This window comes from Pseudoalteromonas sp. 10-33, from assembly GCF_001469195.1.
Lineage (GTDB): Bacteria > Pseudomonadota > Gammaproteobacteria > Enterobacterales > Alteromonadaceae > Pseudoalteromonas.
Window position 1 is genome coordinate 115,344 of sequence record NZ_LOFI01000002.1, and the last position, 44,214, is coordinate 159,557.

General features: G+C 39.6%; 36 protein-coding genes, 10 tRNA genes and 2 rRNA genes (1 of these 48 cut by a window edge). 8 read left to right on the forward strand and 40 right to left on the reverse strand.

Annotated elements, in window-relative coordinates:
- Positions 1 to 1,179: the 3' portion of a CHASE domain-containing protein gene (locus ATS76_RS03885; RefSeq protein WP_058551139.1), read on the forward strand. Its footprint begins 1,491 nt before the window's first position; only the last 1,179 of its 2,670 coding nucleotides appear in the window; its start codon lies off the left edge, out of view; its stop codon occupies positions 1,177 to 1,179.
- Between the two features lie 67 nt (positions 1,180 to 1,246).
- On the forward strand, positions 1,247 to 2,902 hold the full coding sequence (locus ATS76_RS03890; protein ID WP_058551140.1) for a sensor domain-containing diguanylate cyclase: 1,656 nt from the start codon (positions 1,247 to 1,249) through the stop codon (positions 2,900 to 2,902).
- Positions 2,903 to 2,944: 42 nt separating this feature from the next.
- On the opposite strand, the gene ATS76_RS03895 is transcribed toward ATS76_RS03890, so the two are convergent.
- The 21 genes from ATS76_RS03895 to ATS76_RS03995 all read right to left on the reverse strand — a co-directional run bounded on the left by ATS76_RS03895 (position 2,945) and on the right by ATS76_RS03995 (position 16,930).
- Positions 2,945 to 3,034 (reverse strand) — tRNA-Ser (locus ATS76_RS03895).
- 186 nt (positions 3,035 to 3,220) lie between these two features.
- Entirely contained in the window at positions 3,221 to 4,261 is a 1,041-nt protein-coding gene (gene nadA, locus ATS76_RS03900; protein ID WP_058551141.1) for a quinolinate synthase NadA, read from the reverse strand.
- A 129-nt stretch (positions 4,262 to 4,390) separates the two neighbouring features.
- Positions 4,391 to 4,466: transfer RNA gene (locus ATS76_RS03905), tRNA-Lys, on the reverse strand.
- A 78-nt stretch (positions 4,467 to 4,544) separates the two neighbouring features.
- Positions 4,545 to 4,620 (reverse strand) — tRNA-Lys (locus ATS76_RS03910).
- Positions 4,621 to 4,659: 39 nt separating this feature from the next.
- A tRNA-Lys gene (locus tag ATS76_RS03915) sits at positions 4,660 to 4,735 on the reverse strand.
- 60 nt (positions 4,736 to 4,795) lie between these two features.
- Positions 4,796 to 4,871 (reverse strand) — tRNA-Lys (locus tag ATS76_RS03920).
- A gap of 55 nt (positions 4,872 to 4,926) precedes the next feature.
- A tRNA-Lys gene (locus ATS76_RS03925) sits at positions 4,927 to 5,002 on the reverse strand.
- 60 nt (positions 5,003 to 5,062) lie between these two features.
- A tRNA-Lys gene (locus ATS76_RS03930) sits at positions 5,063 to 5,138 on the reverse strand.
- 46 nt (positions 5,139 to 5,184) lie between these two features.
- Positions 5,185 to 5,260: transfer RNA gene (locus ATS76_RS03935), tRNA-Lys, on the reverse strand.
- A 61-nt stretch (positions 5,261 to 5,321) separates the two neighbouring features.
- Positions 5,322 to 5,397 (reverse strand) — tRNA-Lys (locus ATS76_RS03940).
- 171 nt (positions 5,398 to 5,568) lie between these two features.
- Positions 5,569 to 6,318 carry a tol-pal system protein YbgF gene (ybgF, locus tag ATS76_RS03945; protein ID WP_058551142.1) on the reverse strand — a complete coding sequence of 250 codons (750 nt, stop codon included), beginning with the start codon at positions 6,316 to 6,318 and terminating at the stop codon, positions 5,569 to 5,571.
- Positions 6,319 to 6,331: 13 nt separating this feature from the next.
- Positions 6,332 to 6,874 carry a peptidoglycan-associated lipoprotein Pal gene (gene pal, locus ATS76_RS03950; protein WP_058551143.1) on the reverse strand — a complete coding sequence of 181 codons (543 nt, stop codon included), beginning with the start codon at positions 6,872 to 6,874 and terminating at the stop codon, positions 6,332 to 6,334.
- A gap of 34 nt (positions 6,875 to 6,908) precedes the next feature.
- Positions 6,909 to 8,267, reverse strand: coding sequence for a Tol-Pal system beta propeller repeat protein TolB (tolB, locus tag ATS76_RS03955; protein WP_058551144.1), 1,359 nt, complete (start codon positions 8,265 to 8,267; stop codon positions 6,909 to 6,911).
- Between the two features lie 9 nt (positions 8,268 to 8,276).
- Entirely contained in the window at positions 8,277 to 9,203 is a 927-nt protein-coding gene (gene tolA / locus ATS76_RS03960; protein WP_058551145.1) for a cell envelope integrity protein TolA, read from the reverse strand.
- Positions 9,204 to 9,207: 4 nt separating this feature from the next.
- Positions 9,208 to 9,636 carry a protein TolR gene (gene tolR / locus ATS76_RS03965; protein WP_058551146.1) on the reverse strand — a complete coding sequence of 143 codons (429 nt, stop codon included), beginning with the start codon at positions 9,634 to 9,636 and terminating at the stop codon, positions 9,208 to 9,210.
- A complete protein-coding gene (tolQ, locus tag ATS76_RS03970) occupies positions 9,623 to 10,327 on the reverse strand; it encodes a protein TolQ (RefSeq protein WP_058551147.1) in 705 nt (234 codons plus the stop codon). The genes tolR and tolQ overlap by 14 nt, the downstream gene beginning before the upstream one ends.
- 1,109 nt (positions 10,328 to 11,436) lie before the next feature.
- Positions 11,437 to 12,444, reverse strand: a complete 1,008-nt coding sequence (ruvB, locus tag ATS76_RS03975; protein WP_058404864.1) for a Holliday junction branch migration DNA helicase RuvB — start codon at positions 12,442 to 12,444, stop codon at positions 11,437 to 11,439.
- A 7-nt stretch (positions 12,445 to 12,451) separates the two neighbouring features.
- Entirely contained in the window at positions 12,452 to 13,069 is a 618-nt protein-coding gene (ruvA, locus tag ATS76_RS03980) for a Holliday junction branch migration protein RuvA (RefSeq protein WP_058551148.1), read from the reverse strand.
- Between the two features lie 2 nt (positions 13,070 to 13,071).
- A complete protein-coding gene (gene ruvC / locus ATS76_RS03985) occupies positions 13,072 to 13,596 on the reverse strand; it encodes a crossover junction endodeoxyribonuclease RuvC (RefSeq protein WP_008131991.1) in 525 nt (174 codons plus the stop codon).
- Between the two features lie 129 nt (positions 13,597 to 13,725).
- On the reverse strand, positions 13,726 to 16,227 hold the full coding sequence (locus ATS76_RS03990) for an ABC transporter permease (RefSeq protein WP_058551149.1): 2,502 nt from the start codon (positions 16,225 to 16,227) through the stop codon (positions 13,726 to 13,728).
- Entirely contained in the window at positions 16,217 to 16,930 is a 714-nt protein-coding gene (locus ATS76_RS03995) for an ABC transporter ATP-binding protein (RefSeq protein ID WP_058404876.1), read from the reverse strand. Before ATS76_RS03995 ends, ATS76_RS03990 begins: the two co-directional genes overlap by 11 nt.
- Here ATS76_RS03995 and ATS76_RS04000 point away from each other — a divergent pair, their 5' ends adjacent.
- The 3 genes from ATS76_RS04000 (at position 16,931) to ATS76_RS04010 (ending at position 18,850) form a co-directional block, all read left to right on the forward strand.
- Positions 16,931 to 17,554, forward strand: coding sequence for an arylesterase (locus ATS76_RS04000; RefSeq protein WP_058551150.1), 624 nt, complete (start codon positions 16,931 to 16,933; stop codon positions 17,552 to 17,554).
- A gap of 111 nt (positions 17,555 to 17,665) precedes the next feature.
- A tRNA-Pro gene (locus tag ATS76_RS04005) sits at positions 17,666 to 17,742 on the forward strand.
- 523 nt (positions 17,743 to 18,265) lie between these two features.
- Positions 18,266 to 18,850, forward strand: coding sequence for a hypothetical protein (locus ATS76_RS04010; RefSeq protein WP_058551151.1), 585 nt, complete (start codon positions 18,266 to 18,268; stop codon positions 18,848 to 18,850).
- Positions 18,851 to 18,996: 146 nt separating this feature from the next.
- On the opposite strand, the gene ATS76_RS04015 is transcribed toward ATS76_RS04010, so the two are convergent.
- Together ATS76_RS04015 and ATS76_RS04020 are read right to left on the reverse strand one after the other, a co-directional pair.
- Positions 18,997 to 19,245 carry a hypothetical protein gene (locus ATS76_RS04015; protein WP_058551152.1) on the reverse strand — a complete coding sequence of 83 codons (249 nt, stop codon included), beginning with the start codon at positions 19,243 to 19,245 and terminating at the stop codon, positions 18,997 to 18,999.
- Positions 19,246 to 19,350: 105 nt separating this feature from the next.
- Positions 19,351 to 20,988: a hypothetical protein gene (locus tag ATS76_RS04020; protein WP_058551153.1), complete on the reverse strand. Its 1,638-nt coding sequence runs from the start codon at positions 20,986 to 20,988 to the stop codon at positions 19,351 to 19,353.
- A 241-nt stretch (positions 20,989 to 21,229) separates the two neighbouring features.
- Here ATS76_RS04020 and ATS76_RS04025 point away from each other — a divergent pair, with 241 nt between their 5' ends.
- Positions 21,230 to 22,141, forward strand: a complete 912-nt coding sequence (locus tag ATS76_RS04025) for a M14 family metallopeptidase (RefSeq protein WP_058551154.1) — start codon at positions 21,230 to 21,232, stop codon at positions 22,139 to 22,141.
- Between the two features lie 91 nt (positions 22,142 to 22,232).
- Entirely contained in the window at positions 22,233 to 22,664 is a 432-nt protein-coding gene (locus ATS76_RS04030) for a hypothetical protein (RefSeq protein WP_235590908.1), read from the forward strand.
- Between the two features lie 28 nt (positions 22,665 to 22,692).
- On the opposite strand, the gene ccoG is transcribed toward ATS76_RS04030, so the two are convergent.
- The 10 genes from ccoG to ATS76_RS04080 form a co-directional block, all read right to left on the reverse strand.
- Positions 22,693 to 24,072, reverse strand: coding sequence for a cytochrome c oxidase accessory protein CcoG (ccoG, locus tag ATS76_RS04035; RefSeq protein ID WP_058551155.1), 1,380 nt, complete (start codon positions 24,070 to 24,072; stop codon positions 22,693 to 22,695).
- 151 nt (positions 24,073 to 24,223) lie between these two features.
- A complete protein-coding gene (locus ATS76_RS04040) occupies positions 24,224 to 25,636 on the reverse strand; it encodes a sigma-54 interaction domain-containing protein (RefSeq protein WP_058551156.1) in 1,413 nt (470 codons plus the stop codon).
- Between the two features lie 85 nt (positions 25,637 to 25,721).
- Positions 25,722 to 27,026, reverse strand: coding sequence for an ABC1 kinase family protein (locus tag ATS76_RS04045; RefSeq protein WP_058551157.1), 1,305 nt, complete (start codon positions 27,024 to 27,026; stop codon positions 25,722 to 25,724).
- 81 nt (positions 27,027 to 27,107) lie between these two features.
- Positions 27,108 to 27,662, reverse strand: coding sequence for a DUF1439 domain-containing protein (locus tag ATS76_RS04050; RefSeq protein ID WP_058551158.1), 555 nt, complete (start codon positions 27,660 to 27,662; stop codon positions 27,108 to 27,110).
- An 88-nt stretch (positions 27,663 to 27,750) separates the two neighbouring features.
- The gene (locus ATS76_RS04055) at positions 27,751 to 30,432 is read right to left on the reverse strand and encodes a DUF349 domain-containing protein (protein WP_058551159.1); all 2,682 of its coding nucleotides are present in this window, start codon (positions 30,430 to 30,432) and stop codon (positions 27,751 to 27,753) included.
- Positions 30,422 to 30,703: a YeaC family protein gene (locus ATS76_RS04060; protein WP_006794492.1), complete on the reverse strand. Its 282-nt coding sequence runs from the start codon at positions 30,701 to 30,703 to the stop codon at positions 30,422 to 30,424. Before ATS76_RS04060 ends, ATS76_RS04055 begins: the two co-directional genes overlap by 11 nt.
- A gap of 1 nt (position 30,704) precedes the next feature.
- A complete protein-coding gene (locus ATS76_RS04065; protein WP_058404852.1) occupies positions 30,705 to 31,031 on the reverse strand; it encodes a hypothetical protein in 327 nt (108 codons plus the stop codon).
- Between the two features lie 167 nt (positions 31,032 to 31,198).
- Positions 31,199 to 32,701, reverse strand: coding sequence for an alanine/glycine:cation symporter family protein (locus ATS76_RS04070; RefSeq protein ID WP_058551160.1), 1,503 nt, complete (start codon positions 32,699 to 32,701; stop codon positions 31,199 to 31,201).
- A gap of 535 nt (positions 32,702 to 33,236) precedes the next feature.
- Entirely contained in the window at positions 33,237 to 34,364 is a 1,128-nt protein-coding gene (locus ATS76_RS04075; protein WP_058551167.1) for a M14 family metallopeptidase, read from the reverse strand.
- Positions 34,365 to 34,576: 212 nt separating this feature from the next.
- On the reverse strand, positions 34,577 to 36,019 hold the full coding sequence (locus tag ATS76_RS04080) for a glyceraldehyde-3-phosphate dehydrogenase (protein ID WP_058404850.1): 1,443 nt from the start codon (positions 36,017 to 36,019) through the stop codon (positions 34,577 to 34,579).
- Between the two features lie 174 nt (positions 36,020 to 36,193).
- Here ATS76_RS04080 and ATS76_RS04085 point away from each other — a divergent pair, with 174 nt between their 5' ends.
- On the forward strand, positions 36,194 to 36,994 hold the full coding sequence (locus ATS76_RS04085; RefSeq protein WP_058551161.1) for a DUF2989 domain-containing protein: 801 nt from the start codon (positions 36,194 to 36,196) through the stop codon (positions 36,992 to 36,994).
- Positions 36,995 to 37,065: 71 nt separating this feature from the next.
- Here ATS76_RS04085 and ihfA read toward each other — a convergent pair whose 3' ends face one another.
- The 7 genes from ihfA to ATS76_RS04120 form a co-directional block, all read right to left on the reverse strand.
- On the reverse strand, positions 37,066 to 37,365 hold the full coding sequence (gene ihfA / locus ATS76_RS04090; protein WP_002960690.1) for an integration host factor subunit alpha: 300 nt from the start codon (positions 37,363 to 37,365) through the stop codon (positions 37,066 to 37,068).
- Positions 37,366 to 37,367: 2 nt separating this feature from the next.
- A complete protein-coding gene (gene pheT, locus ATS76_RS04095) occupies positions 37,368 to 39,755 on the reverse strand; it encodes a phenylalanine--tRNA ligase subunit beta (RefSeq protein ID WP_058551162.1) in 2,388 nt (795 codons plus the stop codon).
- A gap of 15 nt (positions 39,756 to 39,770) precedes the next feature.
- Positions 39,771 to 40,751 (reverse strand): phenylalanine--tRNA ligase subunit alpha, encoded by a 981-nt coding sequence (gene pheS, locus ATS76_RS04100; RefSeq protein WP_058404847.1) that lies wholly within the window; start codon positions 40,749 to 40,751, stop codon positions 39,771 to 39,773.
- A gap of 84 nt (positions 40,752 to 40,835) precedes the next feature.
- Complete coding sequence (hda, locus tag ATS76_RS04105) at positions 40,836 to 41,546, reverse strand: DnaA inactivator Hda (protein ID WP_171034596.1); 711 nt, start codon at positions 41,544 to 41,546, stop codon at positions 40,836 to 40,838.
- On the reverse strand, positions 41,546 to 42,601 hold the full coding sequence (locus ATS76_RS04110) for a DUF2066 domain-containing protein (protein WP_058551163.1): 1,056 nt from the start codon (positions 42,599 to 42,601) through the stop codon (positions 41,546 to 41,548). The genes hda and ATS76_RS04110 overlap by 1 nt, the downstream gene beginning before the upstream one ends.
- 778 nt (positions 42,602 to 43,379) lie before the next feature.
- Positions 43,380 to 43,494, reverse strand: a 5S ribosomal RNA gene (rrf, locus tag ATS76_RS04115).
- 146 nt (positions 43,495 to 43,640) lie between these two features.
- Positions 43,641 to 44,214: ribosomal RNA gene (locus ATS76_RS04120) — 23S ribosomal RNA — on the reverse strand; the annotation flags it as partial.

Below are 44,214 nucleotides of genomic sequence, written 5' to 3' on the forward strand. Positions count from 1 at the left end.
GTTGGTTTTTTAGGTATAGCGTTTGATTTAACCCAGCAAATAAAACACGAACAAGCACTTGCCCACGCAAAAGAACTCGCAGAGCAAAGCGCTAAAACTAAATCGGAGTTTTTGGCGAATATGAGCCATGAAATACGAACTCCCATGAACGGTATTTTAGGTACTCTGCAGCTGCTGCAAGAGCAACCAATGAATGAAAAATCAACAGAGTTTTTAAAAAAAGCACTCTACTCTACCCGCTCACTAACCACCATTATTAACGATATATTGGATTTTTCTAAAATCGAAGCTGGTAAACTCACTCTTGAGAACAAAAGCTTTGAATTAGATGAATTAATACATCATTTAGAATCTGATTTGTTAGTACCCGCTCAAGAAAAAAATATTTATTTGCAATTTAAATCAACGATCGAACATAAGTACTGGTGTGGTGATGCTGTTAGAATAAGGCAGGTTTTTTTAAATTTAATATATAACGCAATTAAGTTTACGCATAAAGGAGGCGTCACCGTTGAGTTTAAACTTACTGAGAATGAGCAAGTTTGCGTTATTGTTTCTGACACAGGTATTGGCATACCGCAAAATGTAGTGAACAGGTTATTTGAGCGCTTTGAACAAGCCGAGTCTTCAACAACGCGTGAATATGGTGGAACCGGGCTTGGGTTGCCAATCACTAAGTCACTCATTAACCTTATGGGCGGCGACATTAAAGTAACCAGTAAAGAAGGGATTGGTAGCCAGTTTTATGTTTATTTACCATTAGAAAAAGCGCAAAAAGCGTTGGAAAATGAAACCCTAAATGATTTAGCGCTTCCCGATCTAACCAATAAAGTTATTTTAGTTGCTGAAGATAATAAAATTAATCAATTAGTTGTAAGCGCCATGCTTGAGCCTACCGGCGCGCACATTGTCATTGCTAATAATGGCCAAGAAGCCGTAGAGCTTTATAAAGAACGATTGCCTAGTATAATTTTAATGGATATTCAGATGCCTAAAATGGATGGCTTTGAAGCATGTAAAATTATTAAAAAAATAGATGAATCACAAATTATAATTGCACTGACTGCTAATGTGCTTTCTGAACAAAAACGCTTATACGAAGCGCTTTTTGACGGATATGTATCTAAGCCTATTGAAAAACAAAAATTAATAAGCGCATTGCATATTAAAAATAGCTGATGAAACACTGTTATATTGGCAATATACAAACGACAGTTATAAACAGTAAGCTTTTATGAGGGGTAACATGCTACGGTTTTTATATGTTTATTTGTGCTTGTTAGCATACTTACCTTTACACGCTAATGCACAAGAGCTTAATTTACAACAAAGCACTGAAGTGAACTCGCCTATATGGCGACAGGTTAACTTAAAAACGCCTAAAACCGGTGAGCAAGTAATTAATGCTTATCTTGGCACCCAAAATTCGCTTGTTTCTTTATCGGAAAAGCGAGGGCCCGCAATTGCAAAAATACCACTTTCAACGAATACGCCTACTCGTTGGTTTATTTTGCCCAACGCAAATTACCTCGATGAAGGATTTGCTTATTGGCAGGATTCAGAGGGAATTCGTTTAATTTCAGACTTTTCACAAGGTAATTTATCTCAGTCTGCAATCATAATGCATGGCCAAGCGTTTCAACTAAACCTAAAAGCAAACTCCCAAGGCGTACTATGGCTTTATTTAAATGCCAACCATTATGCTAAACCAGTAAGCGTAGCAATTATTGATGAGCCAACCTTTATTTATCAACAATTCTTTGTAAATTCACTGAGCATAATGTCCATCACTATTATGCTCACCCTCGCCTGCATGGCACTCATTCTTTATTTAAAGACAGGTCAAAATGTTGCGTTATATTGCGCAGGTTATATTGGCTTGCACGGTATTGGTTGGGCGTTTGCCGCCGGCGTTTTTGGCGTGTTTTATAGCTTTAAAAGCATAAACTCGCACTACCTTGGTATGTATATTTTTTCGTTTGCGATATCTTCAGCCAGCGCATTTGCCTATTACTTATTTAATTTTCACACGGTTGAAAAAACACGAATAAGCCAATTTTTAAAGTATTTTTCGTATGCCGCGTTTATTAGTGGCTTTATAAACCTTGTGTTACCTTTTCATTGGGTATTTTATTTAGCACACACCTTAGCAGCAATATGGGTGGTCCTAACGCTAGTACTTGGCTTTAAAATGTTGAGTCTAAACGATTTTAGAGCAAAGTATTTTTTAACCGGTAATATTATTTATAGCCTTTCTCTTGTTGTGTTTATTTTAGCTCACCTTAACTTAATCGTAACCGCCTCGGCTGAGTTATGGGTTTTAATTGCACTCGCGATAGATTGTATTTGTATATTACTTTCACTTTCTGAATGGTTAAAAATAAAGCAAAACGATTATATTAATGCCCTCGAACAATCCCGCATTGATCCGCTCACAAAAGTAGGTAACCGATTATTATTACAAGAAAAACTAAATACTATTGGCACGTTTTATTTAATTGTATTTATTGATTGTGATGGTATGAAATCAATAAACGACCAATTAGGTCATGCCAGTGGCGATGAGTTACTTATTAATGTTACTAAGTTGATTAAAAAAGGATTGGGTAACTTAGGGGATGTTTATCGAACAGGTGGGGATGAATTTATCTGTTTATGTAATGCCGACTCATTAGAAAACCTTGCTGTAATCGAAAGCAACACGTCTAAAGCACTCAATAAAGTACATATTCAGCTACAGCAAAAGTGGCCAGAATCAGGATTAAGTTTTGGTATTGCCAGCAGTAATGAATGCACTGATTACAAAGCGTGCTTTACCTTAGCTGATGAACGAATGTATGCAGTAAAATATGCCCGAAAAAATAGCACATCGAATAGCCAACAAGCCACACAGCAAACTTAGTGCACAAAAAAGGACGCCATAAGGCGTCCTAATATAGAATGATGGTGGAGGAAGAGGGATTCGAACCCTCGTTAGGGATTAACCTAAACACACTTTCCAGGCGTGCGCCTTCAGCCACTCAGCCATTCCTCCACGGTGTTGCCTAGCAACAGCGCGTTATAGTATGAAATAGGTTACGCAGGTGCAAGGCCTTTTTAAATATGTACTGTTGAATGGCTATTAATCGTGCAGTTATTTACTTTTTCAATAAAAAACGGCTAAACCATAAGGCTTAGCCGTTTTTTATATCAGTCTAGTTACTTTACATTTGCTAAAAAACTATTTAGCCATACTCGCCGTAAAGTCTAGCATGCGGTTAAGTGACTTGAGTGCACCTTCACGCAAGTCCATATCTACAAATACTTCTTTACCTTGAGGGTCTATTAAAGCCTCCTCAATCGCTTTTAAGCCATTCATTGCCATCCACGGGCAATGTGCACAACTTTTGCAAGAAGCGCCTTCACCAGCCGTAGGGGCGGCAAAGAACTCTTTCTCTGGGCATAGCTGTTGCATTTTATAAAAAATACCGCGATCAGTCGCAACAATAAACTTTTTATTAGGTATTGTTTGCGCTGCTTTAATCAGCTGGCTTGTAGAGCCAACCGCATCAGCAAGTGCAACTATTTCTGCAGGTGACTCTGGGTGAACTAAAACGCCAGCATCTGGGTGCAGTGCCTTAAACTCTTTCAATGCTTTAGTTTTAAACTCGTCGTGAACAATACATGCGCCATTCCACATGATCATATCAGCGCCGGTATTTTTTTGAATGTAGCTGCCTAGGTGTTTGTCTGGGCCCCAAATAATTTTTTCGCCTTGCTCGTCTAAGTGCTCAACAATTTCAAGCGCGCACGATGAGGTTACAATCCAATCTGCACGGGCTTTAACCGCTGTAGAGGTGTTTGCATACACCACCACTTTACGATCAGGGTGCTGATCGCAAAATGCTGAGAACTCATCAATTGGGCAACCAATATCTAAAGAACAGGTTGCTTCTAGCGTTGGCATAACAACTGTTTTGTTTGGCGTTAAAATTTTAGCAGTCTCACCCATAAAGCGAACGCCTGCAACAATGATCATATCAGCGTCGTGTCGTGCACCAAAGCGTGCCATTTCTAAAGAGTCGGCAACGCAACCGCCAGTTTCTTCGGCAAGGGCTTGAATTTCAGGATCAGTATAATAATGCGCTACGAGTACCGCGTTTTTATCTTTAAGTAATTGCTTAATACGTGCTTTGTATTCGCCTTGCTCGTCGTTTGTTAACGGTGCTGGCTTTGGAGGGAAAATATAGCCTTCAGGCATAATAGTTTGCGCTAAACTCATGTTCTCGACCACTTATTTACAGTGTATAAATTACGGCGAATTATACGAGAATAAAAACATAAATAACAGCAAACTGGTTAAGCTTGTTTATAAAAAGCAGAATGGAATTTTAAAAAAGAATATAACAAATGGTGGGTCATGATGGATTCGAACCATCGACCAATTGATTAAAAGTCAACTGCTCTACCAACTGAGCTAATGACCCGCTCTAATATTGTATGTACTGAAATATGTTGCTTGCGTAGATCCGCCGATGTTCCAGTTTTTACTTATAAAGTAAAAATGGTGGGTCATGATGGATTCGAACCATCGACCAATTGATTAAAAGTCAACTGCTCTACCAACTGAGCTAATGACCCGCTCTTGGTGCTAACTTATAAACTTATGTTTTGATAAAATGGTGGGTCATGATGGATTCGAACCATCGACCAATTGATTAAAAGTCAACTGCTCTACCAACTGAGCTAATGACCCGCTCAAAACATATTTTAAAAAGCTTACATGCGTGAATCCGCCGATTAGAGTGCTATAGAATGGTGGGTCATGATGGATTCGAACCATCGACCAATTGATTAAAAGTCAACTGCTCTACCAACTGAGCTAATGACCCATTCTATTTTGCGTAAATTATTGATTATACTTTAGTTACTGACCACTCGTTAAAGTGGTGGGTCATGATGGATTCGAACCATCGACCAATTGATTAAAAGTCAACTGCTCTACCAACTGAGCTAATGACCCGCTCATAAACTTATTCAATAACAAACATGCGTAAATCCGCCGATCCAGACACTTTAAAAGTGGTGGGTCATGATGGATTCGAACCATCGACCAATTGATTAAAAGTCAACTGCTCTACCAACTGAGCTAATGACCCGCTCTGGTATAACTGATGTATACAAGTTGAAAAACCATTTTAAAAATGGTGGGTCATGATGGATTCGAACCATCGACCAATTGATTAAAAGTCAACTGCTCTACCAACTGAGCTAATGACCCTCTCTAATTTTTACAACTTTGAATACTACGTAAATCCGCCGATAAAAGACCATTTTAAAAATGGTGGGTCATGATGGATTCGAACCATCGACCAATTGATTAAAAGTCAACTGCTCTACCAACTGAGCTAATGACCCGCTCTTTTTGCAACATTTTGAGTGGGGTAACCATTCGTTTGCTGCGGGCGCTTATAATACTTATTTATAAAATGAGTGCAACCGAAATTGTCTCTTTTTTTAAGTTTTTATGCCTAGTTGACCAATTTTAGACCGCTTATGACAAAAAGCAGTCTAATCAAGCTGATTCAATTAATTAGATAGGCGATCTGTGGCTAATTTTGCAGCCGTTGTACTTGGATACTGTGTAACAAGTTCGTTAAGTATTTTTAACGATTCATCTGTTGACCCTTGCTCTTTTAAAAGCGTACCTAACTTTAACATGGCGTCTGGGCGTTTGTTTGAATTTGGAAACTCGTTTACAACGACTCTAAAGTGATCAACCGCTTTAATTCCATCGTTTTTAATTGTTAATAATTGACCTAACCAATAATGTGCATTTGACGCATACACAGACTCTGGGTAGGTTGTTAAAAACGTTTGAAATTCAGGAATAGCCTGATCGTAGCGTTTATCTTTCATTATAAGCGCAACAGCACGCTCGTAAGCCTCATTCTCAGATAAATCACTGCTATATGCTTGTGAGTCATTAGGTTGTGCATAGTCGGTTGCAGGCACTGCTGCAGGCTGTGAATACGCCTGACTAACACGGTTTTCAATCTCTTGATAAAGCTCACGCTGACGCTGAAGTACTTTTTCCAGTTTATAGCTTTGCTCTTCAGTCACTCCGCGAATTTGACTTACTTCATCTTGAAGTAAATTAAGTTGCTGTTGTAACTCGGCTTGCAAGAAATTGCGCGATTGCATCATACTTTCTAACGACGCTAAGCGCTTCTCAATACTTGACTGTGAACTCGCAGCTTCTGAAACAGGAGCGGGAGCAGCCCATAACTGGGTGCTCCCGCTCAATATCATTGCTGCCAAAATAATTTTCGGCTTCATAATATCTCTTATCTTAGTAAACTAATACCGCACGGCGATTTTTAGCGAAAGCTGATTCAGTACGTGATTTAACCATTGGCTTTTCTTCACCGTAGCTCACTACTGACATTTGGCTTGCTGATACACCCAGGCTTAAAAGGTATTTTTCAACTGACTGACCACGGTTTTCACCCAGTGCAATGTTGTACTCTGGCGTGCCACGCTCATCGGCATGGCCTTCAATTAATACTTTAACTGATCGATTTTTAACTAAAAAGTCAGCATGTGCGCGAAGTAAATCTGCATATTTGCTTTCAATTGTCGTTTTATCAAAATCAAAGTAAATTACTTGCTCTTGACGAAGTGCTTCGTATTTTTGACGAAGTTGTTCTTCAGCACGTTCTTCAGGAGAAATAGTTGCTACTTCAACTGTATCATTGCTTGTTGTTTGCTCAACAGCCGTTTGATTAGATTGGTTTGCAGCACCTTCGTCGATATCTGAAGACGAGCTACAAGCTGCTAATGTCATTACTGGCACAGCAATTAGCAGGCCTTTAAGTATTTTATTAAGTTGCATTGAGTAGATTCCTATTTTGAGTAAACCAGTAACATTACTGTAAATATGGCGACCAAGCTGGTGCCTTTACTTGTCCGTCTAGCACAGGTAATCGTGCTTTGAAGCGGCCGTCCATCGATACTAACGCCAGTACCTGTTTGTTATTATGGAGCGTGCTATATATTATCATCGAGCCGTTTGGCGCTATGCTCGGTGATTCATCTAGGCGAGTTCTTGTTAAAACTTGAAACGCACCAGAAGCTAGCTCTTTTTTAGCAAGATGGTAGCTACCGTTCGTACGATTAACCATCACTAATTCTTTACTGTCAGGCGTAACTGACCCTGCAAGATTCATATCGCCATCAAACGTTAGGCGTTTAGATCTGCCAGTTTTTAAATTTAACTTATAAATCTGAGCATTACCACCCCTTTCCGAGGTAAACACTATATCTTGGCCATTTGGGTACCAAGATGGTTCAGTATCTATACTGCGGTGGTTTGTTAAGCGGGTTTCTTTACGTGTTGCTAGGTTTAACAAGTAAATCTCTGTTGCACCTGTTTTATCTTTTGAAAGTACCAGTAAAAGCTCTTTACCGTCAGGTGAAAACTGCGGTGCACCGTTAATCCCACGATAGCTAGCTACCACTTCTCGCTTGCCTGTATATAAATCTTGGATATATATTTGGCTTTGGCGATTTTCAAACGTTACGTAGGCAAGCTTTGTACCATCTGGCGACCACGCAGGCGACATTAACGGCTCTTTAGAGCGCAAAAGCACTTGTTCGTTAAACCCATCGTAATCGGCAACAACGAGTTGGTAAGGCTTATCGTCTTCGTCACGTACAATCACATAGGCAATTTTAGTTAAAAATGCCCCTTTTTCGCCTGTCAGCTTTTCATAAATTACATCACTTATACGATGTGAATAGCGGCGAAATCCACTTTCTGAAATGACGCTTTCTCTGGCTTCTAAAATGTGATCTTGGCTTTTTACTAATTGCCCATTAGACATCATTTGCGTATTGCCATCCGTTATTTGACCACGAATTACATCCACTAATTCATAACGGACCAAATAACGACCATCTGTTTGTTGTTCAACCTGCCCAACTAAAACGGCCTCAACCCCTTTATTAACCCATGCAGCGTAATCAATTGCTTTGTCTTCACTTGGTTGTTGTGGCATTTGCGCAACGTCAACCGGCTTAAACTTACCGCTTCGAACTAAATCAGCTGCAATCACATCACTTAGTTTTTGCGGTATTGGGCCTATTCCGGTGTACTTAAATGGCACAATAGCAATAGGCCTTGCACCGTCTACACCTTCAGTAATTACTATTTCAAGTGCAGCATTTGCGATGCCTTGAAACCCTAGTAGCAATACTACACAGGCTACTTTTAGTTTATTGAACATATCATTCCTTTAAAATTCTGGCTTGATTGTTAGGTTAATATTTTTTAGTTGGTCAAACACGTCTCTATCTTTCGATACAGGTAATGTGTCAGCCATTCGTACCGCTCTGAGAGCTGCTTCACATACTAGCTTATCACCACCTAAAGACTTAACTTGCGTAACTAAACCATTGAAGCCAAGGCGGATATTAACTCGACATTGTTGGTTTTTCATTTTTTCATCAATTAACAAGTTTTGTTGAATACGCGCCATAATCAAAGCTCGGTATTTGTCAACTTCACTTGCCACTTGTTGCTGGCGTATTTTACTACGGGCAGCCTGCTCTTTAGCAAGTTGTTCTTGTAATATTTGTTCTTGTAATGCTTGCTGGCGCTTACGTTCAGCCTCGGCTGCGCGCTCTTTAGCTTCTTGCTCACGCTTCACACGTTCAGCCTCTGCTTTTTTAAGTGCTTCTTCTTCAAGCTTGCGCTTATCTGCCGCCGCTTTAGCTGCTTTTTCGGCCTCTAGCTTTTGCTTTTCTGCTTGCTTAGCTTTAGCACGCTCTTTTTGCTCTATCTCACGCGCTTTTTTGGCTTGTGCTTCGGCTTGTGCCTTTTCTTTCTCTTTGGCCTTGCGTTCACGTTCAAGCTTTTTGATATTTCGAGCCTCAGATTCACGTTGCTTGCGAGCCTCTGCAGCTCGGCGTTCTAAATCTCGTATACGCTTGTCTTCAGCACGCTTTTTATCTTTTTCTTTTTTTTGTAGCTCAGCAATTTTTTGCTCCACCATTTTTTGATCAACCGTTACCGCCGAAACCGCTTTTTCGGGGTCTGGTATGGCTGTATTTAACGTCACTTCCATTACTTTAGGGGTTGGTGTATGAATGTTAGCTGACGCATACAACAAACCACCCAAACCTAGATGCAATACCACCGACTTTACTAATGCACTACTCATTCAGTTAATTCCCCTCAAAGGACTCGGTCATCAATCCTACTGACGGCACACCTGCGTTTTTCAAAAAATCCATTAGTAATAGCACTTCTTGATACGAAACCTTGCCAGAACCTTTGATCATTACCGGTACATCTGGGTTTTTCATTAATTGCAATTTAATCACTGCCGCTACATCAAGCGCTTCCATTGGCTCTTCTGGGTCGGTACCTACGCTAACGTAATACTTACCTTCAACATCAATGGACGCGATAATCGGCGGCGTGTCTTTAGTATCAACTAAATCAGATTCTTCCATTTTTGGTAAATCTACTTTAACACCATGAGTGATAAGTGGCGCAGTCGCCATGAAAATAATCAACAGCACCAACATTACATCTATGTATGGTACTACATTGATTTCTGCAACAGGGCGGCGCTTTTTACGATGATACATTCGCTTGTGCCTCTATTTGTGTAGCTGCTTGACGGTGCAAAATATTAGCAAACTCTTCCATAAAGTTGATGTAATGAGACTCAAGCTTTTCAACACTATTAGAAAAACGGTTATAGGCGATTACAGCAGGAATCGCAGCAAACAAACCCATTGCCGTAGCAATTAGAGCCTCTGCGATACCTGGAGCAACCATTTGCAATGTAGCTTGTTTAACTTCGCCCAAGGCAATAAAAGCATTCATAATGCCCCACACAGTGCCGAATAAACCAATGTAAGGACTGATAGAGCCAACTGTTGCTAAAAAGGATAAGCTTGTTTCAATTTTTTCAATTTCACGTGAAAGCGCAACACGCATCGAACGATGCGTACCTTCCATAACAATACTGGCGCTTTGAAATGTATTTTTTTTATGGCGAGCAAACTCTTTAAAACCAGCTGTAAATAACGCCTCAATACCATGAGACTGAGCACTACGAGATGAAATTTCGTTGTATAGTTTACTTAAATCAATGCCTGACCAAAACTTTTGCTCAAACTTTTTAGCATTTAAAAGCGCATCAGAAATCGCTTTTTTACGTTGAAAAATAATAGCCCACGACATAACTGACATAGCTACTAGCCCTAACATTACTAATTGTACAAGCAAACTGGCTTCTAGAATTAGATCCAAAAAATTAAGCCCTGATCCCACATTAAACTCCTAAATAGTATCAAAATACGTCAATTGTAATGATTTGTGCAATTATGACCGCAACACAGGTCATTTAGTTGCATCTAGTGTATCGAGTCAATTTAAAACTAACAACGATATTGCTATGAATAGCCAACAAAAAACGATAAAAATCGGCGATTTAGTTTATTTTTACGCCTAGGTATGTAAAAACTTATTTAAATAATATCAAAGCCTATATTGAACTGAGTAATTATATAAATAAACATCATAAAACACGGCATTTATTCAAAATCAATGCATAAACACGCAAAACCACATTCATATTACCAGCCAGAATACTAAAACTAATACCGAACAATAATACAAAAATATACTTAAGTACGATATTTCATTAACTTATAAAATAAATGATTATTTAACAAACAAATTACAAACTACAATAAAACTAAAAGCATTACTTTTTTTAATCCGAAAAAACAAATTTTCTAGTTTGAACAATTTTTGGATATTCCGTATTATTATTCCATACCGAGCTAGCGCACTAAATGAAATTGTTTCATTAGGTCCTGTTCTTAGTAATATGATTTTTAATTGTATTACATTGTTTTACTCTATTTGGATAAAACCTAACAGTGTAAAACATGGTTCCCCCAGATTACTTCCTTTAACTTGTTGTTAGCCCGCATTATTTGCGGGCTTTTTTTTACCTGAAATTTGGTTTAGTCCAAAAACTTTACTGCTTCGCGAAATGTTGTTTATTAAACACTCAATTTCACGTTAAAATTAGGCGCTTATAGTCGGCGTTAACAATATTTAACTTTATGAAATGAACAATAGCCACATAAGCCTTAACGCCCTGTGAATTGTTGGTTAACCTGAACTCTGGATAATAAATCTATCTCAAGCAGCTATTGACGCGTAAATCCGCCTTGTTTTTACTAAAAATCTCTGGCTAGAGAAAATAAATTTAAACATCAATATGATTCAATACGTTAGCAAATCTCTTAACCAAAGTTCAGGCTAGTTAATGATAAAGCAAAGCACTTCTGATAGTTAAAATGCGTTATAAAAGGAAGTTCTCTTGCTAAAAGTAATTTTTAGCAAGAGTTTAGGAGAGGTTTTTAAAATTAGTCTTTTTTAGGTAACAAGCCAAAATGATGGTACGCATTGTCAGACACAATTCGACCACGCGGTGTTCGCTGAATAAACCCTTGTTGAATTAAAAACGGTTCAATAACATCTTCAATGGTTTCACGCTCCTCACCAATTGCAGCGGCTAAATTATCGAGCCCTACTGGCCCCCCCATAAACTTTTCAATAATAGCAAGTAGATATTTACGGTCCATGTAATCAAAACCGCTTTTATCTACGTCAATCATGTCAAGCGCTTGTTGCGCAACCTCTGCGTTTACAGTGCCGTCAGATTTGACTTGCGTATAGTCTCGCACTCGACGTAATAAGCGGTTAGCAATACGTGGGGTGCCCCGCGATCTTTTCGCTATTTCACTTGCGCCGTCGTCACACATTTCTAAATCAAGATAATGGGCTGAACGGCCAACAATGTGAGATAAATCTTCGACTGAATAAAATTCTAAGCGCTGCACTATGCCAAAGCGGTCACGAAGTGGCGACGTAAGTGACCCTGCACGAGTTGTAGCCCCAATTAACGTAAACGGTGGTAAATCTAACTTTATAGAGCGCGCAGCAGGGCCTTCACCTATCATTATATCAAGTTGATAATCTTCCATTGCAGGGTAAAGTATTTCTTCAACTTGCGGGCTTAGCCTATGTATCTCATCGATAAACAGCACATCACCTTCTTCAAGATTAGTAAGTAGTGCCGCTAAATCACCTGCTTTTTCAAGTACAGGCCCTGAGGTGGTTTTAATATTTACGTTTAACTCGTTTGCAACAATATTAGCTAAGGTGGTTTTACCTAAACCCGGTGGTCCAAATATTAATAAGTGGTCAAGCGCCTCGTCGCGGCTGCGTGCAGCTTCAATAAATATTTCCATTTGCTGCTTAACATGCGGCTGACCTCGGTAATCAGCCAACAGTTTTGGCCTAATTGCTCGGTCAATCGAGTCTTCGTTTGTTTTTTCAGTCGCATCAATTAAGCGATCCGCTTCAATCATGGGTTACTCACAACATCGATTTTAAAGATTCTTTTATAAGAACCTCTGTAGACATATCTGGTTTACTCACCGATTTTACCGCCTTTTGCGCCTGAGGCAATTTATAACCTAACGCAACAAGTGCCGATACCGCATCATCGGCTGCATTATTAGCCACTAATGTATCACTATGGGGTTCTATTACTGCACTGTCGCTAAACGGTGTAAATAAATCATTGCCCCAGTCTTTTAAACGGTCTTTCATTTCAAGCACTAAACGCTCAGCGGTTTTTTTACCCACGCCCGGTAATTTCACCAGCGATGTGGCATCTTCATTATTTACACAACTAACGAACTGCTGTGCCGACATCCCCGATAAAATAGCGAGCCCGAGTTTTGGCCCTACCCCGTTTGCTTTTAAAAGCTCTCTGAATAATGCACGTTCTGTTTTATTGTTAAAACCAAACAATAACTGCGCATCTTCACGAACTACAAAATGAGTATAAACAATCGTGTTTTCACCCACTTTTGGTAAGTCGTAAAAACAGGTCATTGGCATTTGTACTTCATAACCCACACCGCTTACTTCAAGTAAGATTTCGGGAGGTTGTTTTTCAACTAAAATACCATTTAAGCGGCCGATCATTGTTATTTCCTTAAGCGTCCTCTAACGGTTTTGCTTGCGCTACCCGCCAGTTTGATTAAATTTTGTTCTGAGTGTGCATGGCAAATAGCAATTGCTAGTGCATCTGCAGCATCGGCTTGGGGTGTACCCGGTAATTTTAAGATATTTTTTACCATATGTTGTACTTGGCTTTTATCTGCACCGCCGTTACCTACAACGGCTTGTTTAATTTGCCTTGCTGAATATTCAAACACAGGTAAGTCTGCCATTGCAGCACCTACAATGGCCGCACCGCGAGCTTGGCCAAGTTTTAATGCTGAATCGGGGTTATGAGCCATAAACACTTTTTCGATAGCAAACGTTTCAGGCGAAAACTGCTCAACAAGTTGAGTGATACCCTGGTAAATCATTTTAAGGCGCACCGGAAAAGGATGATCGGCTAATTTTATACAGCCACTGCCTAAATAAGTAAATTTAGCACCTTGGTGAGCAACTACACCGTAACCAGTCAAACGCGATCCTGGGTCGATCCCTAAAATAATGGCCAAATCACATTCTCGTTGTTTTTATTGTAAATTAGGCTAATAATGCCAGAGCACTGTATAAAATACCAGTACCAAGCAAAAACAAAAATGCTCGCATATATAGCGAGCATTTTTAAGTAACAAAAACTAGTTTTACCCTAAAGCGCGAACTAACCCTTGGGTGTTTTGTTTAAGGGTACGGGCAATCATTAAATAACCCAACCCCGCTACAAATAAACCACCAGCAAGCGGGCCTATAATCCATATATGTGGATGAAGCTTGCCCGAAAGTTCAAACATTTGTTGCTGCACAATTAACAGTGCTAAATCGCTAAAGAATGCAGCAACTAAACCAGCTAATCCGCCTAATAATAAAAACTCGTACAAGGTCGCGTTTTTAATTAAACGGCTTTTAGCGCCTAATGTTCGCAGAATTACAATTTCTTGCATCCGTTCACCCAAGCTCGCTTGTACTTGCGAAATAAGTACTAGCGCACCACATAAAACAACAATGGCAAGTACAAAACCAATCGCGAGTGAAACTTGAGATATGGTGGTTTGTATTTGCTTTACAAAGTTATCTACATCGATTGCTGTAATTGTTGGGTAGGTACGTAATAGTTGACTAAAGTCACGCTTTTGCTCAGGTTCTATTCTAACCGAAGAAATATACGTTGCCGGAAAATCTTTAAGTACATCTGGGCTGAGTATAATAAAGAAGTTAGGTTTAAGCGTTGCCCAATTCACAGTACGAACGCTGGTAATTTTAGCATCAAACGACTGCGCGCCAATTAAAAAGGTAAGCGTGTCGCCTATTTCAACATCAAGGCGCTCTAACATTGACTCTTCAATTGATGCCTCAGCCACTGCGTTTTCACTAAACCACTCGCCTTGTACTATTTCGTTTTGAGCCGGTACATCTTTAAGCCATGTTAAGTTTAGCTCACGGCCAATACCTGAACGCGCTTCCTCGTCTTTTTTCTCATTGTCTTGAAGAGAGACCTCACGAGCAACCAACTCGCCATTTACCGCATTAACACGCCCTCGAATCGTTGGATAAAAGTCAGACACTAAAATGTCTTTTTCAGCGAGGTAGCTATTAATTGGTTCAAGGTCGTTTTGCGTAATATTAACTAAAAATGCGTTTGGCGCATCGCTGGGTAATTGCGACTGCCAATCAGCAATCATGTCGTTTTTAAGCACAACTAAAAACAGAAGCAGTTTAATGGCTAACGAAAAACTAATAAGTTGAACTGCATTTACATTGGCACGCTTTTGAATCGACGCAATGGCCAACGACCAACTATTACCAGGTTTTAAACCCAGTTTTCGGCCACCGCCAAATATAAGTTTAGATATTAAAAACAACACGCCAATTAAGGTAAGTGTGGTTATAAATAGTATTAGCGTTATCTTTATGTTGTTACTAAATAACCACATTAACAAAAATACGGTCAATGCACTCATACCCAAGTGAACGCGGCTCATCGCTAGTTTGTCGCCTAAATTACGGCGCAGTACCCTAAGCGGCGGAATATCGAACAAGTCAAACAAAGGTTTAATAGAAAACATAACGGCGCAGATTACACCCGTACTAATTGCCACAAGCCAAGGTTTACCCCCCCCCATGGGCAATTCGCTTCCCATACTTTTTGATAAGTATCCGGTGGCTATTTCTTGCAAGCCGTAACCAATTAACAAGCCGATGCTTACTGCCATTGCACAGACAAGCAATAAGTGAAGCATATAGATTTTTCGGATCATTGAGCGGCTACCACCCAATGTTTTCATCATTGCAACAGGGTCGTACTGACGCTCGCAATAACGTTTAGCTGATACAGCAATTGCCACTGCGGCTAAAATAATACCGAGTAAACCCGCTAACAATAAAAAGCTCTCTGCTCGATTTAAGCTATTAGAAATTGGTGATTGACGGTCTTTAACACCGTACCATTGTTGGTTTTCTTTCATTTTTGGTTTTAACCAGTCATAAAAGCTGTTTATGTCGTCTTCACTACCGGCATAGAGCTGACGGTAAAAAACACGGCTCCCGGGCTGAACCACCTCTGTTTTTGGCACATCTGCTATATTTATTAAAACACGACGGCTACTTGAGAATACATTGAATGGCGCATCAGGCTCCTCAACGATCACTTTTTCAACATTGAATAACGCTGCACCTAGCTCAACTTGCGAGCCTATATCAATGTTCAGCGAGTAAAAAACAGACTCACTAAGCCATACATTACCTGGCCTTGGGCCAGCATTAGCAATAATCGTTTCACCCGTTAATGTATTTTTTACCTTAAGCTGCCCTTTCAACGGGTATGCATTTGACGCGGCTTTTACCGAGCTAAATTGCATCTCGTCGTTAGCAAATAACATGGTGTCGAAGTACACCATTTGCGCAGTTTGTAAATTTTGACTTTTGGCTTGCTCTATAAAAGCGGTATCAATAGCATGGCTACTTGCAAGAACTCGGTCGGCGGCAATAAATGCACTGCTTTTTTGGGCGATGCTTTGTGCTATTCGATCTGTCACCATAGACAAGGTAAGTACAGTTAATACCGCTAAAGCAATAGCTGCGCTAATTACTGTTAGCTCACCTCTGCGAAATTCTCGCGCAAATAATTTAAGCGCTAATTTAGCCCACATCTGCAACGTCCTCTACTTCGCTTTTAACAAGCAACCCTGCTTCTATCTGGATAATATGCTCACATTTTTGAGCGAGTCCTTCATCGTGCGTCACTAAAATGAGCGTTGTACCGTGTTGAGAATTTAAGTCAAACAACAGCGACTCAATCATTTTTCCGTTTTTGCTGTCTAGGTTAGCTGAAGGCTCATCAGCAAATAAAATTTTGGGTGTCCCAATAAAGGCACGTGCAATAGCAACACGCTGTTGCTCACCACCCGAAAGCTGAGAAGGGTAATGATCTGTTCGATGGCTCAGGCCTACTTTTTCAAGCAAAGCAAGTGCCTGCTCCTTAGCATCACTTTTACCCGCTAATTCAGCAGGTAACATTACGTTCTCGAGAGCGGTTAAGCTTTGCACCAACATAAAAGACTGAAATACAAAACCAATTTTAGCGGCACGAAGTGCTGCACGTGCTTCCTCGTCTAAATTATGTAACGGCTCACCGTCTAAAAATATTTCGCCATTACTCGCAGTGTCTAAGCCTGCCAGTAAACTTAATAAGGTAGATTTACCTGAGCCGGACGTACCAACAATAGCAACAGACTCACCATGCTTGACATTAAAGCTGATGTCGCTGAGGATGGGCAACTCACCTTCAAAGGTAGTTACTATTTTAGACAAACCATTAACTTGAATTATATTTAATTGAGAAAGCGCTGACATATGACTCATTCAATCCTACGTTTAGTATTCATTTTATTTTTAGTTATCAAACCGCTGAGTGCGGCAGCCGACAACACGATTTTAATACTCGGTGACAGTTTAAGCGCAGCCTATGGCCTTCAACAAGAGCAAGGCTGGGTAAAATTGTTACAAGATAAGTACAATGACGAGCAAGCCGACATTGCACTTGTAAACGCCAGCATTAGTGGCGAAACCTCTGGTGGTGCATTGCGCCGTTTAGATGCATTACTTACTCAATACCAACCAACTCATGTGCTTATAGAGCTTGGTGCAAACGACGGTCTTCGCGGCTTTCCGGTAAACAAAATGCAGGCTAACTTAACTGAACTTATACAAAAAAGCCAAGCAGCTAATGCAATGACCGCACTGATGGAAATTTACATTCCACCTAATTATGGTCCCCGCTACAGTAAAATGTTTACAGATAGTTTTAGCCAAATCAGCGAAGAAACTAATACGCACTTACTAAACTTTTTTATGCTCAATATCGCCGATAAACCAGAGCTAATGCAAAACGATGGGCTACACCCTAACAAAAAAGCCCAGCCGTTAATACGAGATGAGATGTACGACTCGATCAAAACTTGGTTAAATAAAGACTAGCTTAAATAACCAAACTTAAGTGAGCTTTTTAGCTCACTTGCCTAATAAACACTCAAACAAACAATCGCTTATTGATTTTTAAAAAAATACACGTACTATTGCACTCAACGTCGGTATGTAGCGCAGCCTGGTAGCGCACTGTCATGGGGTGGCAGGGGTCGAGAGTTCGAATCTCTCCATACCGACCAATTCATAACTCACTCTTTTAGTTTATAAAATAGTCACCAACAGGTATTCACCTGAAGATTAAACACACACTCTACTTTTTAAAAAATATATTTAGTTAAAAGGCATTCTAAACAACAGTTTAATAACGGCCTATTACGCCTAAAACCCAGACTTTATGCTTTCCTCGCCTGCTTGATAGGTCAAAGTATTTTAAAAGCCACCTTAAAAATCGATATTTTGCTAGACCCAAATTGCCAACTTAATAAACCTGCAAAATAATAAACCTCTTCTTGATTTAAAAAGCGCATTGAAGGCACTAAATCTTACTTTAAATAAGTTACTATTCGCTTTTAACTAATTTGAATGACAATGAACGCTCTCAATTTTAAAAATGTAACAAGCACAGCTAATGCCAAACATTTACTTTACCTAAAATCTACACAAAACCTTTAACTATAGTAAAGAAAACAAATAACGCTGCACACTTATTGAGCATTTTGTTTAATTAACATATTATGGGGTTTTATTTTTACGGTGTTGAACATGGACTTTTCAGCTGAAGAATTAAACTTTATCTCTGACTTATTTAAGCCAGAAGATCAGGAAGTAAAACCAAATCACAAGCTTACTTTACAAAGTAGTGTACCCGCAGGCATTGCGCACCTATTGAGCAACGCAAGCTTAACGCTATTAGCAAAAGTTGCGCATTATCAATTATGGTTTCCGCTTGATTTAAAAATAGATCCCTCTGGGGTTATTAACCCTGTATTAAGTGCGCCTGAAGTCATTGATACTAAAGGCACACAACGTAGTTGGCGTTGGAGCGAACTCAATATAAAGAGCGAGGGTTTTTATATTGAGTCTATATCTAGCACTGGCATATTTTTAAAACCTCTGAAAGATAACAGTCGCTTAGGCAGTATGAAAAACGTGCAGTTTACACTGCCAAACGAAGAGTATATTTCAATTGATATAGAGCCTATTAGGCAAAATAAGTCAGGAATGGCTGCAAGAATTACGCGCATTAATAGCGGAAAAGAGCAATTAAGAACCTATCTATTTGAAGAGCATAAACGCCAATACTCGGCACTGTATGAAAATGGTAAATTAGTTAACGAAATACGTTGATATGTAAGTTATAAAGTAAATGCCTATATTTATTTCGCCTAAATCGGTTCCTTAATTTTTATATTTTTTAGCCTTGCTTGATGTTTCAACCCATTTTAAATTTTGCAAAAAAAAGCGCTACACAGCGCTTATTGATTTATATTTAATTAGTGTTTGGGCTTTACACCGTTACGAACCATATCTTGCCCATTAGTAAATACATCTTCGGTGATACCGCGGGCCAATAGTAGTTGCTGTTTATCATCAAATACGGCAATAAAACGGGTACCGTCTGAGTTTTTAGTCGCCATACCTACACCCGATACCCCTTTTAACCCATAGCCACCTCTTTCTATTTCGAGTAAAAAAGCTTCTAAGTCTGCTAAGTTATCGATTACATCACTTTCGTTATTCATGTTAAAACTCTTTCTATCTCTCTTTGCTTTGAGCAAAGTGGTTATACGTTATATCGGTTATTTTATAGAGCTGGTACTTAAAATCCAAATATTTAAGACTCAGACTTAAAACGATTCGACCACCAGCGATAAATTACTCACAGCGCAGCCGAACTGTTTAGTGCTTATTCGGTCGTAGCGTGTATCAGCATTTGCATTCAAGCTAATTAAGAACTCATCTTGCTGAGCAACTGCGCTTTGCTCTTGGGCAAGGCACATGGCTTGGGTAAGAGACCGTAATTTTGCATCCGTCAATATGCTCCCAAAACGCTGAACTGGTAAAGGCGGTATTTTTATTGAGGACAATGTTTTCCCCAATGTGCGCTCGCTCAAAGTAAATGAGTTATTGTTCACATCAATCACACTGCCAGCCGGCCAATATGAATAGCGGTATTCCTGAAGTTTTGAATTTGTATTTTGCTCAGAAGGATGCACAGCAATGTTTGTTGCCTCGGGAGTTAAATAGACCACGCCATTTTCACCAACGACCGTCATTAAATTACCTTCAGGCGATTTTATGGCGACCAAGGCGGTATTCTCGTCTACACCAAAACCATACTGTGATGTAGCTTTACTGTTGCTTAAAGTGTCAATCATCATGGCCAATTTAAAAGTGTTGTTTTGCTCACTAAAGTGCGTACTTAACACACCATAATTAAACGTTGCTAAGCCCTTTATAGTGGTCAGGGTTTCCCCTTTTAGTACGTTTGTAATCGTTGCGTTTTCATTTGTAATTAAGCTATTACCTTGTATGGCGCTCCCCTCTCCTATCCCCACAATAACCGGGCTTGTTATAAGTGAATTTGTCCATGGGTAAGGCTCGTTTTCATCATTAAATAAAACGCTATGCAATAACGCAGCATCGCCGCTATCGTACATAACGCCCGTACTATTTTTTATTAGTGTGTTTAATGCAACGACTCCACTTTTACACAAGCCGTATTCGGTTTGAGTTTGCGAAGGATACATTGACTCTCGGTTATACACTTGCATAGTGCTGTTTCTTAGTAAAGGCAGTTGATCGCACCGACCTGTGGTTATTGCCTTTGCAAGTGCAGGCGTTAATGCAAGCCACTTGGTACTTATTTCTGACTCTGCTAAAATAGATGTTGTCGCTTCAGCATACGCGTAGGGATCACGGCGCGCTGCAGTAATAACAAGCATGGTCGGTTTAGCGCTATTTACTCTTAGACTACCGGTAATAAATTGTAAAATATCATTATTTTTATATCGTGAAGTCTTAATTGCTTTGCTATTTATTTTGTTATCATTTTTACCTTCTGACACTTCGAGCATATCGAACACATAATTGTATTCATGCACTGACAATCGTTGTAATTGCTCGTTATTTACGTCACGCCACTGCCACAGTAAGTTTTGCTTTGAAACATGTTCGGCTCCATTTTTGTATAATTGGCTCAGCACTTCCAGTGTCGCTTTTTTATTATTAAGATTACTTGTTGGCCAATGTTGTGCTACCTGCTCTATTTTATTAACCGTGAGCGAGTATATATTGCGAATTGTATTTTTAACCTGCTCACAACTATTAGACGAACCACCTGCGCACATTTTTGGTTCTGAACCCAATAATATTAGAGTTTGACTTTGTTGTTGAGCGGCTAAATTAAACGAAAATACCGTGCTTATTAGTGTAATAAGCGCTGTTAATAGAATTTGTTTATTCAATAAAATTTGGTTGCTCATAGTAATAATCTTAAAAGTGGCAAAAAAGCGCTGCAAGCTTATCAGTTTAGTGGCTTAGGCTAAATACCTCGTTAATATAACTAATCGTGTATTTAATTCACTTTTCTCTATTACAGCTTTGGGTAAGTTTTTTAGGACGTAACTCAATTATGTCGATATATCGCATTAACTTGCAGGCTATTTTAGTCAGCGTTAAGCTAGCGCTTTATTTAATTAAATATTGATATTCCAAGGCTTTATAATGACTGACAGCACATACCCAATTGGCACACCAGGTAAAAAATGGAACCACAGCGACAAAGCACAATGGCTAGCAGGGCAAGTTATAAAGCGTAGCTACCAAGATGAAGTGCTAACGCTAATAAACGAGCTTAAAGGCACATTAACTGTTGAGCAATACGGCGAGCTTAATTACAACGAAGGCTGTTATCCATTATATGCACTGCAAACACCTAATTTTGATGATGCCAAACCAACGGTTTTAATTACCGGTGGCGTGCATGGCTACGAAACTAGTGGCGTGCATGGCGCGCTTAGATTTGCAAAAACCTCTGCTTTAAATCAATCACAACACTTTAATATAGTTATTGCTCCCTGTATTAGCCCTTGGGGGTATGAAACAATTAACCGCTGGAACCCAAGCGCAATAGATCCTAACCGCTCGTTTTATGACAATAGCCCAGCACACGAGTCGGCTGCGGTAATGGCCTATGTAAAATCATTAAATCTTGACCTACTAGCACACATTGATTTACACGAGACAACCAATACTGATAACAGTGAATTTAGGCCAGCGCTTGCAGCACGTGAAGGCACAACTAATACAAATTGGAATATTCCTGATGGGTTTTATTTAGTTGCCGACAGTAAGAAGCCAGAGCCAGAATTTCAAAAAGTGATTATTGAGGGCGTTGCAAAGGTTACGCATATTGCACCAAGCGATGAGAACAACGCGTTAATTGGCGTACCGCAGGAACAATTTGGTGTTATTAACTATGCTGCACGCGAATTAGGTTTATGTATGGGCTTTACCGATGCACCTTTTGTAACAACAACAGAAGTATACCCAGATAGCCCTAGCGCAAACAGCGAGCAATGTATTTTAGCGCAAGTGGCTGTTATAAACAGCGCGCTAAACTATTTAAATAAGTAAGGCTAGTTTTTTGTTGCTACGTTAATTAAATGTGTGGTTTATTGAGCGTAGCAAAAATTTAATAAAAAATAATAGAGAGCACATATTGAAAGTGGATAAAAATAGGCACCATGATTTTTCATTAAATAATGACTATGGCAACGTTAATTTTTCTGTTGATAACAACATCATTGTTGCAGAGTTTTCAGGAAGTATTGATACAGATTTATTGAGCAGTTTTGGTGAAAGACTCATTAGCACTACAACTCAGTTTAATGGCACCTCTTGGGGCTACATTAGTGATTCAAGGAACGTATTAGCAGCGACGCCTGAAGCTGAGCTATTACTCACTAAAATTGGTCAAAAAATGCAATCTGCAAATTGCATTATTAGCGCTTTTGTAATGACATCTGCTATTGCTATAAGCCAAATGTCACGAGTTCTGCAAAGTGTTGGCAGAGATAGCTCTAAATGTATTTTTAGTGACATTACAAGTGCAAAGCAATATGTTAGTGAACACCTTAAAAACAGCCAAGCGGATTAAGTAATTAATCAACTTGGCGATTAATTACTTAGTTTTTATAAAACTGACTCTCTTTAGTAATGGTAATATTCGCATCCTCCTGCGCAGTAACTACAAATCGTAATTTACTCACTTTTTGTTTAATGTCGTATCCATCCGCAGTCACTGTTACCGGTATACTTTTCATTAAACCTGGCTGAACAAGCGTAAGCTCAGGACTTTGCAGCGTTGCGCCTGGTAATCCTTCAATAGCAATAGTGTAATGCATAGATTGCTGTGTTTTATTTATAATGGTCAGTGTGTATGGGTTTTCGACTAAGCCCTCATAGTTTACTCTGTAAAGTGCATTTCTATCACGAAGTACAGAGGCCTCTATTGGTGTGCGCTGCACCATCCATGCAAACATAGATATAATAAGCAATGCAGTCAAAGCACCATAACCTACCAGTTTTAGCCTAAATGGGTTGGTTTTTTTACCCTCCATTTGTTTTTCGCTAGCGTATTTAATTAACCCTTTGTCGTATCCAAACTTGGTCATTGTGTCGTCACAAGCATCAATACATAAACCACAGTTTATACATTCATATTGCAAGCCATTTCTTATATCAATACCCGCAGGGCATACCTCCACACATAAATTACAGTCTACACAATCGCCTAGGTTTAATGACTTTGGATCGGCTTTACGCTTACGTGGCCCGCGGCTTTCTCCTCGTTCTGCATCATAAGTAACCACTAGGGTATCTTTATCAAACATCACTGACTGAAAACGTGAATACGGGCATGCAATTGTGCACATTTTTTCTCTTAAAAACCCAGCATTGCCGTACGTACACCCTGCGAAAAAAAGCACCCAAAAGGTGGTAATGCCAGACCAATCAAATGTAAGCATCTCTAAATATAAACTTTTAGCCGGAATAAAATACGCCATAAATGAGGTCGCTGTTAAAACAGAAATAACTACCCACGCGATGTGTTTAGTTATTTTTTTACGCCATGTGCTTAATGTCCATTGTGTCTTATCAAGTTTTATACGTTGATTACGTGTACCTTCTATACGTTGCTCAACCCAGGTAAACATCAACATCCATATTGTTTGCGGGCAAGTATAACCACACCAAACTCGACCTAGCCAGTTAGTGACAAAGAATAATGCAAATGCTCCCACCATAAAAAGCATCGCTAAAATCATAAAGTCTTGAGGAAGAAGTGTTAAGCCAAATATAGTGAAGGTTTGTGTGGCTACATCTAACAGTACAGCCTGCTGCCCGTTATATTGAATCCATGGAATGGCAATAAACGTTAGCATTAGTAACCAGCCTAAATTGCGGCGTATTCGTTGGAAAAAGCCTTTTTGCTCGCGAATATAAATAGGGCCTGAGTTATAGGGCTTAATGATCATATCTTCTTCTTTAATATCAAACTTCATTTTGCTTACTTAATTATGACGGATTTTAATTAAGTATTTGCAACTTTCAGACCAAGCTGAAAGTTCACTTATGTTATTGATATTAAATTATTTATTATTTTAGCCTTATTTTATATTCGCGATATAAAGCGAAACTCGCTATATATCGCGATTATTTTCTAATGCCTAGCTTTCGCATTTTTGAGCGAAGTGTACTTTCAGGTAAACCTAACTTAATTGCAGCGCCTTTATTACCTGAAATTTGCCAGTTACACAGTATTAAAACACGTGTTATGTGCTGTTTTTGCGCCTCATCGAGAGTGAGAGATGAATCCATACTAGGCGTATTTTCACCACTAAGTGGTTGATTAAGCTGTAATACAGGTTGTTTAGATAAGATTGCTTCGCGTTCTAACACATTTTGCAGCTCTCTAATATTACCTGGCCAATCATAGGCTTGAAGTTTAGTAATTGCTTTTTGGCTTAAGCCTTTTAGCTGCTTACCTAAACGTTTATTTAATTGCTGTATTAAATTGCTGCATAGAAAAGGAATATCTTCTTTTCGCTCTCTGAGGGCCGGTACTTTAATAGGAAATACATTAAGCCGATAATATAAATCTATTCTAAAACTGCCCTTTTGTACCATCTGCCATAAATCGCGGTTTGTTGCCGCAATAACCCGAATGTTAACGTTTAAGGTTTGACTACCGCCTACTCGTTCAAACTCTTGCTCTTGCAGTACTCTGAGTAGTTTACTTTGTGCCTCAAGGGGTAACTCGGCAATTTCATCTAAAAAAAGCGTGCCTTTATCGGCTAGTTCAAATCGACCTTTTCGGCGCTCGTTTGCTCCTGTGAATGCACCTTTTTCGTGCCCGAATAACTCAGATTCCAATAAACTTGGTGTAAAAGCAGCGCAATTTACTTTAATAAAAGGGTGTTTGCTACGGGTGCTTAGTCTGTATAAGTTACGGGCTACTAGCTCTTTACCGGTGCCATTCTCACCCAAAATAAGTACCGAAGTGTCGGTTTCACTGACTAGTTTTATTTGCTCCAGCATATTTTGAAACACGTGACTTTGCCCTACAAGTCCAGAATCTTGCCAGTCTTGATTTAGCTCTGCAATCAAATAATTGTTTTCGTCTTTTAATTGCTCGCTCAACTGCTTTATTTTTATGAGCGCATTTTGTAAGTCACTTTGCGTTTGTTGCTGCTGCGATATGTCGCGAAATACTGCAACAGCACCAATGAGTTGGTTATTTCGATACACTGGGGTGGATGTATATTCAACGGCAAATGAGCTACCGTCTTTGCGCCAAAATATTTCGTTGTTTACTTCTCGGCGCTTACCATCAAACATAGTGCAGTAAATTTGGCACTCATCGGCAGGGTAAGGTGTACCATCTACACGAGTATGATGATGATATTGATGTATTTTTTTTCCTAGTAGCTCCTCTGCCTTCCACCCTGTCATGCGCTCTGCTGCTGGGTTTACAAATACAGCGTTTCCAGACAAGTCGAATCCGTAAATTCCCTCACCCACGGCATTAAGTAATAACTTTGGATCGTTTAAAAATTGCTTTATCATAACCACACCTCGCGAAATATCACGAGTATTATGACAACTTTAACAAATGACTGCACCTGTAACTTTACAAGTTTATTTACCCATTTTATGAGTAGTGACTAAAAAGCCCTCGCACATCTATTTTTGCGCCCAAACGCGCCGCAATTAAATACAAGCCTGCAAGTTTTCGGTGTATAAACAGTGCATCGACAGGTGGAGTGTGCCACTGCTGTGATTGGGCGCTGAGTTCAAGCCCTGCGTTTTTAATTTTAAGTGCCAGCTCGCTGTTTTTAAAATCAAAATTACCATTATAACGAAGAGGCTCGCACGCCATTAAAAACAAATCTATGACATTGTTTTTATAGTCATCCAATATGTCATCTTTAAAATAACCAATTTTCGATGCTGCGTTTAATACGCCCTCTCGGTTATTTTCGCTTCCTGCCTTAAATAGTGCCAAATAAGCAGAACTCAACTCATTTGATATTTCTCGTGTTGCACCAAAATCAAATAAAACGATTTTTTGTGTATCTGATTGATAGTGAAAATTAGCAAAGTTGGGATCGGTTTGAATAAGTTTAAACTCAAACATCTCTTTAAAGAACAAATCAATTAGCTGCTCAGCAACAAAACTCTGCTGGCTTTGTGGAAGTGCTGTGATGCACTCTATTGGTTCAGCGTTTACATATTCCATAGTCAGTACTTGCTTCGTACTATGGGCAGTGTAAACATTGGGCACCTTAAAATTAGTGTTGCCTTTAAGCGCGGTTTTATAACGTATTAAGTAATCAGCTTCTCGCAGGTAATCGGCCTCAGCAAGCAACTGGGCTTTAGCCTCGTTAACTAGGGGTTTTATGTCGAGCTCTTTAGGTAGTAAGCGCGATAACGTTAACAACGTAATAACGTTATCTACGTCGCTTACAACACTTTTTGCTATACCCGGATATTGCACCTTGACTGCGAGCTTATCGCCATTTTCTTGATACGCTAAATGCACTTGCCCTATAGAAGCGGCTGCAAAAGGTCTGAGCTCAATGTGAGAAAAACGAGAAAGCCAGTCATCCCCCCATTGTATTTTAAGTACCTCAACCAGCTGTTTATGAGGCATTGGATTTGCGTCTGAACGCAGCAGTGCAAGTAACTGGGCAAGCTCAGGGCTTAGCAAGTCACCGGCATCCATAGATAACAGCTGACCTAATTTCATTGCTGCACCACGAAGGTGTGATAACTGCACTGCAAGTTTTTCAATGTTTTTGGGCTGCAAAAGTAAACGTTTGTTATCCCAGCCTTTGCCTGTTAACGCACTTTTAGCGCCATCAACCAGCATATTGCTAGCAACCCCTGTTGCCAACGAACCTAATTTTGCAAACCGAGAAAGACGAGACGTGGGCACATTACGCGGTGCAGCCATAATTTTTATAACCTAGTTAGCCTGTAAATAGGCTAACTAATACGATTAAATGAGGCTGGTCGATCTACTTAGTCTGGTTATTTATAATCGAGGAACCAGTTTAATTGCGCCTTGTGCTACTTTCATATCGAGTGGTAATTTGCTCAATAGCATCATTTTAGGGTCGTTCATATTTAGTGTGTATACAGGGTTATTTGCTAAAAATGTATTAATTACATCCATTGCTTGATCGTCAAGCGCGCCAATGTTGCCTCTAAAACCACCCGCATCAACTCTTGACCCCAATAATTTTACATTACGTAAAAACACCGCTTTTTTCTCGCTGTCGTAGTATGGGCTCCCTTCTATTTGAAGCTTTAAACGAATTGGGTATTTAAGTGCAAAAGCGTTAATTTCTGCGCTAGAGTCGGCACCGAGTACAACAACATCGCTATTATTAGGCCCAATATCAACACTTAAATCATTAACGTTGAGCTGAACAGGTAGCCCCATCAGTTTTACTTTTTCGCTAAGTTTAGGGAGCTGTTGAGCCAGTGCGCTTTCTACTTCAGCATTTGTAAATGAATATACAGATACACCTTGTGTGCTATTACAGGCGGTTAAAAAAAGTGTGGTAATAAGTAGTAAAATTCTCATAGTGAGCCCTTTATTTTATTGTATATAAAAGGCCGCTATTTAAGCGGCCTTTTAACGTTTTTATCAACAGTTGAAGCAACGTTGATGATTAAGCTGCAAGTGTCGATTTTAGCCGTGCTAGTGTCTCAGGTTCAACTGAACCGTTACTGAGCGCGAGCAACTGTTTTAAATAATAATTTAAATCAGCATGATCACCACGATGTTTATCATCAAGCATAGCAACTTGCTCTGCCATTCTAAGAGATGCATTTGGCGAACTCACATTCGCTAAAATTTCCATACGCGTTATGAGCTGCTCTACATTTAGTGATGTTTTTAAAGTTGCTTGATACTGAGCCGGTATTTCTTCATTATTTTGAAGTGCACTAAGTAATGCTTCTAAATTAACTTGCTCTGATTTAGTCATAAGCACTGACACTTTTTCATCAATAGCCTTTAGCAATGCAGCCACCTTTGGTGCAAGCGTTCTAAACTGTGCATAGCCCTTAACCTTGGTTTCTAGATCATGAAGTTGCGCACGCTGCTCCACCGCCTCTAATACCGCTTCTAATTCAGCGAGTTCTGCAGCGGCTTGTTTATCAGACTCATTTTGTTCAAGCTTTTGTTGCTCAAATTCAGTACTGCGCTTACTAAATGCTTCATCATTATACTGACGAAATTTTTGCCACAACGCATTTTCGGCTTTTAAACCTGCAAAACCAATAGTTTGCCATTGTTGCTGCATTTGCTTTAAGGCTTGGCAAGCACTTGCTAAATCGTCACTTTGCGATAGTTGCTGGGCTTGCTCAACTAAATCATTTTTAAGTGCAGCATTACCTTTATGAAACGCATTTAATAAACCAAGCACCTGTTGTTGCTCGCTTTTATAGCGATCGTTTAATACTCGATATGTTTTTGGGTCAACTTTTCCTACACTGCGCCATGCTTTATTTAGCTTATTGTATTGGCTTTCAAACTGTTTCCAATCAAAGCCTTCTTCGCTAGTAGGCTCTGTGCTAAGCGTGTGCATATCTGTAATTATGCTTTCACGTTGCAACTTCGCTGCATCGCGTTTCTCTTCTTGCTCGGCAAAGTAACTACGACAAGGTGCAAACAATGTTTCTATATGTTCATCGAACTGAACACCTTGTTGTTTTTCTTCGTCTGTATCTAAACGCCCAAGTTCATTCCAACGTGTGCGTAACATTTTTACTTGTTCGGCACGCTGTTGTGGGTCGGTGCATTCTTGCTCAGTTAGCTGAGTTACTTCTTCTAGTAACGCAACACGCTTCGGTGCAGCAGCGTATTTTTGCCAATCTTTTGCATCGGCAAGTTGTTGCTCTAGCTCTGCTTTAATATTTTCAAGCGGTTGCTGGTAGCGTGCTGTTAATGTATTAAATAGCTCTTCAAAACCCTTAAATACACCAAATGCCACATTAAACCGGCCTTCTTCAATTAAGCGCTTAACATCACGAGCTTTGCGCTTTGCCTGACTCTGATTTTTTTCAAGCGGTTTAATTAAGTCATTCATTAATGCTAAAAATTGCTTTTTATGTGCATTTAACTCCGCTTTAAACTTACCTTGTAATGTACTATCTAAAATAGATAAGTGCCCACGAGCCTCTTTAAACGCTTGATTAAAAGCTGAAAGAGTTTCGTCATATTGCTCAAGGGTTTGTGCTGGTTCAATTAGTTTTAAAGTGGTTAGTGCCTCTTTGTATTGCGCAATAGCAGTTGTTAGTTCAGGTAATTTGGCTACTTGAGAAAATAAACTCTCAAGCTTTACGATTACCGCTTTAGACTGTGCGTTGTTTTCAAGCTCAGCCTCTGTGATCGCTTGTTTTGCTTGCGCTACTTTAGCGTCGAGCCAATCTTGTTGAATTTGCTCAGGGGTTTCTAAACCAACCTGAAGTGCATTTTCAATTTCATCGCTTAATGCTTCAAGCGTTGCTAATGCAAGTAATTGGCGCTGTTTTAATGCTAAACGTTGCTGCTCTTTATCGTGCTCTGTTTTTAGTTGAGCAATATGTGCGTCAAGCTTGCTGGTAATAGCGACATACTTTTCATCTAGCGCTTTTATCCGTTCCGTTGTTAGCCATTTAAGCTCTAATGCTTGCCATTGAGCCATTAATTCAGCAGCCCCTGGGTTTACAATCGCAAAGTCTGTTTTTTCACGTAATGCATTAAGTTTTGCTAAAATAACACGCGTTGAATTTTCAACTTCTTGTGGCATTTCCTTGGCCAAACGTTCATTTTCAATATGCGTATCAAGGGTGCTTTTTGCTTCCCCTTTGGCGTGTTTAGCAAGTGGTTTAGTAAGCTGATGGTTAATAACTAACTCAATTAACTGCGCTTGTAACTCTTCGCTGCCCTCTTTAAAGGCTTTTTCAACTAATTTTGGATTTGCTAAACGCTTAAGTAATTTAACGCGAACTTTTAGTTCTTTCTCTGCAAACGCCAGTTTTTCTAATGTTTTTACAGGAGCAAAGCGCTCTATATATTCACTTTTAATTTGAGGTGTCAGTGTGCTTTCGCTATTTAAAACGGCATTTGATATTTGCTGCTCGGCAATATCTTTTAGCGCTTGATCTTGTTTGTAGGCTTTCCACCACAGTGGTAAATCATTTACCTTTTGAAGCGCCTTACGGCGTATTTCTGCAGAGCTATCTTCTAATGCAAGTGTATTTAAAATACTTGCATCGCGCTGCGTGTCTAGCTTTTCAATTGCATCAAGACGAACCTGTTGCTTGGGGTGTTTCCATTTTGGCGTAAAAAGGTGCTTAAAGATCATGTTCACTAAACCTAGCTATTTCGTTGTCTGATTTGAATTCTTTTTGTAGTTGCGCTTTTGTCTTTTGGATCATTTCACCATTAGCACCAATCGTAAATTGCTCGTTCGATTGAGCCACTTTTGCTTGATACAACATTACCAACTGCACTGTTTGTTGCTTTTGCTCATCTGATAATACAGTGCCATCTGGCCATTTGCCTGTTGATGCACCATATTGCAAGCGTTCAAATAATTCTGGAGTTATATTTTCTACGAGTTTGTCGATATTCATGTCATCTTTTCTTTTTAAGAGTCACTAAAACAATACGGTTAATAAGATACCAAATACACCCTACGCCAATGGCGATGGTGTAAGCATACCACTCAAGGGTTTCTTTTTGCGGTTGTAAAAAATACAAACAGAAAAAACCACCCAAAAATATGATAAGTGCTAAGAAGGAGTGATTTATAAACATCTGCTTTTTTTTAATTTGCTGTTCGCGCTGAAGTTGTTGAACCTGCTCGTCATTTAGCTCTGAAATGTTACTTTCGCAATGCGGGCATTGCTTGTATTTATCTGAAATTGATTTTGCACATTTTGGGCAACGAATTATCGCCATACATCTCTCCATACTACGCATAAAAAAAGCGCCTTGCGGCGCCTTTATTGTACTTGTTTTATTTGTCGTTGTCTTTTTTCAATTTAAACCAACAATAGATAATATGACTTTCTGTTATTGGCTTAAATCCACTTCCCCACAAACTAGCAAGTACGTTGTATATTGAATCACTCAGTATCTTTAGATTGCTTTTCAAGACGCTTTTCCCAAAAAGTAGCATTTTTTATGCCTAACTTAACTGGGTCGAAAGTTATTTTGCCGCCTTTTTTCTTTTGATCTTCGTAATCGCTTAAACATAGTAGTGCTGGTTTTGCGACAAAAAATATAGCTAAAATGCCTAATATATTGATCCATGCCATTAAACCTACGCCTATGTCGCCAATAGTCCAAATATAACCCGAGCTATTGACCATACCGTACGCAACCATAAACATAATCACAAACTTCACAATAACGAGTGGAATACTGCCTTTAAAATAACGATTTAAGTATGCAATATTAGTTTCGGCAATGAAGTAGTAAGCTAAAATTGTAGTGAACGCAAAGAAGAACAGTGCAATGCCTACAAATGCTTCGCCAAACCCGCCAAATACGCTGAATAATGCCATTTGTGTAAATGCTGCAGAACCGACTTCTGTTGCTGCATCAACATTTTGTACAATAAATTGGCCTGCAGGTAGCTCGCCAACAATGTTGTATTGTTGTGTTAATAAAATCATAAGTGCAGTTGCGGTACATACAAAAATGGTATCTACGTAAACTGAAAAAGCCTGAACTAAACCTTGCTGTGCTGGGTGGTCTACCTCTGCAGCAGAGGCTGCATGAGGCCCAGTACCTTGGCCTGCTTCGTTTGAGTATATTCCACGTTTTACACCCCAACCAATTGCAGCACCAAATCCTGCTTGAGCTGTAAAGGCGTCGCTTATAATCATGGCGAAAATATCTGGTACTCTATCGATGTGTAAAAATACAACAATTAAGGCAAGTACAATGTAACCTAGTGCCATAAACGGCACTACAATTTGGGTAAAGTTAGCAATACGTTTTATGCCACCGAAAATAATAAAAGCTAAAACGATAAGAATAATAGCCAGCGCAACTAACTTAAAGCTGCCTACATCGCCAAAGCTCGTCGATACCATAGTCCCGTCGCCAAATACTTGAGTAAACGCATTACCTACTGCATTTGCTTGTACACCAGGAAGGAACACACCACACGCAACAACGGCAGAAATAGCAAATAGGATGGCTAGCCACTTTTGCTTTAAACAACGGTCAAAGTAAAACGCAGGTCCACCACGGTACTGGCCGTTTTCTTCTTCTTTATAAATTTGACCCAGCGTTGACTCGGCATAGGCCGTACTTGCACCTAAAAATGCAACAACCCACATCCAAAAAATTGCCCCCGGACCACCAAAACCAATAGCTGCAGCAACACCGGCAATGTTACCTACACCAACTCGCCCCGATAAAGACACAGCCAGTGCTTGGAAAGAAGAAATGCCTTTTTCAGATGTGTTAGGACTAAATAATAACTTACACATTTCTTTAAAATGTCGAACTTGGGCAAATCGAGTTAATACAGAATAAAACAAGCCCGCGCCAAGGCATAAGTAAATAAGGGCATTACTCCAAACAACATCATTAACAGCGCTTACAAAAGCTTCCATGAATATCCTCTATAGTTATATTTTTTATTATGAATTACGAGACTCTGTTTTAGCTACTCAGAATGCGCGATACAAAGCGATTAAAAATCAGGCTTCAATGCGCCTATCTTTAATTCGATTGTTATTGATATTAACTTAAGTTGGCTAACTTTGTTAACACTTAATTTTCATATTTAGAGATAAAACGTGCGCTTTGGCGTCGTGTTTGAGGGTTATTTAACCAGTAATTTGAATTATATGAATATGCTAAGGACTTATACAGCGTGATTAAAATCTATTTTTGATTGAAGTGATTTATAAAAAGGGCTTTATATCTATTCGCTTAATTAAGTTATCTATTTTAAAGCTAGAAAAGCGTGTTAATAGCTCGGCAAAAAATTCGCTATTTAGTTGCTTTTAATAAGAGTTTTGACGCAAGTAGCGACACGTTTAGCCTAGTAAAATGATTATGTATTATTGCGGATTGGTATTATGTTAATTCGTTGTAGATTTGAATAAAAAAAGGCACCAAAAATTGATGCCTTTTCTAAATACTCTATCTGAGCGTATCAACCACATTTACAATGGCTGCTAATGTGTCTTGACCAAACTGGTACGAACGACGATCTGACCAGCCATAATCTGGATCAGGTAAATCGTTGTTATCTTTAAACGGCATTTCAATGGTGTATGTAAGCGCTTTAAACTCTTCAGCCGTTGCCGACGAAGCCACGGTTAACAAAGCCTCACCTGGCTCATCTTTCGGGTAGCCGTGCTCATCTTGAAACTCAGGTGTTATTATTAGTAACGCCGCTTTAAAGTTATCTTCTAAGTTTTTAAGGCGCTCGTCGTAACTTGGAATACCTTCACTGCCTGCAACAAAGTTATAAGGAATAGCTTCATCACCATGAATATCAAGGTGCATATCTAAACCTGTTTCGCGCATTTTATTAAGCACAAAATAGACTTCAGGGCTGTTTTCAATCGATGGTGTTTGCCATTCACGATTTAAGTTAACACCTTTAGCATTGGTACGTAAATGTCCGCGCACACTGCCATCAGGGTTCATGTTTGGCACAATATAGAATACTGCTTTTGATAATAATGCTGCAGCATGCGGGTCTTCGTCATCAAGTAATTTATGAAGTAAGCCTTCTACAAACCATTCAGCCATTGTTTCACCTGGGTGCTGACGTGCAGTTACCCAAATGACTTTTTTATCTTCACTTGGCTCACCTATTTTTAGCACGCTGATATCGCGCCCATCAAGTGTTTTACCTAATGTTTGAAGTTGGCAAGCACCTTGAGCTTGTGCCCAAGAAAGTAAGTCTAAATGGCGGTCGTAGCTGTATGGTGCGAAGTAAGCAAAATACACACTGCCGCACTCTGGCTCTATTTCAAAGCTTAGCGTGCCATTTTCATAGCTTGATGGAACACGAAACCATGTTTGGCGATCATAAGAAGCAACTGCTTGGTAGCCCTCCCAACCATCTGGGTATGCTGATTTTTCAAGCTGATTAATATTAAGCTTATGTAATTGATAAGGCGTTGTTTCTAATCGAAAGTGAAACCACTGGTAAAATTCAGAATTGTGATCGTTATTGATCTCTAATTGAATATTAAGCGGATCGGTTGCATCAATGACCTTGATATTACCACTGTCGAAATTACTGCTGATTTTCATGAAAAAACCTTTAATTTGAATAAGCTCATCTGCATTGTAACTAGCAGAACTAACATCGCGAGCAATAATACTCGCACTAAACACAGCGTATTATGAAATAACTACGCTCGCTGTATTTTAATGGTTAAAGCGTAGCATAAGGCACACACTTTAAAAATAATGACACATTAAAAAAGCCAGCTAAACGCTGGCTTTTGAATACTAAATATACATTAGCGTGGTAGGCTTGGGAATGACACTTCAGCCATATCTCGCATACAACGAACTACTTGGCAGCTATAGCCAAATTCATTATCGTACCATACGTATAAAACGATACGGTTATCGTCAACAATTGTTGCTTGCGAGTCAACAACACCAGCATAACGGCTACCCACTAAATCGGTAGACACTATTTCTGTAGACGCTGTGTAATCAATTTGATCACGTAAGTCTGAATGCAGTGCTGTATCGCGTAAAAATGCGTTTAGCTCTTCAACCGACGTACTTGTGGCTAAGTTTAGGTTCAATATAGCAAGCGAAACGTTTGGTGTAGGAACGCGAATCGCGTTACCTGTTAACTTGCCTTCTAGCTCTGGTAACGCTTTAGATACCGCCTTTGCCGCACCCGTCTCAGTAATTACCATGTTCAGGGCCGCAGCTCGACCACGACGCTCTGCTTTGTGATAGTTGTCAATTAGGTTTTGATCGTTTGTGTACGAGTGAACCGTTTCAACGTGGCCATTATTAATACCAAACTTGTCGTTTAATGCTTTTAACGTTGGCGTAATCGCATTTGTTGTACAACTTGCTGCACACACAATTTTATCTTCAGATAAAATATCTTGGTTATTTACACCATATACGATGTTTTTAATATTACCTTTAGCCGGTGCCGTTAGTAATACTTTAGCCGCACCTTTACACTCTAAATGCTGACCAAGACCTGCTTCATCTTTCCAAATACCTGTGTTATCAACAATTAACGCATTCTCGATACCGTATTGTGTGTAATCGATTTCGCTAGGCGAATTTGCATAAATAACCTGAATGTAACTGCCGTTCGCTTTAATTGCATTACGTTCTTTATCAATAGTGATTGAACCATTAAATGGGCCATGAATTGAATCACGACGCAATAAACTGGCACGTTTTTCGAGGTCACCCTCTTTACCGCCACGCACAACGATTGCACGTAGACGTAAATCGGCGTAAGGGCCCGATTTTTCAATTAATAAGCGAGCAAGCAAACGGCCAATACGACCAAAGCCATAAAGGACTACATCACGTGGCTCTTTTACAGTCGAATTGGCTATTTCTGCTAATTCATCTTTAACAAACTCTTCAACTGAACGGCCGTTTGCAACGTCGCCGTATAAGTAGCTATATGCCAGCTTACCAATATCAATACGAGCAGAGTTTAATTCCATTTTGCTGATTGCTTCTAAAAACGGGAAGCTTTCGCGTAAACGTAATTTTGTGCCTTCAAATTGTGCAACAGTTTTGTGAGATTTAATAATTTCAATTGTACTGGCATTTACGAGAGGACGGCCATATACAGCAATTTCAATACCACGATTACGGTAAAGCTTACCAATAATAGGTTGCATACTTTCAGCGTAATCTTGGCGTTCTTGCCAACTATTTGTGTATTCTAACTCGTGAGATGAGGTCATTTTATTTACCTAAATTTATCATTTTGAACGGATAGCCTTTAAAAGTGCACTATATTTTGAGAGTAATGCACTTCAGGCACAGCTATTCTAATTTAATCTGAAGTTATTCTCTACTGTTAGGCGTTAAATGATTGCGCTAGAATAGCTGTGTAGATATTTATTTGGGGTTAAGGAATGCTAAAAAGAGCAAGTATATTACTTGGATTACTAACATTAGCGGGTTGTGAAGACCCTGTGACGCTGGCACAAGTTTGTAAGGAAACACCCGGTTTTTGTGCTGATTTAAACAAAGATAGTCATTGTAAGGACGAGCGTGCTGAAGTTATTTTAAAGCGTTACAGTGAATACAAAGAGCCAACGGATGAAAATAAATATCAATTATTAAAAGAATTTGAGACATACAACCAATGTATAACACTGGCGGCTAAAATTGAGCATATAAAGCTCAAAGCAAAAAAAACGTCTCGAATAGATGGGCAGCTTACTAGCATTAAAGAAATGACACGCCTTTATCAAGACACTGTAAATACAACTCACCCCGGTTTACTTTATTACCATTGGTCAAGAAACAATAATCAAGGTGCATTAAGTAAGCTTTTAGCCATAGAAAACGATCCAAGCGTTACCCAAAGTGCAGAGATGCAGTTCTTTTTAGCGTCTTACTATATTAAGTTTGATGACGATAAAACCATTGATTTACTCTATAAAACATTAGAGCTAAATGAAAAAGGGAACCTACCTAACCCTGAAGTATACACCTCATTAATTAGCCTTTTTTATAAACATGATAAATTTAAACATGCCTATATATTTTCAAAAGTGGCACAAATGTCGGGTATCGAAAATATAGATTTATTTGAAATAGAACAAGAGCTGTTAAGCACAGGTAAAAACTTATCAGGCCTTGATTCACTTGCTGAGCAAACCTATCAACAAGTATTAGAAGGTGAATTTGTATCACCTAGAGAATTTTAACAAAACACACAGCCGCTTACCTAAACGTTAAGCGGCTGTGTAATAAAAAAGGCAGCTTTCGCTGCCTTTTTTTATTTTGCTTTGCTGGTACCCACTTCAACACGGGTCTTTAATTTTTGACCCGGTCTAAAGGTGACAACACGACGCGCCGAAATAGGAATGTCTTCGCCTGTTTTCGGATTACGCCCTGGTCTTTCTTTTTTGTCTCGAAGATCAAAGTTACCAAATCCAGAAAGCTTAACCTGCTCTCCTTTTTCTAGCGCTGAGCGGATTTCTTCAAAAAACGCTTCAACTAAATCTTTGGCATCTTTTTTATTGATCCCGAGCTTTTCAAATAGGTGTTCAGCTATGTCGGCTTTAGTAAGCGCCATATCTAGTCCCTCAACGATGCATTAAACTTTTCGGCCAATTCGGCCACCACGTTATCAACTACTAGATTGATATCTTTCTCTTCGAGTGTTCTATCAACCGCTTGCAGTGTTAGAGCAATCGCCAAACTCTTATAATTTGGCTCAATACCTTTGCCCTTATACACATCGAATAAGTTTAGGTCAACCAATTGATTTCCGCCAACTTTTTCTATAGCGTTTAAAATATCGCCAGATTTAACGCTGTCGGCCACTAAAATCGCGATGTCGCGACGGTTTGAAGGAAATTTAGACACGCTTTGAGCTTGTGGTAAATTTCTTTTTTCAATTGCTGACATTTCAATTTCAAATACAAAAGTTGCGTTATTGATATCTAACGACTTTTGCGCTTGAGGATGTAATGCACCAAAAAAACCAACCTTTTTCCCATCAACATAAATAACAGCTGACTGGCCAGGATGAAGTCCATCAGATTGTTCAGCTTTAATTTCAAAACGGCTCACGTCATTTGTAATAGCAAGTAATGCTTCAACATCACCTTTTAAATCGTAGAAATCAACGTTTCGTTTTTCTTCAACCCAATGCTCTCCATGTGCTAAACCAGTAATAACCCCACCAATCACAGGTACTTGGCATACACCATTTTCTGCATTTTCATCGCTTATAAATTTAAGGCCATGCTCGAATAACCTAAGGCGAGGTTGTTGACGATTTTGGTTGTATGCAACAGACGCTAATAAACCCGGCATTAAGCTGACACGCATAGCCGACATTTCAATTGAAATTGGGTGCGGTAATACAAGCGCATTACTATCTGGGTGTAAAATAGCTTGTGCCTTAGGATCAACGAAGCTGTAAGTAATCGCTTCTTGATACCCACGCGTTACTAACGTATTACGGAATTTGCTTAGCGCAATGCTCGCTTCGTTATGCGTTGTCATTTTAAGTTTTGCAGTTGGTGCCACATTTGGAATACTGTTGTAACCGTATACGCGCGCAACTTCTTCAATTAAGTCTTCTTCAATGCGAATATCAAAACGGTAACTTGGTATGTCCGCACTCCAGCTATCATTTTCTACTTTAACATCAAGGCCTAAACGGGTCAGAATATCAGTCACTTTAGCATCATCAATATGATGACCTATTACGCGGTCTAAACGAGAACGACGTAAACGTACTTCAGTCACTTTTGGTAATTTATCGGCTGCAACAGCTTCAACTACAGGACCTGCTTGACCACCAACAATTTCTAAAAGTAACGCTGTAGCACGCTGCATTGCATCATGTTGTAGTGCAAAGTCTACTCCACGCTCATAACGATGTGACGCATCGGTATGTAAACCGTAGCTACGCGCTTGCCCAGCAATTGCTACCGGGTTAAAGAACGCACTTTCAAGCAGTATGTCTGTTGTTTTTTCAGTAACGCCAGATTGCTCACCACCAAAGATACCAGCAATTGCGAGTGCTTTATTATGATCGGCTATCACAAGTGTTGATTCTTTTAATTTAGCTGCATTGCCATCAAGTAATACAAGCTCTTCACCAACATTAGCATTACGTACTTTAATACCGCCTTCAATTGTATTTAAATCAAAAGCATGCATCGGGTGACCAAGTTCTAGTAGTACATAGTTTGTTATGTCAACAACCGGATCGATTGAACGCACGCCACTACGGCGTAGTTTTTCAACCATCCAAAGTGGTGTTTCTGCATCAAGGTTAATTCCCTTAATTACACGACCTAAATAACGAGGACAAGCATCTTCATTAACTAGTTCAATTGATACTTTATCGTCAATTGTTGGCGTTACGGCTGGTATTTCTAATACATTTACATCTGTACTATTTAAAACGCCTACCTCACGTGCAAGGCCTTTAATGCCTAAACAGTCACCACGATTTGGCGTTAAATCAACATCAATGATGTTATCGTCAAGGCTTAGATATTCACGTAAGTCAGTCCCAATTGGTGCATCACTTGGTAACTCCATGATGCCTTCACCCTCTTCGCTAATACCTAGCTCGTCGAATGCACATAACATCCCATGAGAAGGCTGACCGCGTAGCTTCGCTTTTTTAATTTTGAAATCGCCAGGTAACACAGCACCTACGGTTGCTACAGCAACTTTTATGCCTTGGCGACAGTTTGGCGCACCACATACAATATCAAGTAGTTCATCACCACCAACATTAATTTTTGTTACACGTAGCTTATCTGCATCAGGGTGCTGGCCACATTCAACAACTTCACCAACAACAACACCATTAAACTTGGCTGCAGCTGGCTCAACGCCGTCAACTTCAAGGCCGGCCATAGAAAGCTGTTCCGACAGAGCTTGCGTATCAATAGCAGGGTTTACCCACTCTCTTAACCACTTTTCACTAAATTTCATTTTATTGCTTCACTCTTAACGGAACTGGTTTAGGAATTTTAAGTCATTTTCGAAAAATGCACGTAAATCGTTTACGCCATAACGCAACATTGTTAGGCGCTCTACACCCATGCCGAATGCAAAACCCGTGTATTTCTCAGGATCAATACCCACAGACTTAAGAACATTTGGATGTACCATGCCACAGCCTAATACTTCTAGCCATTTGCCGTCTTTGCCCATTACATCGACTTCAGCCGAAGGCTCTGTGAATGGGAAAAATGAAGGACGGAAACGAATTTCCATGTCTTCTTCAAAAAAGTTACGCAAAAAGTCGTGTAAAATACCTTTTAGCTCAGTAAAGCTAACGTCAGTATCTACCATTAAACCTTCTACCTGATGAAACATCGGAGTATGCGTTTGATCGTAATCGTTACGGTATACGCGCCCAGGAGATATGATACGAAGCGGCGGCTGCTCTGTTTCCATAGTTCGTATTTGCACACCACTGGTTTGGGTACGCAGTACTAACTTAGGATTAAAATAAAAGGTATCGTGATCAGCGCGCGCAGGGTGATGTTCTGGAATATTTAATGCATCAAAGTTATGAAAGTCATCTTCAATTTCTGGACCTGATTTAACAGCAAACCCTAACTCGCCAAAAAAGCTTTCAATACGCTCAATAGTACGTGTTACTGGATGCAAGCCACCCGCTGGCATTACACGACCAGGAAGAGTTACATCAATAGTCTCTGCAGCTAGTTTTTCTTCTAGTGCTTTACTCGCTAATAATTCACGCTTTTCGTTAATTGCAACTTGTACATCTTGTTTAGCTTGGTTTATCACTTGCCCTGCTTCTTTTCGTTCCTCAGGTGCAATTTTTCCTAACGTTTTAAGTAAGCTGGTGATTTCGCCTTTTTTTCCAAGGTAATTAACCCTGATTTCTTCTAGTTGCGCGATTTCACTGGCACTGGCTACAGCCTCAAGTGCTTGCGCTAATATATTTTCTAAGTTCATTGGGTACCTGATCTTTCACAGAGGGTGATTGCTGTTAACTAATAGCTTATGATAACTGAAAGCAGGGTCTAGATTCTAGACCTACTACAGCTTTAACGTTGATTTTATAAAAGGAATTGTTAATTTTCTTTGCGCTGCCATAGATGCGTGATCTAATTTGTCTAGAACATCTAATAATGCTCGCATATCGCGGCTCAGGCGGGTTAATAAAAACCGCGCACATTCATCACTTAATTCAAGCCCACGCATGTGTGCACGTTTAACTAAAGCTTGAGCTTTGTCATCATCACTCATTGAACGTATTTGAAAAGTGGTTCCCCAAGTTAAACGTGACTCTAGATCTGGAAGCGATATATTTAGCATATTTGGTAATAGGTCAGCTGTTACAACCAACATTTTACCGGGTTCATTAAAGCGATTAAAAAAATTAAATAAAGCTTTTTCCCAAGCATCGTTGCCTGCGACTAGATGGACATCGTCAATACATAGTATATCCAGTGCTTCTAGTCCATCTAAAACCATAGGCCCAAAGTTAATAACCTCACGCATGGAAAGCAGCATATTTGAAAGGCCACGCTCTTGCGCCTTTATGCATGTAGCGTACAACAAGTGAGATTTTCCTGAGTCACCTAAACCACACAAATACGTATATTGAAATGTATTCGCCAATTCAGAAAAACTTGCTTTGAGATGATTTACCTCTAATGAATCTTCGCCACCGAAGTACGATGCGAAAGTTTCGTCATCTGGTAAAGTAACAGGCAAAGCCATTTGCATTGGTTCTTGATTTAGCACTATGGTTTTACCCATTGATACTCAAGGCTGCTTTTGTCTACTACATGATAAAAAGCACGCGGGTCGATATAATCTTTAAAAGCAGAATCGAGACCTAGCGCTTTTTTTAAATCTGTAACATTTCCTGTATGGCTCAGTTTATATTCAACAAATTCTGTTGTTCTACGGATAATGATTACATCGGTAACCACACTAAGACTTTGTAAACGTCTTTTCGCTAACTCAACATCTACAAAATTGTTAGTCCCTTTTAAGGTTAAAATAGCCGAAGCTTGTTCATAATATGCATTAGGATCAATTGCGTACTCACTGGCAAGCCCTCTTGCTAATGTATCAATCATTTGACTAACAATTTGTTGTTTATCGCCAACTAAGCGATTTTCGTCAAACAAGTCATCATTCGTGAATCGCCAATCTAGAACCCAGTTATTGCTGTTGTTGTCTTTATACATTTTTGCAGTGATACTTCTTTCAGCACTATAACGCTGGGACGCTTCCTCGATAGGCCCTGAAAAATTACCCCAAACCTCTGGTATTCCTACTAGACGTCTATCTTGTAAATCCAGTAATGGCACAACAACAGGTAAGCCACGTCTTCGTGCACTGTCGTAAATTAATTGCTCCAACTGTGGATAGCTCTCTTGTGTGACTAGCTCTCTTCGCCAATTATCTTCAATACCTAGCCAAATAGCGACTAGCGGACGTTGTGAACCCCACAGAGGTAGACTTAATTCTTTTATAAGCGCATTAATTTTACGTGCTTCAAATTTAACAACTAACTTTAACTGACCCACGGTACGCTCATCGTATTCAAATTTGAGCATGTAATCAGAAATATCTTTAGTTCGCTGTTGAGCTAATCGATTTTGATCGGCTGTTTCATCACCGCTCACTTTAACTAAAACATTAAGTAAAGCTTTACGGCTTGCCGCTAATCGACTATCTCTTGATTTATCATCAACCTTTAAAATATCTTGATATAGATCAGTGACTTCAACTGCAGAAACAGAAAAACAAATTAAAATGGATATTGCGGTAATTAATAATCTATACACTGTATGTTAGTTCTTGGTTTTAAACTGATTTGATCCTAAATCAAAGCCAGTAACAAAGCAAAATTATATTTGTTACTGAGATATGATGTTCCGTATAGGTTAAACCTTACCCACAAAAAGGTAATTAGACACAGCCCGAAGTTTACAAATTAATCGACTTAGCAAAATTGGAATAAAGAGTACTATCATACTAGGTCAGATGCTGCTTTTTGCATTGCTATTCTAGGTTACAAAAACAAAAGTAATAACATATGCGACATTGTCTATGCGTCGGAGTCGCTTCGCTTGCCCGACCTACGCAATAGGTGGTGAATGAGAGAGTATGACTTATCCGCAAACTACTTTTCTACAAACGTAAAAAAACGACTATTTCTAGTCGGGGCCCGCCTTCTATCTATTTATTAAATCAATGTTAGCAAAAAAACCGACACATTGCTGTAACGGGTTTCTCTTACTTGAAGTCGGTTCGCTACGCAGTAGAATGTTGTGGAGCCCACCGCGGTGAAGAGTAGCAGTGAAATGTTGCACTACCATCGCTCAATGCATTCGATAGCCAAAACACTGTTCACAAAGAGGCGCAGCACTTTAGAGACGCTACGCTTTAGAGAAGGAAATGCTTAATATTACTCTTCTATGAAATAAACGTAAAAAAGTCAGACTCTTTCGAATCGAGCTGTTTTGTTTGACTACTGGGTTCGGCATGGCCTCTTGGCTATTTACTAAACCCTAGAAAGCAAAAAACCCGTCACATTGCTGTAACGGGTTTCGCTTATTTGAAGCCTGGTAATGTCCTACTTTCACATAGCAAATGCTACACTATCATCGGCGCTGTTTCGTTTCACTACTGAGTTCGGCATGGAGTCAGGTGGGTCCAAAACGCTATTGTCACCAAGCAAATTTGGGCGTTAATCCGTATTCCTACGTACTAACTGAATTTGGAAAATATCTGATAATATTTTTTAAGTCTTTCTGTCAGTAATATCTACTTTAGTTATTAACTTCTGTCTTAAACTATCACACAAAACGCGTTTGGCGTTGTATGGTTAAGCCTCACGGGTAATTAGTACAAGTTAGCTTAATGGCTCACACCACTTCCACATCTTGCCTATCAACGTTGTAGTCTTCAACGGCCCTTCAGAGACTTTAAAAGTCTAGTGAGAACTCATCTCGAGGCCTGCTTCGCGCTTAGATGCTTTCAGCGCTTATCAGTTCCGAACGTAGCTACCGGGCAATGCCATTGGCATGACAACCCGAACACCAGCGGTTCGTTCACTCCGGTCCTCTCGTACTAGGAGCAACCCCTCTCAATTCTCAAACGCCCACGGCAGATAGGGACCGAACTGTCTCACGACGTTCTAAACCCAGCTCGCGTACCACTTTAAATGGCGAACAGCCATACCCTTGGGACCGACTTCAGCCCCAGGATGTGATGAGCCGACATCGAGGTGCCAAACACCGCCGTCGATATGAACTCTTGGGCGGTATCAGCCTGTTATCCCCGGAGTACCTTTTATCCGTTGAGCGATGGCCCTTCCATTCAGAACCACCGGATCACTATGACCTACTTTCGTACCTGCTCGACGTGTCTGTCTCGCAGTTAAGCTGGCTTCTAC

Bases quoted from the DNA above. Each gene is read 5' to 3' on its own strand.
- ATS76_RS03890 (WP_058551140.1), top strand. From the start codon at position 1,247: ATGCTACGGTTTTTATATGTTTATTTGTGCTTGTTAGCATACTTACCT.
- nadA (WP_058551141.1), bottom strand. From the start codon at position 4,261: ATGAGTTTAGCGCAAACTATTATGCCTGAAGGCTATATTTTCCCTCCA.
- ybgF (WP_058551142.1), bottom strand. From the start codon at position 6,318: ATGAAGCCGAAAATTATTTTGGCAGCAATGATATTGAGCGGGAGCACC.
- pal (WP_058551143.1), bottom strand. From the start codon at position 6,874: ATGCAACTTAATAAAATACTTAAAGGCCTGCTAATTGCTGTGCCAGTA.
- tolB (WP_058551144.1), bottom strand. From the start codon at position 8,267: ATGTTCAATAAACTAAAAGTAGCCTGTGTAGTATTGCTACTAGGGTTT.
- tolA (WP_058551145.1), bottom strand. From the start codon at position 9,203: ATGAGTAGTGCATTAGTAAAGTCGGTGGTATTGCATCTAGGTTTGGGT.
- tolR (WP_058551146.1), bottom strand. From the start codon at position 9,636: ATGTATCATCGTAAAAAGCGCCGCCCTGTTGCAGAAATCAATGTAGTA.
- ruvB (WP_058404864.1), bottom strand. From the start codon at position 12,444: ATGATTGAAGCGGATCGCTTAATTGATGCGACTGAAAAAACAAACGAA.
- ruvA (WP_058551148.1), bottom strand. From the start codon at position 13,069: ATGATCGGCCGCTTAAATGGTATTTTAGTTGAAAAACAACCTCCCGAA.
- ATS76_RS03990 (WP_058551149.1), bottom strand. From the start codon at position 16,227: ATGTGGGCTAAATTAGCGCTTAAATTATTTGCGCGAGAATTTCGCAGA.
- ATS76_RS03995 (WP_058404876.1), bottom strand. From the start codon at position 16,930: ATGTCAGCGCTTTCTCAATTAAATATAATTCAAGTTAATGGTTTGTCT.
- ATS76_RS04000 (WP_058551150.1), top strand. From the start codon at position 16,931: ATGACTCATTCAATCCTACGTTTAGTATTCATTTTATTTTTAGTTATC.
- ATS76_RS04010 (WP_058551151.1), top strand. From the start codon at position 18,266: ATGGACTTTTCAGCTGAAGAATTAAACTTTATCTCTGACTTATTTAAG.
- ATS76_RS04015 (WP_058551152.1), bottom strand. From the start codon at position 19,245: ATGAATAACGAAAGTGATGTAATCGATAACTTAGCAGACTTAGAAGCT.
- ATS76_RS04020 (WP_058551153.1), bottom strand. From the start codon at position 20,988: ATGAGCAACCAAATTTTATTGAATAAACAAATTCTATTAACAGCGCTT.
- ATS76_RS04025 (WP_058551154.1), top strand. From the start codon at position 21,230: ATGACTGACAGCACATACCCAATTGGCACACCAGGTAAAAAATGGAAC.
- ccoG (WP_058551155.1), bottom strand. From the start codon at position 24,072: ATGAAGTTTGATATTAAAGAAGAAGATATGATCATTAAGCCCTATAAC.
- ATS76_RS04040 (WP_058551156.1), bottom strand. From the start codon at position 25,636: ATGATAAAGCAATTTTTAAACGATCCAAAGTTATTACTTAATGCCGTG.
- ATS76_RS04045 (WP_058551157.1), bottom strand. From the start codon at position 27,026: ATGGCTGCACCGCGTAATGTGCCCACGTCTCGTCTTTCTCGGTTTGCA.
- ATS76_RS04050 (WP_058551158.1), bottom strand. From the start codon at position 27,662: ATGAGAATTTTACTACTTATTACCACACTTTTTTTAACCGCCTGTAAT.
- ATS76_RS04055 (WP_058551159.1), bottom strand. From the start codon at position 30,432: ATGATCTTTAAGCACCTTTTTACGCCAAAATGGAAACACCCCAAGCAA.
- ATS76_RS04060 (WP_006794492.1), bottom strand. From the start codon at position 30,703: ATGAATATCGACAAACTCGTAGAAAATATAACTCCAGAATTATTTGAA.
- ATS76_RS04065 (WP_058404852.1), bottom strand. From the start codon at position 31,031: ATGGCGATAATTCGTTGCCCAAAATGTGCAAAATCAATTTCAGATAAA.
- ATS76_RS04070 (WP_058551160.1), bottom strand. From the start codon at position 32,701: ATGGAAGCTTTTGTAAGCGCTGTTAATGATGTTGTTTGGAGTAATGCC.
- ATS76_RS04075 (WP_058551167.1), bottom strand. From the start codon at position 34,364: ATGAAAATCAGCAGTAATTTCGACAGTGGTAATATCAAGGTCATTGAT.
- ATS76_RS04080 (WP_058404850.1), bottom strand. From the start codon at position 36,019: ATGACCTCATCTCACGAGTTAGAATACACAAATAGTTGGCAAGAACGC.
- ATS76_RS04085 (WP_058551161.1), top strand. From the start codon at position 36,194: ATGCTAAAAAGAGCAAGTATATTACTTGGATTACTAACATTAGCGGGT.
- ihfA (WP_002960690.1), bottom strand. From the start codon at position 37,365: ATGGCGCTTACTAAAGCCGACATAGCTGAACACCTATTTGAAAAGCTC.
- pheT (WP_058551162.1), bottom strand. From the start codon at position 39,755: ATGAAATTTAGTGAAAAGTGGTTAAGAGAGTGGGTAAACCCTGCTATT.
- pheS (WP_058404847.1), bottom strand. From the start codon at position 40,751: ATGAACTTAGAAAATATATTAGCGCAAGCACTTGAGGCTGTAGCCAGT.